Origin of the sequence: Thalassospira profundimaris (assembly GCF_003326755.1) — a bacterium.
GTDB classification, from domain to species: domain Bacteria; phylum Pseudomonadota; class Alphaproteobacteria; order Rhodospirillales; family Thalassospiraceae; genus Thalassospira; species Thalassospira profundimaris_B.
On sequence record NZ_JPWH01000002.1, the window covers coordinates 115,017 to 172,687 of the forward strand.

Sequence of the window (57,671 nt, forward strand, 5' to 3'; positions counted from 1 at the left end):
GCGCACGTGTTGCCAGCCAGACAGGTGCAAATGATGCGCTGGGCCTGTGCCTGAGGCCGGAAGACATTCGGGTGGACGGCCACGGAACACTTGCCGGGAAAGTCGAGGATTGTGTGTATCTGGGGGGGCGGTTTCGTTTGGCGGTCCGCCTTGCCAATGGTCATGCCCTGCCGGTCTATAGTGACCTGCGTGCCCGCATTGGCGAGAATATTTCGCTTTCCGTGCGCGATGGCTGGGTTTTTTCGCGCCAGGAGGCAGCATAATGGCGGCGGGCATTCGTGTTTTATCGGGGCTGGGCGAAAAGGCCCCGGCTTGCATCCGGCTGGATTTTTTGAACCGGCGCTGGCTGCTCGATTGTGGTGATGGCCTGGAAAACGAACCGGGCTTTGATCCGGCCTGGCTGACCAAAGTTAACGCCGTTTTCATTACCCATGACCATATTGATCATATCGGCGCGGCACATTATGCCATCGAGGCCGGTTTGCCGATTTATTGCACGGCGATTACGGCAAAATCGCTGCCATCCGGGGCGGATGTGAATATTTTGCCCGCCTTTGGTGAAATTCAGGTTGATGGGGTGACGGTTACGACCGGGCGCACCGGCCATGCCTTTGGCGGGGTGTGGCTGCATTTCGATTTGGCGGGCGGGGTGCTTTATACCGGCGATATCAGTACGGAATCGGATTATTTTTTATATGATCCCGCACCCGATGCGGCGACGGTTTTGTGTGACGCATCCTATGGCATGTATAATGTCTCGCAACGTGAGCGGATAGACGGGCTGTTGCGGGCAGTTGCCGGGTTTGACGGGCAAATCCTGTTTCCCGTCCCGCCCAGCGGCCGGGCCGCCGAAATGGCCCTGCTGTTTGAACGGCATGGTTTGACCGACTGGACAATGGATATGCGGTGTTTTGGCCGGGTGCAGCGGGTTCTGGCACCGGGCGGGCGCGATTTTGTGTGTGATGAAGCCATTGCCGATTTGCGCCGCCTTACGGCAAAGGCGCGCGAATTCAACCCCGATGCCCGGCTGTTATTGTGCCATTCGCCCTGCGGGACCAAGGGGGCGGCGGGCGAGATCAGCCGTAAATGGCAGGCGCAGGACCGCCTGGGCCGGGATGCGAAAATCTTTTATACCGGCCATATGTCTGAAACGGCGCGGCGCTTTGTCAGCGAGGGGAAAGGCGAGTTTCACCGCTGGAATGTGCATCCTCGGTTAAGTGATGTGGTGGAACTGGCACAGTCCTGCCATGTGTTGCAGATTGTGCCGCTATTTTGCACCCAGCCCGAGGAATTCGGCCTTGTGGAAGGGTTTGAAGGCCGGTTACAGCTATCGGACCGGTTTTATCTTTAAGGCGTGACGGATGATTTTTCCCTATTGGCATTATGATATGCCTGCTGTGCCGTTTGTTTTTATGCGACACGGCGAAACAGAAGCCAACCGAACGGGCGTTATTGCCGGTTCTACCGAAGTTCCCCTGAATGCAACAGGCGAAAAACAGGCCAGGGCCGCAGCACCCTTGCTGGCGGAATGGCCGTGGCGGGCCGTTTTTGCAAGCCCGCAACAGCGGGCGCGCCATACCGCTGAATTGGCAATGCCCGGCATGGTGCCAACCCTGCTGCCCGGCTTGCGTGAACGGCATTGGGGCGACCTGGAAGGGCGTCCGGTAACGGAAATTTGTACCCGATATGAAACACCACCCGCCGGTGAGCCGTTTAACGATATGTGCAAACGGGTGTGCAATGCGCTGAAGATCGCGCTGGCGGACCACGATGCCAAACAGGGGCATACCCTGATTGTGGCGCATTCCGGAGTGATGCGCTGCATTTTGCATTTAACCGGCTTTGCTGCCGATGGCCCGCGCATTTTGAATGCAACGCCCTTTCTTTTTATCCCCGTTGAGGGCCGTTGGGAATATCAGCAGCTTGGCGCGCGGGAACACGATAACCCCTTGGAAAATGCACAATGACACAAAGCCTTATGGATAAGCCGGGACCAGAAACATCACCCCGCGCTGCGGTGGTGTTTGATGTGGATGGTACATTGGCCGAATTTGATGCCGATGTGCTGGGACATTTGGTGCATGGCCCGGTGAAACACTGGGACGCCTTTTTTGATGCGATGGATCACACGGCACCGGTGGCCGATATTGAACGCCTGCTGCGCATTTTGCATGGCACGGGGCAGGCGATTGTCATTTGTACGGGGCGGCCCGAAGGCTGGCGGGCGCGCACGGAAGCTTGGCTAACGGCACATGAAATACCGTTTGATGGCGTTTATTTGCGTCCGGCGGATGCTGATCATCGCAGTGACGAGGATGTGAAAGAAGATTTGTTGCATCAGATCAGGGCGGATGGTTTTGCCCCCTGGCTTGTGGTGGATGATCGGCAGTCAGTGGTGGATAAATGGCGGGATCTGGGCCTGACCTGCCTGCAATGCGCACCGGGTAATTTTTGATATTCCGCTTTTGCGAGCAGGCAACAGAAAACCCGGCGGTGCATTTAGTATCGCCGGGTTTTGTTTGCCGGGTTAACCGCACCACGGGGCCCGTTTGGTTTTGCCATCATAGGGGCGGGCAAGACCGGCCTTGATCAAATCCTGGTCCAGCGCACGACCGTCAATGCGGACCGATGCCACAACGCGTCCGCCATACCGGCCCCATTCGGGGTTGCAAAATTCCACCTTTCGGGCCTGTTTCAGGCTTTTGCGGGCATAATCCCGTGCCTTGTTGGCCAGTTCCTTTTCGCTGGTGCATTTGCCGCGAATTTCGGGGGTGTCCACCCCGCGCACCCGAACCGACATTCGGGCGATTTCGTCGGGCAGGCCGGGGATATGCACATAAATGGTATCGCCATCATAGGCATATTCGCCGCCCCGCTGGCGTAACGGCCAGTCATAGCAGGCGGCGTGGGCCCTGGCAGCCAGAATGCTGCCAAGGCCAAGGGCTGCCGCAATGATCGCGCGGCAGATGGGTTTCTTCATGGTTTGCTCGTTTGTTCGGTTTTTGTTTTTGACGGGTCACAGCTTTAGCCGTGCCAGTATTTGTGCAGCCCGTTGTTCGACCGGGCCTTTGCGTATTTCGATGGGGTCATAGCCACATTCAAGATAGGTGCGGTACAAAATCACATATGTCTTGACGGCTTCGGCGAAGGTTTGTGTTCGCCGATTGTCGTTTTTGTAGATTTCGGCCCAGGGCGGCAGGATGAAAACTGTCCTTCGGTAGCGATAGGTTTCAATGGCCTGTATGAGGGCATTGTCCTCGGGCAGCTTGGCGACCCGTCGATGGGCCAGGGTATCGGGCAATCCGCTGTCAAAAAATACCGGTAACGGGTCCTGTGCCATGCCATCCTGCCAAGCGCGAATGGACCCCCTGGTCATCAGCCTGCAATAGGCATCGTTATCCTGCCAGGGCAGGGCCGTGCCGCCGCGTTCCTGCTGGGTTTCAATAACGTTTCGGGCTATCTCCGGGCTGGTTTCATAACCCCGTTCATTTAAATAGTTGATCAGGGTGGTTTTGCCGGCACCGGGGCCCCCGGTGATGACAACTAGGTTGGTTGGATAAGGCAATTGCATTCTTGTTCGTATTCTGTACTCGGGGCGGCCTCATATGGCGGCGCTTTGCGGCAAGCTGATGGCGTGAATAAAGATTTTTATCGAGAAAAGGCACCCTGTGCGATAAAGAGAGGCCGGGCATTAATGGGAAGGATAAAGGCTGTCAATATGCTGATTTCACGAACCGGTCCCCGGGACTATAACGAGCTGATTTTATTATGGGAAAGGTCGGTGCGCGCCACACATGCCTTTCTGGTTGAAAAGGACATTCTGCGTTTGCGCGATCTGATCCTTGATCCGTATTTTGATGCCGTTGACCTGTTTTGCACCCGGGATGAAAACGGGGCCATTACCGGTTTTATCGGCATTGCCAAACAGCGTATCGAAATGTTGTTTGTGGATCCGACCAGGATGGGGCAGGGCATTGGCCGTGCATTGGTGATCGATGCCATAACAACACACGGGATAACCGATGTTGATGTGAACGAACAAAATCCCGATGCGGTTGGTTTTTATCAACGCATGGGCTTTGTTGTTTTTGGCCGTTCGGAAACGGATGGCGAGGGCAATCCGTTTCCGATTTTGCATATGCGGCTGGCAAACGCATCAGAGTGATCTGCCAAATGCGCAGCCGGTCCGTTTTCGTGTCTGGGTGTTTAAACGGTCATTGTGATAGCAGGGTTAATATGTGTTCCGCTCGCTGCTCAACCGGGCCTTTGGCGATTTCGACGGGGGTGTAGCCGCAGTCTAGATAGGTTTGGTACAAAACGTCATAGGTTCTGGTGGCCTCGGCAAAGTTTTGTTTTCTGGCACCATCGGTGTGATAGATTTCAGGCCAGGGCGGTAATATGAAAACGGTTTGCCGGTAACGACAGGTTTCTATGGCGCGTATCAGGGCGCTGTCTTTGGCCAGTTTGTATAACCGGCGATGGGTCAGCACATCGGGCAGGCCCCGGTCAAAAAAAACGGGTGCCGGTGCCAGGGCCATGCCGTCCTGCCAGGCACGAATGGAGCCATCTGTCATAAGCTGGCAATAGGCTTCGTTGTCCTGCCAGGGCAGGGCGGTGCCACCGTGTTTTTGCTGGGTTTCAATAACATTTCGGGCGACTTCCGGGCTGGTTTTATACCCAAGCCGGTTCAGGTAATTGATCAGTGTGGTTTTACCGGCACCGGGACCACCGGTCAGAACCACAAGGTTTTCCGGGGAAGATACTGACATGGGATTTCCTGCGTAAACGGGTCCCTGTGGCGCTGTTTTTCAGCATGCAGCTTTCTGGCCCCATAAAGCCGGGCCACCATCAGGGAATGTAATGGAAAATGGAAGGTTGGTAGCAGGTTGCAGACGGTGATTTATCGTCTGAACATACCTGTTGCGTATGCGCCAAACCTTTTTGCGCATATTGCTTTTATAAACGGGGGAGAGACCGCAATTATACCGGTTTGGATCCTTGCCGACAAGCTCGGAGCGTGACTTTGGGGCGATGTTATTTTTCTGAAGCGGCAATATTCGGATGTTCAAGCAGAAGGCAGGTTAAAGGCCGGTTGTGCCAAGGGCCTGTTTGTTATCTTTGATGCGGGCCAGGATATGGTCCGATATCATTTGTGCCGAGGGCGAAAGGCGATGGCCCGCAGCCGTGAGCAGACAGTAGGGTTTGATTTCGATGGCTTCTGTCAGCGGCATTTCGGTAATGGCGCCGCCGCGCGCCAACAGGGATGTTACCTCTTCGGCCATTGGGGCAATGGCATCGCTTTCCATGATGGCGGCCAGTGTGACCAACAGCGACGCCGTGTTCAGCCCCGAAGGCGGCAGCGGCAGGTTTTGGGCGATAAAAACATCCTCGATCGTGCGGCGCATCAGGTTGCCTGACGGGGGTAAAATCCATTCATAGCGGGCAAGCTGCGCCAGCGTGACCGGGTTATGGGCCAAAAGGGGGTGGCCCTTGCGGACCAGCAAGCGGATTTTTTCGCTGCGAATTTGCCAGATATTGAAAAGGCGCGGGTCCACATCCTGCGGCACGCGCCCGATGATAAAGTCATATTCCCCGGCCAGCAGGCTTTTGATCAGGATATGCGATGGGCCGATGGCAACCTGGGCTTCGAACCGGGCATTGCGCGACTGAATATCGCGCACGACTGGTACCACCAGATCAACGGCTGCGGCTGTGACCGCCCCAATGAAAACGGTACCACCGCCATTCTTAATATCCTCGATTTCGCGTTCGGCCTCGCGCATTTCAATGAGCATGGTGCGTGCCCGCTGGGCCAGGGCACGTCCCGCACTGGTCATGTCAACACCGCGCGCGCCGCGTTCGCACAGGCGGGTCCCCAACATATCCTCCATTTCCGATAACAGGCGCGATGCGGCGGGTTGCGATGTTTTCAGCATGGCGGCGGCAAGGCTGATCTGGCCGGTTTCCTCCATTGCCACAATCATCCGTAAATGGCTGATTTTAAGGCCGCGCTTAAACAGGTTGCCCGTCCCCGAAAGCAGGGTTTGTGCCGGTGTCATTTCAGGCTGGCTGGGGGTGTGCGACATGTATCAGATCCCGGAATGACAAATGCAGAGTGCCGACAAACTGTAATATATCAATTTTGATATGTAAAATTCAGTTTTCATTATTTGAATGTTATGACAAAGCGACCGAATATTGCGCGTCCGGTGTCATGAAAAAATGGCGCTTGCGATGAAGGATAACGCGACGTGATTGAAACGGCATAAGGGACCCTTTTTTACGGGAAGTGCTGCGCGTCGCCGCGTAATTAGGGAGAAAATATAATGAAACGTCTGAGTGCCGTTTTGGCCGGCATTGCCTTTGGCGCAGCCGCAACCTTTGCCCCGGCCATGCCGGGTGGTTTTGGCATGTCTGCTGCTTTTGCTGCCGATAAGGGCTTTGTCGGGATTGCCATGCCGACCAAATCATCCGCCCGCTGGATTTCGGATGGCGATTCGATGGTCAAGCAGTTTGAAGAAGCCGGTTATAAAACCGACCTTCAATATGCCGAAGACGATATTCCCAATCAGCTTTCCCAAATTGAAAACATGATTGTGAAGGGCGTTGATGTCCTGGTGATTGCCGCGATTGACGGATCCACCCTGTCGAATGCGCTGGCAAATGCCAAGGCCGCCGGGATCAAGGTTTTTGCCTATGACCGTTTGATCCGTGATAGCGGCGATGTCGATTATTATTCCACGTTTGACAATTTCAAGGTTGGCGTCTTGCAGGCGAACTCGCTGCTTGATGGTCTCGCATCGCAGGGTGACGGCCCCTATAATGTTGAACTGTTTGGCGGCTCGCCCGATGATAACAATGCCTATTTCTTCTATAATGGCGCGATGTCGGTGCTTCAGCCGATGATTGATAATGGCACCATCGTGATCAAATCCGGCCAGATGGGCATGGACAAGGTAGGGACCCTGCGCTGGGACGGTGCGGTTGCCCAGGCCCGTATGGATAACCTGCTTTCGGCCTATTACACCGATGCCAAGGTGGATGGTGTTCTTTCCCCTTATGACGGGCTGTCGATTGGTATTCTGTCCTCGCTCAAGGGCGTTGGTTATGGTTCTGGCGATATGAAAATGCCGATCGTGACCGGGCAGGATGCCGAATTGCCGTCGGTCAAATCGATCCTGGCCGGGGAACAATATTCCACCGTTTTCAAGGATACCCGCGAACTGGCGCGTGTGACTGTAAACATGGTCAATGACGTGCTGGCGGGCAAAGAGCCGACCGTGAATGACACCAAAACCTATGACAATGGTGTGAAGGTTGTGCCGTCTTATCTGCTGGAGCCGGTCCTGGTTGACAAAAGCAACTGGGAAGGCGTGCTGGTCGGTTCGGGTTACTACACGATGGACCAGATCAAGAATTAAGTGCCTTCGGCATGATGTTGGAGACGGGCGGTGACGATACGCCGCCCGTTTTTGTCAATGAACCCAAAGCTGCCGGATAAAGCAGGCGGCAACAGGCGCGCAAACATGAAATTGCGGGTCGCGTTTTGAAAAGGGAGCCGGGTACAGCCCGGCATGCGGGAGGACCGGATGGATACCATCCTGGAGATGCGCAATATCACAAAGACCTTCCCCGGTGTGAAGGCGCTTGATGATGTGAACCTGAAGGTGCGACGGGGCGAAATCCATGCCCTGTGTGGCGAGAATGGTGCAGGTAAGTCGACCCTGATGAAGGTCCTGAGCGGAGTTTATCCGCACGGCACCTATGAAGGCGATATTCTGTTTGATGATCAAATTCAGTCTTTTCGTGACATTCGCGATAGCGAGGATCGCGGCATTATCATTATTCACCAGGAACTGGCCCTGGTGCCGTTGCTTTCGATTGCGGAAAATATTTTTCTGGGCAATGAACTGTCGGAAAATGGCGTTATCAACTGGCCCAAGACATTTGCCCGGACAACGGAGCTTTTGGCAAAGGTTGGCCTGCGCGAAGCGCCCAATACGCTGGTGACGAATATTGGTGTGGGCAAGCAACAACTGGTGGAAATTGCCAAGGCCCTGTCCAAGGAAGTGAAACTTCTGATTCTCGACGAGCCAACATCAAGCTTGCAGGAAAATGACAGCCAGAAGCTGCTGGATCTTTTGATCGAGTTTCGCAAGCAGGGCATTACCTCGATCCTGATTTCGCACAAGCTCAATGAAATCAGCCGGGTGGCGGACCGCATTACCGTCATTCGCGATGGCAGGGCGGTTTCGACACTTGATTGCCATGAGGGGCAGATCAGCGAGGACGACATAGTCAAGGATATGGTCGGGCGCGATATGGCGCACCGCTATCCTGAACGGACGCCGAATATTGGCGGGACGATCATGGAGGTGCGCAACTGGTCGTGCTATCACCCGCTGCATCCCACCCAGCAACTGATCAAAAACGTCAATATCGATGTGGCGGCAGGCGAGGTTGTCGGTATTGCGGGCCTGATGGGGGCCGGGCGCACCGAACTTGCCATGAGTATTTTTGGCCGTTCTTATGGTCTTAATATCAGCGGCGAAGTTTTGATGCACGGCAAGCCGGTCGATGTGTCAACGGTTGAGCGCGCGATTGCTGCCGGTTTGGCCTATGTCACTGAAGACCGCAAGGAAATGGGCCTGATCCTGGATGAAAGCATCACCACCAACATTACGCTGGCCAATTTGCCCGGTGTATCGGAACACGGTGTTTTAAATGACGGTGCCGAACGCGGTGTGGCCGAGGATTACCGCAAGAAAATCAATATTCGCACCCCCAATGTCGCGCAAAAGGTTGTCAATCTTTCGGGTGGGAACCAGCAAAAGGTGGTTCTGTCAAAATGGCTGTTTGCCGGACCTGAAGTTTTGATCCTGGACGAGCCGACGCGCGGTATTGATGTCGGGGCGAAATACGAGATTTATTCCATTATCAATCAACTGGCGGCCGACGGCAAAGGGGTCATCATGATCTCGTCGGAGATGCCGGAACTTCTGGGCATGTGCGACCGCATTTACGTGATGAATGAGGGCGAAATGAAGGGGCAACTGGCCGCAAGCGAAGCCAGCCAGGAAAAGATCATGCGCATGATCCTGAAGGGGTGAGGACGGACCAATGAGTGAGACTTCCAGCAAAAATATCGGTTATTATCTTCGGACGCATACCCGCGAATACGGTATGGTTCTGGCGCTTGTCGCGATCATGGCGTTTTTTCAGTATCTGACCGACGGCGTTTTGATGAGGCCGGTCAATCTGACCAATCTTTTCCTGCAAAACAGCTATGTCATCATCATGGCTGTTGGCATGTTGCTGGTCATTGTTGGCGGCAATATTGACCTGTCGGTGGGCTCGGTTGTGGGCTTTATCGGGGCGCTGGCTGCCGTGATGGCCGTGCAATGGGGCTTGCCAACCATCATTGTTGTCCCTGCCTGTCTGATTGTCGGCGCGCTGATCGGCTGTGCCCAGGGGTACTGGGTGGCGTATTGGCGTATTCCGTCCTTCATTGTGACTTTGGCGGGGATGCTGGTTTTTCGTGGTCTGACCCTGACCCTGTTGGGCGGGGCATCCGTTGGACCGTTTCCGGAAAACTTTCAGTTAATGTCATCGGGCTTTGTGCCGGACATATTTAGCGGCATGATCGACGGGCGCTTTAATGTTTTTTCGATGGTAATCGGTATTGCCGTGGCCGTCATTCTGCCCGTGCTTGGTTTGCGATCCCGTGCCAAGCAGGCGCGCTTTGCCGCTGTTGAAGAACCGATGGCGTTTTTCGCTGCCAAGCATGCGATTGCCGGTCTTGCCATTCTTTACATTGCGTTTTTGCTGTCCACCTATCGTGGTTTGCCCAATGTGCTGATCGTGATGGCGGTTCTGATCGCGATTTTCACCTTTATTACCAACAGCACCACGATTGGCCGGCGCATTTATGCGATGGGGGGCAATGAAAAGGCTGCCCAGCTTTCGGGCATCAATACCCGCCGTCTGGCCTTTTTGACCTTTGCCAATATGGGGATGCTGGCCGGACTGGCCGGGCTGGTTTTTGCGGCCCGTCTGAATACGGCAACCCCGAAAGCGGGGATTGCCTTCGAGCTTGATGTGATCGCGGCTGTCTTTATTGGTGGCGCGTCCATGTCTGGCGGGGTCGGTAAAATTATCGGCGCTGTCGTTGGTGCCCTGATCATGGGTGTCATGAATAACGGGATGTCGATTGTCGGTGTCGGGATTGACTGGCAACAGGTGATTAAGGGCCTGGTGTTGCTCGCCGCTGTGATTTTCGATGTCTATAACAAAAACAAGGCCTAAGAAATTGACCAAAATACAAAACGGACCAAAAACCGGGCAAAAGCCGATTTTTGCCTGTTATCCCGCAACGCACGGGGCAGGGTTTTTATACCGTTTGACTTCTTTGCCGGGCACATTGCGTGCCCGGGCCACCGGCACGGATATGCCGGTGTTTTCCACTAACTCAGGAGACCGGGCATGAGCACCTTCAAACCCGCAGCCTGGCCGCGTAAATTGCGCTCGCAAGGCTGGTTCGGTGGCACCAGCAAGGATAATATCTATCATCGTAGCTGGATGAAAAACCAGGGATTGCCTGCCGACTTGTTTGATGGCCGACCGGTCATTGGTATTTGCAATACCTGGTCGCAATTGACCCCGTGTAATGCGCATTTGCGCGACCTGGCCGAACGCGTCAAACACGGCATTTACGAAGCAGGCGGTTTGCCGCTGGAATTTCCGGTATTTTCGCCGGGTGAAAGCACATTGCGCCCCACCGCCATGATGTTTCGTAACCTGTGCGCGATGGATGTGGAAGAAGCCCTGCGTGGCACCCCGCTGGATGGCGTGGTGTTGATGGTGGGCTGTGATAAAACCACCCCAGCCCTTTTGATGGGCGCATCAAGCGTGGATATTCCTGCGATTGTTGTGACTGGCGGGCCGATGCTGAATGGTAAATGGCGCGGGCAGGATATTGGCTCGGGCACATCGCTGTGGCAGCTGTCGGAGGATCGCAAGGCCGGTAAAATCAGCACCGAGGATTTCCTGGAAGCCGAAATTGCCATGTCGCGTTCGCCCGGGTCGTGCAATACGATGGGCACGGCCTCGAGCATGGCGAGCATGGCGGAGGCCTTGGGCATGGCGCTTTCGGGCAATGCGGCCATTCCGGCCGTTGATAGCCGCCGCCGTGTGATGGCGCATTTGACCGGCCGCCGTATCGTGCAAATGGTCAAGGATGATTTGAAACCATCTGACGTGATGACCAAGCAGGCCTTTGAAAATGCCATTCGTGTTAATGGGGCGATTGGCGGGTCAACCAATGCGGTGATCCATCTGCTTGCCATTGCCGGGCGTTTGGGCGTTGATCTGACGCTTGATGACTGGGACCGTTTGGGACGTGATATTCCGACCATCGTTAATTTGCAGCCCTCGGGCAAATATCTGATGGAAGAATTCTTCTATGCCGGTGGCCTGCCGGTTGTGATCAAGGCATTGGCCGAAGCAGGGCATATTCACAAGGACGCCATCACGGTTTCGGGCGATACCATGTGGGACCAGGTATCGGGAGTCCGTAACTGGAATGACGATGTTATTTTGCCGTTTGAAAAGGCATTGACCCAGCATGGCGGCATTGCCGTGGTCAAGGGCAACCTGGCCCCGAATGGCGCGGTGCTTAAACCTTCGGCGGCATCGGAACATTTGATGACGCATCGTGGCCGGGCCGTAGTGTTTGAAGATATCGACGATTACAAGGCCAAGATTAACGACGAAAGCCTGGATATCGACGAAAACTGCGTCATGGTCCTTAAAAATTGCGGTCCCAAGGGTTATCCCGGCATGGCCGAGGTGGGCAATATGGGCCTGCCGCCCAAGGTATTGCGCAAGGGCATTACCGATATGGTGCGTATTTCCGATGCCCGCATGAGCGGCACGGCCTATGGTACCGTTGTGTTGCACACATCCCCCGAAGCCGCCGCCGGTGGCCCGCTGGCGATTGTGCAAAATGGCGACATGATCGAGCTTGACGTGCCCAACCGCCGTTTGCACCTTGATGTGCCAGATGACGAAATCGCCCGTCGCCTTGCCGCCTGGGAAACCATCGTACCCGTGCCGCAAAGCGGTTATGCCTCGCTTTATTACAGCCACGTCATTGGCGCGGATAAAGGGGCCGATTTTGACTTCCTGCTGGGCGGTCGCGGCAAGGAGATTCCCAAGGACAGCCATTGACCCAGCCCTGTCTGACGACATGAATATAACAATGCAGGCTGTTCCGTTTGGGGCAGCCTGTTTTACGTGATGGGCTGTTTTGGGTAGCGGCGGACACGGCAAAATGCTGCGCAGCATATTCATGCACAATCGCAGGCGCTTTGGTGTGCCACCAATAATATCATGATGAGGGAAATGGTGGGCGTAACAAGATTCGAACTTGTGACCTCTGCCGTGTGAAGGCAGCGCTCTAACCAACTGAGCTATACGCCCCAAGCGGCAAATCGCCCTTTAATAACCAAGGCTTCGCCGATCAGTGGCGCGGGTTATAAGCGGCGTTGCCGGGGGTGTCAAGCGGCCTTTTCAGGCAATTTTTTTCAAGGCATCGGGCAGTTGCGAAAAACGGGTTAAAACCGCGTCTGCGCCCAGGCTATGTGCCTTGCTGTCATCGACCTCGAAGGCAACGGCGATGGCGGCGATATTGATGGCGCGTGCGGCATTGATGTCGTTGGCATGGTCGCCCACCATCACGGCAAAATCGCCGCGGGCGGCGTTATATCCCATTTTATCCAGGGAAAAGGCCAAATGCCCGCCATCGGGTTTGCGCACATCAGTGGCATCACCTCCGGCAATCACGCCAAACAGGTCATCAATGCGCAATATGGACAGGATCTCGCGGCAGGGTTTGGTTGGCTTGTTCGACGCCAGGCCAATTTTCCAGCCTTCCTGATGCAATTGGCGCAGGGTGGCTTCGGCATCCTGGTACAAATATGTATCGCGGTAGGCCGTTGCCTCGTAAAGCGATACAAATTTGTTATAGGCGGCTTCCAGTGCATCGCCTGCCAGCGATTGATTGCGGGCCGCAAAGGCGCGCTTTGTTAACATGCGTGCGCCGTCGCCCAGCATCGGTTCCAGTTCGGCACGTGTCAGGCCCGGTAGGGCGTGCTGTGCCAAAAGCTGGTTCATTGCCATGACCAGATCATCCACGCCATCAATCAGGGTACCGTCAAGGTCAAAAAGAATGAAACGGGTCATGGGCGATTCCCTGAAATTTGTCATGATAAAAACACTGAATGGTGCTGGCAGAATGTAGCAACCCTGGCAACAATAACAAGGCGCATTAACAATCTGTAACATCTGCTAACATCAGGTTACAAAACGTGATTCAGGCGGGGCTTTTGCATTGCGCCAAATTGCGTTAGGAGTGCTGCATTGCAATGCAGTGCTTTTCAGGTTCGGCCCGGCTGGCGGGTGTAATTTGTGTGCGGAAACAAGGAATTTTAAATGTCAGGATCATTGAGTGTGGTTGTCCTTGCAGCCGGTATGGGAACGCGGATGAAAAGTGCGCATCCCAAGGTTTTGCACAAAATTGCCGGAAAACCGATGGTCAACCATGTGATTGATGCGGCCGATGCCCTGAATGCCGAACAGACACTGGTGGTCGTGGGGCCCGATATGCCCGCCCTTGAAAAGGCCGTGGCACCACACCCGACATTTGAACAGACCGACCGTCTGGGTACTGCCCATGCCGTGCTGGCCGCACGCAATGCGCTGGAAGAGGCGACAGGCGATGTGCTGGTGCTGTATGGCGATAGCCCGCTTTTTACCACGGCAACGCTGGAGCGGCTGATTGCGGCCCGGCGCGAGGGGGCACATGCGGTGGCGGTTTTGGGTTTTACCCCGGATGACCCTAGCGGTTATGGCCGCCTGTCGACCGACCCTTATACCGGTGAACTGCTGGCGATTATTGAAGACAAGGAATGCACCGAAATCGAACGCCGGATTGATTTTTGCAATTCCGGTGTGATGTGCTTTGCCGCCGAAGGCATGGTGGATTTGCTGGATGCGATTAAAAACAACAATGCCAAGGGCGAATATTATTTGACCGATGCCGTGACCGTAGCGCGGGATCGGGGCCGGAGCTGCGTGGCGGTGGAAGTGGCGGAGGAAGAAACCCTGGGCGTAAATTCCCGTGCCCAGCTTGCGGTTGCCGAACAGCTTATGCAAACCCGCCTGCGCGAGGCCGCGATGAGCAATGGCGCAACCCTGGTGGACCCGTCATCGGTGTTTTTATGTGCCGATACCAAGATTGGCCGTGATGTGGTGATTGAACCCAATGTGGTATGTGGCCCCGATGTGTCGATTGGCGATAATGTAACGATCAAGGCATTTAGCCATCTTGAAGGATGCGATATTGCCGCCGGTGCCGATATTGGCCCCTATGCCCGATTGCGCCCCGGTGCGGAAATTGGCGAGGGGGCCCGCATTGGCAATTTTGTTGAGGTCAAAAAGGCCAGCATCGAAAACGGGGCCAAGGTTAATCATCTGTCCTATATTGGCGATGCCCGGGTAGGGGCCAAGGCCAATATCGGGGCGGGCACCATTACGTGTAATTATGACGGTTTCCAGAAATACCGCACCGATATTGGTGCGGGGGCGTTTGTGGGGTCCAACAGTGCATTGGTGGCCCCGGTAACGATTGGCGATGGCGCGATTGTCGCAGCAGGCAGCACGCTGGGTGGCGAGGTTGCAGTGGATGCGTTGGTGCTGGTCCGGGCGGAAAAAACCGAAAAACCGGGCTGGGCCGCAAAATTTCGCGAGAAAATGCGCGCCCTGACCGGCAAGGCATAATGGTGCCCGGCGGATTATGAGATTATTGGACGAAATAACAGGCGACCGCCGCCTTTGGCTGGCGTTGATCGGTATTATTTAGGGGAATGAACGGCATATGTGCGGTATTATCGGGATTATTGGCAAAGACAGCGTGAGCGAACGTATTCTTGAAGGGTTAAAACGCCTTGAATATCGGGGCTATGATTCCGCCGGGATCGCGACCCTGGTCAATGGTAAAATTGACCGCCGCCGCGCCGAGGGCAAGCTGGTTAATCTGGCGGAACGATTAAAGGACAGCCCGCTTGCAGGCGATGTTGGCATTGGTCACACCCGCTGGGCCACCCACGGGGTACCGACGGAAAACAATGCCCATCCGCATACGGACGGCAAGGTTGCGGTTGTCCACAATGGCATTATCGAAAATTTCCGTTCCCTGAAAAAGGAATTGACCGCCAGGGGCCGTGTTTTTGCATCCGACACCGATACCGAAGTCGTCGTGCATCTGGTATCGGATTTTCTTGATCAGGGCAAAACGCCGCGTGAAGCGGTGCAGGAAACGCTGCATCGTATCGAGGGGGCCTTTTCCCTGGTGATCATGATTGCCGGGCAGCATGATGTGATTTTCGGGGCCCGCCGCGGAACGCCGCTTGCCGTTGGGCTGGGCGAGGGCGAGATGTATCTGGGGTCGGATGCGTTGGCACTTTCACATCTGACCAACCGCCTGATTTATCTTGAGGAAGGCGACTGGGTGGAATTGCGCTGTGATGGCCTGCAGGTCCGGGACGAGCATGATAATGATGTCATTCGCGAAACCAAAATGTCGGCCGTTTCCGGTGCCATGACCGGCAAGGGCAACTATAACCATTTCATGCAGAAGGAAATTTTTGAACAGCCTGCCGTGATTGGCGATACGCTGCATTCCTTCATCAACCCGGCCACCCGCAGCATCAAGCTGCCCGAGATGCCGTTTAACATTGGCGATGCCTCGCGCCTGACGATTGTCGCCTGTGGCACATCCTTTTATGCCGGGCTGGTCGCCAAACACTGGATCGAGCGTTATGCCGGGCTGGGCGTGGATGTGGATGTGGCATCCGAATTTCGCTATCGCTGCCCGCCGATGCCCAAAGGCGGTATTGCCCTGTTTATTTCGCAATCGGGCGAAACGGCCGATACGCTGGCGGCGTTGCGCTATGCCAAATCACAGGGGCAGAAGATTTTGTCGCTGGTGAACGTGGCCGAAAGCACCATTGCGCGGGAAAGCGATGTTGTCCTGCAAACCTATGCCGGGCCGGAAATTGGTGTGGCCTCGACCAAGGCCTTTACCACCCAGCTAACGGTGCTGGCTTGCCTGGCCGTCACGATTGGGCGCGAAAACGGTACTCTCTCGGCCAATGACGAGGCTGGTATTGTCGGGGCATTGACCGTTCTGCCTAAACAGGTTGCCGAAATTTTGCATCATGACGAAGAAATCCGCAAACTGGCTGTCAATATCGCCGATGCCCGTGATGTGCTCTATATCGGGCGTGGTCTGGGCTATCCGATCGCGTTGGAAGGGGCGTTAAAGCTTAAGGAAATTTCCTATATCCATGCCGAAGGATATGCGGCAGGCGAAATGAAGCACGGGCCGATTGCCCTGATTGATCCGTTGGTGCCGATTATCGTGATTGCGCCATCTGATGACCTGTTTGAGAAAACCGTATCGAACATGCAGGAAGCCGCCGCGCGCGGGGGCCGGGTGATTTTCCTGTCCGATGCCAAGGGGCTGGAAACCATTGGCGATATGGCATCCGCCACGGTGGAAATCCCGGCTGTGGCCGATTTTGCCGCCCCCATCCTTTATACCATCCCGGTGCAGATGCTGGCCTACCATGTTGCCGTGCACAAGGGCACGGATGTGGACCAGCCACGCAACCTGGCGAAATCGGTGACGGTGGAATAGTTATTTACCCCGAAGGCTCCGTCGTTCGGCGCAAAATACACGCAATTTGATATTTTGCCTATGATGCAGGCCGTTGTTCTAAAAGGCGTTTCTTTCCCAAATGGAGAGAAACGCCTGATTTTATTTGGCGGAAAATTTTGTGCGATGTTTTGTGGCGCAAAACGTTCTGTTCACGGTTCTGAATGACTGATCTCGGGCTCCTGACCAAGATCAGGAACTTTGTGGGTGGTGTCGCGTTTAAAGCTTTCTTGGGATTCTGATTAATTGTTTTGAATAATTACAAATGAGCCGTGATAATCGGTACAAAATAGCCGTCTTGGTAAAGTGACGGATAAACGGCAATTGAGCGATTTTTCCCGTCGCGATGCCGAACCGAGAGAGAGTTCGATGAAATTATCCATCAATAATGAAGTTCATGACGTTGAGGCGGATGGTGATACACCGCTGCTTTGGGTCATTCGTGACAATCTTGGCTTAACCGGCACCAAATATGGCTGTGGACTGGCGCAATGCGGTGCGTGCTCGGTCATGGTGGACGGTGTTGTCACCCGGTCCTGTGTCACCCCGATTGACAGTGTTGAAGGGCGCGAGATTACGACCATTGAGGCCATAGAAAACGACCCTGTTGGTAAACGTGTCGTTGAGAAATGGGTTGAATACCAGGTTCCCCAGTGTGGTTATTGCCAGTCCGGGCAGGTAATGGCGGCAACCGCGCTGCTCAGGGAAACTCAAAACCCGACCGAAGATGATGTCGCTGCGGCGATGGTCAATCTGTGTCGTTGTGGCACCTACAATGCCATCCATGCCGCGGTCAAAGACCTGGCTGGTGAAAAAGGCGGTGCATGATGACAAACAATAAAGACAACCGTCCTGTGACCCGGGAAGATTTTCCATCGGGCGCACCTGTGAATATTTCGCGTCGTCGTTTTCTGTTGGCATCTGCCGGTGCCACCGCGGGGGCCCTTGTTCTTGGTTTCGGGTTGCCGATAGGCCCGGCGCGTGCTGCCCAGGGCAGTGAACAGATTACCCCGGGCACACGTGTCCCGGCATTTCTTGAAATCCGTCCTGACAATACCATTCGCTTGCAAAGCCCGTTTGTTGAAGGCGGGCAGGGTGTTTTCACCGCAATGGCGCAGATTGTTGGCGAGGAACTTGACGCCGACCCGGAAAGTTTTGTGGTGGAGGTCGCGCCGGCCGGCTCGGATTATCTGTTAATCAATAACAAGATTCGAATCACCGGCGGCAGCAATTCGGTGCGTTCGAGTTATTCGACCATGCGCAAGTTGGGGGCCTCGGCGCGCCTCATGTTGCTTCAGGCCGCCGCCGGTCGCCTGAATGTCCCGATCGCTCAGCTCAAGACCGAACCGGGATACGTGATCAACACCAGTTCGGGCGAGAAAGTATCCTATGGCAGTCTCGCCAAGGATGCGCTTGATCTGTCGGTGCCGGATGGGAATTCTGTTGAACTGCGTGATCCATCTACATTCCGCTGGATTGGCAAGCCGCTAAAACGTTTGGATATTTTGGACAAGTCAACGGGCAAGGCGATTTATTCAATCGATTGTACCGTTGAGGGCATGGTACAGGCTGCGGTTCAACATGCGCCGCGCCTTGGTCTGGATGTAGGGCGCATTTTGAACGAAGCCGATGTCAGCGCCATGAAGGGTGTCATGTCGGTGCATCGCCTGCCCGGTGCGGTGGCGGTGGTGGCCGAACGCTGGTGGAATGCCAAGATCGCGGCAGAGGCTCTTCAGGTTGAATGGGTCAAGCGCGATGATAAAGACGCCAAATACCGTTATATGCCGGATGATTTCTCAAGTGCGGCTTTTTCCGACCGCCTGGCCAATGAAGAAAGCAAAGGCATAACCGCCGAAGAGGAGGGGGATGTCAATTCCGCCCTTTCAGATGCCGCAACCGTTGTCGAGGCAACCTATCGCAACCAGTTTTTGCATCATGGGCAGCTAGAGCCGCCTTCGACCCTGGCACGGTTTAACGAGGACGGGTCGCTGGATATTTGGATGCCCAATCAGGCACCGGAGCAGTTTCAGTCAACCATTGCCAAAATAACCGGGCTGGAAGCATCGCAGATCAATATTCATTCGCCGATGTTAGGCGGATTTTTTGGCCGTCATTTTCTTTATCCCGAAGCCAATCCGTTTCCGCAGGCCATTCAACTGGCAAAGGAAGTGGGGCGTCCTGTCAAGGTGATCTGGAGCCGGGAAGAGGAATTTCTGCGCGATCCGTTGCGGCCGATGGCAGCGGTGCGTTTCCGGGGTGGTCTGGACGCGGATGGCATGCCGGTTGCAATCGAGGCGATCAGCGCGACTGAAGGGCCAACAGAAAGCCTGACCGGGCACAATCCGGATTCTCTGGACCCCTTGGCGCTGGAGGGCCTGACCGGCAAGACTTACGCGATTGCCGATCGCCGGATTGCCCAGGTCTATGTGAAGACACCGGCGATGCTGGCTTATTGGCGTTCTGTCGGGCATTCCATGAATGATTTCTTCTATGAAACATTTCTTGATGAACTGGCCGACAAAGGGTCACAGGATCCTTATGAGTTGCGGCTGAAGCTGCTAAAGGACAATAAACGTCTGACCCATCTTCTAAAAGCGGTTGGGGAGCTTTCTGGCGGTTGGAAACGTGGTCCGTTTACGGCTGAGGATGGCACGACGCGTGCGCGCGGTGTGGGGATGGCCTCGCCTTTTGGCAGCGAAACCGCAGCGATTGCCGAGGTTTCGATGAAAAATGGGCAGGTGATTGTCCATGACATCTGGGAGGCCATTGATCCGGGCAGTATTGTTAATCCCGCCATTATCGAAGCACAGGTAAAATCGGCAGCGGCGCTGGGTCTGTCACAGATTCTGATGGAAGAGGTCATCTACGAGAAAGGTGAACCGGCCGCACGCAATTATGACCTTTATCCCATTCTGCGGCCGGATCAGATGCCGAATGTCCATGTACGTGTTGTTGAAAGCGGTGCGAAAATGGGCGGTGTTGGCGAACCTGGTCTGCCTCCCGTTCTGCCCGCAGTTGCCAATGCTGTATCGACCCTGACGGGCCAGCGGGTGCGCGAAATGCCGCTGCGCAAGCTGCGTTTGGAAAGTTGAGATCGCCCGGCACGTGAAGCAGCGATCAGGGCGGTTACATTGCGGTGTGACCGCCAGCCTTTCGATTGATCCGCTGTGTGTTTATTCATCGCTTAAACGTTTGAAAGAACGGGGTTTCCGTTGAAAAAGTCTCTGTTGACTGTTTTGGGTGTTATTGTTGTCGGCGCTGCCGGTGCGGCATGGATCGCGACACGTGCGCCATCATCGTCCTTTGATGCTGTAGCGGCGTCCGGGGCACCTTCGGATGATCTTCTGGCGCACGGTGAATATGTCGCACGCCTGGCCGATTGCGTGGCCTGCCATACCACACCAGAGGGCAAACCATTTGCCGGCGGCCTTAAAATGGGGACGCCGCTGGGGGCGATTTTTACGACCAATATCACGCCCGATCCTGAAACCGGCATCGGCAATTATAGTCTTGCCGATTTTGACCGTGCGATCCGGCATGGTGTTGCTGCGGATGGGCATCGCCTTTATCCGGCAATGCCCTATCCGTCATATGAAAAAATGTCCGACGACGACGTCAAGGCATTGTATGCCTATTTTATGTCGGATGTTGAACCGGTTGTGCAGGCCAATAAAGCCAGTGAAATTGAATGGCCTTTGAACATGCGCTGGCCGCTGGCATTTTGGAATGTTGTCTTTACGGATGGCGGTGTTTATCAGGCCAAAACATCCAAAGACGAGATGTGGAACCGTGGGGCCTATCTGGTGCAGGGGCCAGGCCATTGCGGCAGTTGTCATACACCGCGCGGTGTGGTGATGAATGAAAAGGCGCTGGATGAAAGCGGGCCGGAATATCTTTCCGGTGCGGTTTTGGACGGCTGGTATGCGCCCAGTCTTCGCAACGATCCGAATGTCGGCCTGGGTCGCTGGAGCGAGGACGATATTTACGCCTATCTGAAAAACGGACGGAACCAGCATGGGGTCGTGTTTGGTTCGATGGTGGAGGCGTTCAACAACTCTACCCAGTTCATGACTGACAATGACCTCAAGTCGATCGCACATTATTTGAAGTCGTTGCCTGCAAATGCGGAAAGCACCGATGTCGCCTGGTCCTATGATCCGGCAACGGCGGATGATCTGTCAAAGGATGTGGCAGACAACGTGCCCGGCGCACGGACTTATGCCGCGAATTGTGCGTTCTGTCATGGCCGGGATGGCCGGGGCAAGAACGAGTGGATTCCGCCGCTGGCGGGTGTGTCTTCCATGCTGACACCCCAAGCGGAATCGGCCATCAATGTGACGCTGAACGGGTCCATGCGTGTTGTTTCCAATGGTGTACCCGATGCCTATCGGATGCCGCCCTATCGCGAGCATCTTTCGGATCAGCAGATGGCGGATGTTCTGACCTATGCCCGCTCTGCCTGGGGGAATACCGGCGACGCAGTGACGGCAGAAGAGGTTGCAAAACTCAGAAGTCATACCGATCCGGCCAGCATCGATGTGATCATTCTGCAGATGCGCTGAACGGATAGCGTTATGTCGATCGCCTATCTGTTTGTGCATCCCGTAATGTATCGCGAGGAAAACCGGAAATGAGCCATCAACTCTCTGAAATGCTAAATATTTGGTGGTCCGGTCGAACCAAGACGGAATGGGTTCTCGGTACGGTTTACCGTACCGAGGGTTCAGCCTATCGCAAGGCCGGGGCGATGATGCTGATTGATGGTCGTGGTCGGCAATATGGCCTGCTGAGCGGCGGATGCCTTGAGGCCGATATTGTGCGCAATGCGCGCAAGGCGATGATGACCGGCAATGTCGTTATGCTTGAATATGACGGAAATGATGAAGATGACGTCTTTTTCAAGCTTGGAGTCGGATGTGGCGGCAAGGTTTATATCATGCTCCAGCCTTTGAGCCCGGAAAATGATTTGGGGCTAGGGGATCTTCGCGCGGCATTGCGGGCACGTCAGACCGGGTATTACCGCCAGAAAATTGGCGGGGTGAAGGCAAATTTTGTCCTTGATGACCGGGTTTTGCCGGGCCAGCAGATTGCCGTTACACAGCGCGATCAAGCTGGAGACGACTGGCTGGTGACGCCGGTCCGGCCAGAGCCGCATATCCTGATTGTGGGGGGCGGGGCGGATGCACGCCCGGTTGTCAATATTGCCCGGGAAATGGGTTGGCAGGTGACATTGGCAGACCCGCGCCCGGCCAATGCCCGTGCGGAGCATTTTCCCAATGTGGGTCATATCATGCGCGATATGTCGCAGCTTGCCAGTTATGTTGAGGAGCACAAGGTTGATGCGGCCATTTTGATGGCCCATAGTGTATCAATTGATGGCGATGCCCTAAGGGAAATGAGTAAAACCCGGATACGGCATCTTTCCTCGTTAGGGCCGCGTCATCGGTTTGCCAATGTGTTGGATCACGCAGGTCTTGGTGATCAGAAGCTGCCGTTTCCGGTTTCCAGCCCGGCAGGGCTTGATATCGGTGGTCAGCTTCCTGAAAGCATTGCGCTTTCCATTCTGTCGGGCATCCATCAGGTCCTTTACAAGGAAACAGGCCTGCATTTGGCGCAGGTCGCGGAATGACGCAAATTGGCGGGATCATTTTGGCCGCCGGGGAAAGCAGGCGCTTTGGCGGGCGCAAGCAGCTTGCTGAAATTTCGGGAAAGTCGCTGTTGCGCCATGCCATTGATGCAGTTGGCGGAGCCTGTACAGACAGGCCTTTTGTGGTTCTTGGCGCGTATCACAATGAAATTGCCCCGCATATTGCCGATGTCGCGATGGTCATCGTCAATCTCGAATGGTCGCAGGGCATGGGCACATCAATTGTCGCCGGTATTCATGCCATAAAAAATCATACAACGGAATTTGACGGGGCTATGATTGCGGTTTGCGATCAGATTTGCCTGAAAGAAGCTGATTATCGTAAACTCGTTGCCGCCTTTGATGGATCATCGATTGTCGCGACGGCATATCCCGATGGATTGGGGGTGCCTGCCATATTTCCCCGGTCAATGTGGGATGACCTTGCCAAGCTTGATGGCGCAACAGGAGCAAAAAAACTGGTTAATCATTCGGGGCGGAAGGTGACTGCGGTTGCGTTGCCGAATGCGACGATTGACATTGATACCCGGCAGAATTTGGTATCTGTAATGTCCGAATTCTGATTGTGGGTGCTGAATATCAGGCTTTGAAAGTGCTGATATTGATCCTTCAGTGCGCATTTCAGTGCCATAGGAACAATGCCTGTTAAGGGGCGTTGCAGGATCGTGTTTGATAACCGGCACAGATGGCACATGGCCGCTGTGCCGGTTTTGTTTGGTCATCGTGTGTGGCAATGAAGCAAATAGGCATCGATTGCGGGGTTTTTCGGCCTGGGAGTGGCGTGGTCATCACGTTGTGGGTATGATTTGTGGGTTTTATTTTGCGGGGGCGGCAGATGAATTTCGGTGAAGCAATCCGTTCAGGATTCAATAATTACGTTAATTTTCGGGACCGGTCGTCGCGGTCGGCTTTTTGGTGGTGGCAGCTTTTTTGCTCGGTCGGCGGGATCGTGCTGTCGGTTATCGATTCCCAGGTGTTTGGCTGGTCATATGATTCCGGCCCGCTAAGTTCCCTCTTCAGCCTGGTTGTGCTTGTGCCGTCATTGGCGGTAGGGGTGCGACGCCTGCACGATATTGATCGTTCCGGCTGGTGGATGCTGCTGATGATGATTCCGTTAATTGGTATAATCGTGCTGATTGTCTGGTGGTGCAAGCCAACCCGGCTTGGCCCCAACCGTTTTGGCCCGATGCCCGTGGATTATTTTCGCCAGAGTGCAAGGGACGAGCCGGAATTTTAAAGGGTTGTGTCCGTGATTTACCTGTGTCATAGGGCCGGGAGGCTAGCGTGTGCCATGCCGGTAAACTGGCAGGAAATATGACTTTTTTGCGACCTGTCCCTTTGGGGTGTTGACAATTTCCACCCATTCCCATACATGCTGTTAGCACTCGCCGGGGGTGAGTGCTAACATGGCTCGTCCCGGTTAGTGTCGTAAACAATTTGAGCCTTAGCTTATCAAACGGAGTTGTCGAAAATGAAGTTCCGTCCGTTACATGATCGTGTACTGGTACGTCGCGTCGAATCTGACACCAAGACTGCCGGTGGCATCATTATTCCGGATACCGCGAAAGAAAAGCCTCAGGAAGGTGAAGTTGTCGCGGTTGGCTCAGGTGTTCGCAAGGAAGACGGTTCGCTCGTCGCCCTTGACGTTAAAGCTGGTGACAAAGTTCTGTTCGGCAAATGGTCGGGCACCGAAGTCAAGCTTGACGGCGAAGAACTGCTGATCATGAAAGAATCCGACATTATGGGTATTCTGGCCTAAGTCAGCCCAATTGGGTGATGAAGGTTTGATGTTCATCCGTCTCATAGAGAGGAAAGAATATAATGGCTGCTAAAGACGTAAAATTCTCGACTGACGCCCGTGCCAAGATGCTGCGCGGTGTTGATATCCTTGCTGACGCTGTCAAGGTAACGCTGGGCCCGAAAGGCCGTAATGTTGTTATCGACAAGTCCTTTGGCGCACCGCGCGTGACCAAAGACGGCGTTTCGGTTGCCAAGGAAATCGAACTGTCGGACAAGTTTGAAAACATGGGCGCACAGATGCTGCGCGAAGTGGCTTCCAAAACCGCCGATCTGGCTGGTGACGGCACCACCACCGCGACCGTTCTGGCGCAGGCGATCGTGCGTGAAGGCAACAAGGCTGTTGCTGCCGGCATGAACCCGATGGACCTGAAACGCGGTATTGATCTTGCAACCGGCAAGGTTATTGATGCGGTTAAAAGCCGTGCGCGCAAGGTTTCGGGCAAAGACGAAATCGCCCAGGTTGGCAACATTTCTGCCAATGGCGACCGTGAAGTCGGCGACATGATTGCCGAAGCCATGGAAAAGGTTGGTAACGAAGGCGTTATCACCGTTGAAGAAGCCAAAGGCCTGCACACCGAACTCGACGTTGTCGAAGGCATGCAGTTTGACCGCGGCTACCTGTCGCCGTATTTCGTGACCAATCCGGAAAAGATGGTTGCCGAACTCGACAATCCGTATGTCCTGCTGTTCGACAAAAAGGTTTCTTCGCTCCAGCCGATGCTGCCGCTGCTTGAAGCCGTTGTACAGTCCGGCAAGCCGCTGCTGATCATTGCAGAAGACGTTGAAGGCGAAGCCCTGGCAACCCTGGTTGTCAACAAGCTGCGCGGCGGTCTGAAGATTGCTGCTGTTAAAGCTCCGGGCTTTGGTGATCGTCGTAAAGCCATGCTTGAAGACATCGCCATCCTTACCGGTGGCCAGGTTGTTTCCGAAGACCTCGGCATCAAGCTTGAGAATGTCACCCTTGACATGCTCGGCACTGCCAAATCGGTTACGATCACCAAAGAAGAAACCACCATCGTTGACGGTGCTGGCGAAAAGTCGCAGATTGAAGCCCGCGTTGGCCAGATCCGTGCCCAGATCGAAGAAACCACCTCGGATTACGATCGTGAAAAACTGCAGGAACGTCTGGCGAAACTCGCTGGCGGTGTTGCCGTGATCAAGATCGGTGGTGCTTCGGAAATCGAAGTGAAAGAACGTAAAGACCGCGTTGACGATGCCCTGCACGCAACCCGCGCTGCTGTTGAAGAAGGCATCGTTGCGGGTGGTGGTACGGCGCTGCTGTACGCAACCCGCGCGCTTGACGGCCTGGAAGGTGCAAACCACGACCAGACCATCGGTATCGACATCGTTCGTCGCGCTCTGCAGGCTCCGGTCCGCCAGATCGCACAGAATGCCGGTGTTGACGGTGCTGTTGTTGCTGGCAAGCTGCTGGAACAGGACGACGTTGAATACGGTTTCGACGCCCAGAAGAGCGAATACACCAACCTGGTTAAAGCCGGCATCATCGACCCGGCCAAGGTTGTGCGTACTGCCCTTCAGGATGCCGCTTCGGTTGCTGGCCTGCTGATCACCACCGAATGCATGATCGCTGAAAAGCCGGAAGAAAAAGCTGCCGGTGGCGCACCTGACATGGGTGGCATGGGCGGTATGGGTGGCATGGGCGGTATGGGCTTCTAAGCCAAACCGACCAAGCAACCTTACGGTTAGGAAGGGGCCTCGCAGAAATGCGGGGCCCTTTTCGTATGAAGGATCAATATGAAGCTGTGCGGCGAGAGAGTGGCAGGAAGAAGGGCGCATCCTTTGGTCAGAATGCGCCCTTTGTCACATGATATGATGCCTGGATTACCCCGCGCAAATGGCGGTTGCGGCGGTCATTGGGTCAGAATAACCTTCATGGCCTTTTCGCGTGATGCGTTGCCAAAGACTTCATAGGCCTGTTCGATTTCGCCCAGTTTGAAACGGTGCGTAATCAGTTGTTCGGGTTTGACCTTGCCCGATTGCAGGGTTTTCATCAGCATCGGGGTGGTGTTGGTATTGACCAGACCCATCGAGATATTGATGTTTTTAATCCAAAGTTCTTCGATATGCAGGTCCACGGCGGTGCCGTGAACACCGACATTGGCGATGTTTCCGCCTGCTGAAACGATTTTCTGGCAGGTATCGAAGGTTGCCGGGACGCCAACGGCCTCGATGGCAACATCAACGCCCAGGCCATCAGTCATGTCCATGACCGAAGCAATGACATCATCCTTGCCAACAGTCAGGGTGTCGGTTGCACCAAATTGGCGGGCCATTTCCAGGCGGGCCTCGTCGGTATCAATCATGATGATGCGGCCGGGCGAATAGAACTGTGCGGTCAGCAAAACCGCCATACCGACCGGACCGGCGCCAACAATGGCGATGCTGTCGCCCGGTTTGACCTGACCGGCCAATACGCCAATTTCAAACCCGGTCGGCAGGATGTCGGACAGCATGACCAGTGCCTCTTCGTCCGCGCCTTCGGGAATGGGATAAAGCGAGTTATCGCCATGCGGAATGCGCACATATTCGGCCTGGGTGCCATCAATCAGGTGACCCAGAATCCAGCCCCCATCGGAGCAATGGGAATAAAGCTGACGTTTGCAATTCGGGCAGGAGCCGCAAGATGTGATGCAGGAAATCAGAACGGCATCGCCCTTTTTGAAGTTGCGCACTGCAGAGCCGACTTCTTCAACAACGCCAACCCCTTCGTGGCCCAGAGTACGTCCTTCGGTTACGGCAGGCACGTCACCTTTGAGAATATGCAGATCGGTTCCGCAAATCGTGGTTTTGGTGATTTTGACGATCACATCAGTCGGCTTTTGAATGCCGGGTTTTTCTTTTTCAACCCAGCCTTTTTTGCCCGGACCTTGATATGTAAGCGCTTTCATGGGGTTTCCTTCATCTGGGGGACGGCGTGCAGAACTGGTGGCTTTTAGAAGTTTTGTCACTCTGCATTTGCACAGACGATGTCAAATAAGTACACCAAAATTGATGTGAAAACAGCGTAGCGCTTTCACGCCATTGCGGTCAAACTCTTTGGTGTCATATAGATCACACTGCAAATCGGTGGTTTGGAAAATGCTATTGGGAGCCGGATTTTAGGCGAGAGAATATTATTATTCCACATCGCTGTGGATGGTTCAAATCGTTGAAAAAAGGGTTTTATTGCAGTTATTTAGTCGACTCGATGACTGGCGGTATAAAGAAGGATGACCAGACCGTTTCAGATAAAAACGGCCCGGGGACAAAAGCCACCGGGCCGCATAAAAGTTTATTTGAAGAGTTCTTTTAACGTGTGTGGCTGGCAGCGCAAATACTGGTTGGCAGGTGTGACAGTAGCACCCAGTTTGGCCGCAGCGTGCCACGGCCAGCGCGGGTCATACAGAATGCCACGCGCCAGGGCGACGGCATCGGCCTGGCCGGTGCCGATAATGGCTTCGGCCTGTTCGGGTTCGGTGATCAGGCCAACGGCAATGGTGGTCAGGCCGGTTTCGGCCTTGATGCGGTGGGCAAATGGCACCTGATAATTGGGGCCGACGGGAATGTTCTGGTCCGGATGCAGGCCGCCGGAGCTGACATGGATAAAGTCGCAGCCCCGTTTTTCCAGTTCGCGGGCAAAGGTCAGGCTTTGATCCAGGTCCCAGCCACCTTCAACCCAGTCGCTTGCCGAAATGCGAAAACCCACCGGTTTTTCCGTCGGAAAGGCATCGCGCACGGCTTCAAAAATTTCCAGGCCAAGCCGCATGCGGTTTTCATGGCTGCCGCCATAGTCATCATCGCGCTGGTTTGATAGGGGCGAAAGGAACTGATGCACCAGATAGCCATGTGCGCCATGCAGTTCGATCACATCAATACCCAGGCGTGCCGCCCGGTGGGTGGCATCGACAAAGGCCTGTTTGATGTCTTCGATGCCGTCGATGGTCAGGCTCTCGGGCGTGGGGTTGCCCGGAAGAAACGGAATGTCGGATGGGGCGACGACCTGCCAGCCATTTTCATCATCCGGGGACAGTGCTGCACCACCATCCCAGGGTTTTGCAGTGCTGGCCTTGCGTCCGGCATGGGCAAGCTGAAGGCCAATCGGCATGGGGGAATGGGCGCGAATGGCACGCAGGGTCGTGCCAAGGGCCTCTTCGGTTTCGGTATCCCACAGGCCCAGGTCGCCATAGGAAATGCGTCCTTCGGGGGTGACGGCAGTTGCCTCGATAATCAGAAGGCCCGCACCCGACAGGGCCAGATTGCCCAGATGAATGGTGTGCCAGTCGGTCGCTTTGCCGTTATCCGCACTATATTGGCACATGGGTGCGATGATGATGCGGTTTTGCAGATTCAACTGTCCCAATGCAAGGGACGAGAAAAGTTTGCTCATAAGGTCATCCTGTATAAGGGGAGGGCGCAAGAAAGCGCGACATATGGCCGGCATCTTAAACAGGGTTTTATTGCGTCGCCAATGTGTTTCGTGAAAACCGGGCGGACACGATTTTGTGTGACAAGACCGTTGTAAAACGCGCAAAAAAATGCGTCCGCCCCTTGCGAAAGAAAAAATGCCATCTATCTTCTGGTTTGAAAGGCCAAGGTGGCCTTGATCGCGCAAAGGTTGCAGCCTGACTGGACCAAAAAGCGCAAGAATGCTCGTCTTGTATGGAGAGTGATTATGACTGGTCTTATGAATTACAATGGTGGTTCCCGTCGTTCGGCAAATGTCCCCACATTCGTCGATCCTTTTGGTGTGCTGACACGCGATATTGATCGGGTGCTTGGCTCGTTCCTGCCCTTTGGCGGACTTGCTTCGTCGGCAGACCGTGGAGACGGGGAAGTGGCCGAAACCGCAAGAATGCTCAATCCGCGCATCGATATTCACGAAGATGACACGGCAATTGAGTTGAGTGCCGAATTGCCCGGTGTCGAGCAGGATGACGTTGATGTTTCCGTTCTTGAAGGCGTTTTGACCATCAAGGGGGAAAAGAAATCGACCCGCGAAAGCAAAGAAGGTGCCCGCGTGATTGAACGCAGCTATGGCAGCTTTACCCGGTCTTTCCGTCTGCCCGACAATATCGATGCGGACAATATTTCGGCAACGTTCAAAAATGGTGTTCTGACGCTTTCTCTGCCTAAGGTTGCAGAGCAAAAGCCGGAACCGCGTAAAATTACGGTTGCCGGTGCCTGATAGACGCTGACACTGCGGAAATAAAGGCGGGCGGGGAAATCCCCGCCCGTTTTTTGATATCAGTCGCGCGGCAGAAGGGCCGCAATCAGGCGCTGTGACGGTCCAGCTTGACGTCAAAAATGCCGGTTTCATCAAACCGGTCAAAGGCAGCCTGCCACGGGGCAAGGTCAATGCCCTGATCTTTGATCCATTGCGGGTTGTAATAGGTATCGCGATAACGATCCCCGCCATCGCATAACAATGTCACGACTGAGCCGGTTTCTCCGGCTTTTTTCATCTCGCTGATCAGGGTCAGGGTTGCAACAAGGTTGGTGCCGGTTGACCCGCCACAGCGACGGCCAAGATGTTTTTCCAGATAGGGCAGGGCGGCAAAGCTTGCGGCATCGGGAATGCGCATCATGTGATCGACCACAGTGGGGTTGAAGCTGGGTTCAACGCGCGGGCGGCCAATGCCTTCAACCCGCGAACCACACGTCCCGGTAATGGATGTGTCGCCTTTGGCATAGGCATCGTAGAAAACCGAATTTTCCGGGTCGGCGACACAGAGTTCGCAGCCATTTGCCAGAACCTTGCCATAGCGGATGAAGCGGCCAATGGTCGATGATGTGCCGCCTGTACCAGCGCCGACCACAATCCAGCGTGGGGTGGGGTGAGGTTCGCGGGCAAGCTGTTCAAAGATGCTTTCGGCGATATTGTTGTTGCCGCGCCAGTCGGTGGCGCGTTCGGCATAGGTGAACTGGTCCATGTAATGGCCGTTCAATTCGCGCGCCAGACGATGGGATTCATCGTAAATCATACTGCCATTATCCACCAGGTGGCATTCGCCGCCATAAAAGGTGATTTTGGCAATTTTCTGCGGTGATGTGGTTTTGGGCATGACGGCAATAAAGCGCAGGCCGAGCAGACGGGCAAAATAGGCCTCGGATACGGCGGTAGAGCCACTTGATGCCTCGATAATCGGGGTGTCTTTGGTGATCCAGCCATTGCAAAGGCCATATAAAAACAGCGACCGTGCCAGGCGGTGTTTCAGGCTGCCGCTGGGGTGGGTTGATTCATCCTTGAGATAGAGACCAATACCGTCAAGCTGTGGCAGATCAAGCTTGATCAGATGGGTATCGGCGGAGCGGGTGAAATCGGCTTCGATCCGGGCGATGGCATCGGCCACCCATTGGCGATCCTGGGACATGGTCATCCTGTTTTCATCAATTACGTCTTTGGAAGAACTTCAAGCTGTTTCGTTTAGTGGATCATTATACATAAATCTAGCGTAGTTTTGAAAATTGCTTGCTAATCAAATTTTCAGAGATAGGCTATAATTTCGTTTCAACGGAGGAAATCCGTTCAAACCCGTTTTGCAGGATCGCTGGTAGATATGGCCGATAGTGACAAAGACCCTTACGAAAAACGCTATGGCGAAAGCGAAATTGGCGCGGCTTATGATATTCCGGTGCGTGTTTCGACCGTGATCGGCAAAAGCCAGATTCAGGTGGCGCAATTAATGCGCCTGACCCGGGGGGCTGTGCTGGAGCTGGATCGCAAGGTAGGTGAACCGGTTGACATTTATGTTAATAACCGGTTGGTGGCACGCGGTGAACTGGTGGTGGTGGATGACCGCCTGGGGGTGACAATTACCGAAGTGATCAAATCGGGCATGGTGATTGAAACCCATCATTAACGGGTTTCTTCCCATTGCCAGTGTGCGTTTGTGACCCTGCCACCCTGGCAGGGTTTTTTATTTCCGCAATCGTCATGGAACCCGGCGCGCTGATGTCGCGTTTGGGAATTAAACGCATTCTATCTGCCTGGTTCTTTGGTGCGGGGAGAGGTTTTCCGCCTTCTGTGCGCCAACGGGAACGGGCAGATAAAATGTGCCCTTGATGTGTGCGACGGTTATTTCATGTTTGCTGTGTAGCCCCTGAGGAAAGGGGCCGGATTACATCCTTAAACCGTTGCCCAATTGCAAAACGAAATGGGACAGAAGATGGTTAATCTGCTGAGCGTTGTCGTCTTTGCATTGATCGGTGCCGTGCTTGCCGCTGGTGGCGCATGGCTGATCGTGCTGGGCGGAAGCTGGTATTATGCCATTGCCGGTATCGCCTTTTTGATCGCCGCGTGGCTGTTGCACCGCCGTAAACCGATTGTGCTTTGGTTTTATGCGGCTTTTTTGATCGTTAGTCTGGTTTGGGCCCTGTGGGAAGTGGGCCTGGACTGGTGGCAGCTTGCCCCGCGGGGCGGTGTGCCGGTAGTGCTGGGTTTGTGGTTGTTAACGCCTTGGGTGCGTCGTGGGCTGGCGCCGTGCGCGCCGGACGCCAAAACACCCAATGGCTTTGGCCTGAGCATGGCTGTCGTCGTGACGGTTGTGGTGGCTGTGGCGGGCATGATGAATGACCCAACCGCCATTAAAGGCCGGCTTAATGACACGGCGGTGGTCGAAAACCCCGATATGGGCAATGCCATGCCTGCGGGCGACTGGCATCAATATGGACGTACCCAATATGGCCAGCGTTATTCGCCGCTGGATCAGGTCAATGTCAGTAATGTGGCTGATTTGACGGAAGCCTGGCGGTATCAGACCGGTGATGTGCGTCGTTCCGAAGACGTGCCCGAAACCACCTATCAGGTGACGCCGCTTAAGGTGGATGATACCCTTTATCTTTGTACACCGCACAGTTGGGCTGTGGCGATTGATGCCAAAACCGGCACCGAAAAATGGAAATTTGACCCCAAGGTTGGCATGAATTCCGACCGGCAGCATCAAACCTGCCGGGGTGTGACCTATTACGCCGATCAAAATGCCCAAGCCGGGGATCATTGTGCCAAACGGATTTATCTGCCGACGTCTGACGCCCGCCTGATTGCGCTGGATGCAAAGGATGGCAGCATTTGCGAAAGCTTTGCCGATAATGGCACCCTGCATCTTGAGCAGAATATGCCGCACAAGCCGTCGGGCTATTATTATTCCACATCACCGCCGGTTGCTGTTGATGGCAAGATCATTATTGGCGGGGCAGTGAATGACAATTATTCGACCAAGGAACAGTCGGGTGTTATTCGTGCCTTTGATATACATACGGGCGAATTGTTGTGGAATTGGGATTCCGGCAATCCGACAGAAACCGAACCATTAAAAGATGGCGAAACCTACACCACCAATTCGCCCAATAGCTGGTCGGTATTTTCCGTCGATGAAGAACTGGGCATGGTTTACATCCCGCTGGGCAATCAGGTGCCCGACCAGTTGGGGATGAACCGGAGTGCGAGTGTCGAGAAATATTCATCCTCGATTGTGGCCTTAAGCATTAAGACCGGGCAGGTGCAGTGGGTGCGCCAGACCGTGCATCATGACTTGTGGGATATGGATGTGCCGGCCCAGCCGGTTTTGGTAAATATCTCCGATGAAATGGGCAATGAAACCCCGGCCCTGGTTGGGCCGACCAAGCAGGGTGATATCTATGTGCTGGATCGTCGTACTGGCGAACCGCTTATTAAAGTGCGCGAAAAACCGGCCCCGGGGGGCGCGATCCCCGAGGATCATACGGCACCGACCCAGCCGGTATCAGACCTGACCTTTATGCCGGAAAAACTGACCGGGCATGATATGTGGGGCATTACCCTGTTTGACCAGTTGGCCTGCCGAATTCAGTTCCACAAACTGAAATATGAAGGGCGCTATACGCCGCCCTCCCTTCAGGGGTCGCTGATTTATCCGGGTAATTTTGGCACCTTTAACTGGGGTAGCGTTGCCGTGGACCCCAAACGCCAGGTGATGTTTGGCATGCCGACCTATCTGGCCTTTACCTCCAAGCTGATCCCGCGAGACGAAGTGCCGCCTCAGGGATCAAAAAAAGCCAGTGAAATGGGCATTAACCAAAATGAAGGCGCACCTTATGCCGTCAGCATGGGGCCGTTCCTCTCGCCACTTGGTATTCCCTGCCAGTCCCCGCCTTGGGGTTATGTTGCCGGGGCCGATTTGCGCGATGGCAAAATTGCCTACAAGCATAAAAACGGTACCGTTTACGACATGACACCCCTGCCGCTGAAAATCAAACTGGGTGTGCCCGGCATCGGCGGGCCGATGATTACGGCAGGCGGCGTGGCCTTTTTGGGGGCGGCCGTGGATGATTATTTCCGCGCCTATGACCTGACCACCGGGAAACAATTGTGGGAAACACGCCTTCCCGCAGGCGGGCAATCCACCCCGATGACCTATACCACCGATGACGGCACACAATATGTTGTGATTGTGGCCGGTGGTCATGGCTCTATCGGTACCAAACCCGGTGACTATGTGATGGCTTATAAATTGCCTGATCAGAAAAACTAGGGCCTGTACCGGTTCGTCTGTCAGAAGGTCTTTAGGGGTTTGTGACAGGCGCCGGACGGATCAGGGGAGCCCCATTTGCGGGCTCCCTTTTGTTTTGGGCGATTTTTGGAATGGCTCGAATCGAACTGGAAATGTTGCCGGAAACAGGGACTTTTGTGCCCGGAGATAACCTGCTGGTTGCAGGTAGGGTCATTTTACGGTCCTGAATAGGGTCAAAAGCGGCCTTGATGGCTTTCAGATGTTTTTCTTGACGGTTTCGGGCTGGCTGCGCCGATCGTTTGCGAATCATTGAATATCCCGGCTTGCAATAAAATTGATACAATCGATGGATAAAAAATTCGCCGTCAATACCAGATATAGTGTTTTCAAACCGATCAGGAACAGGCATATACTTGCCCCGCAAATAAAAAGGGACACGGGAACACACCCGTAAGACACCACCAGATCCGGTCTGAACAGCTTGTTGTTCGCGTGATATATGCGCGGATACGGGGTTGTTTTGTGTGATCAAGGTGGGCGGTGTGTCCCGTCGTGAAAGTTTTTGACGACGTATCGGTAATGACCGGTAAAACCATAGTTTGAGGGATACCAGCATGAAAATGCTAGATGTCGTGCAGCATGAAAAAGGCGCGCGGGTTATTGTTGACCGTACACGTGACGAATTGCTCACCGATTTTGGCAAGGCCGTCCTGACCGACCGTTACCTGATGCCCGGAGAAAGCTACCAGGATCTGTTTGCCCGCGTTGCCAGCTATTATGGTGACGATGCCGATCATGCGCAGCGCATCTATGACTATATTTCCAAGCACTGGTTCATGCCGGCAACGCCGATTTTGTCCAACGGTGGCACGAGCCGTGGCCTGCCAATTTCGTGCTTTTTGAACGAAGCAGACGATAATCTTTCCGGCATTGTGGATTTGTGGACGGAAAATGTGTGGCTGGCGGCGCGTGGTGGCGGCATCGGTTCCTATTGGGGGAATTTGCGGTCCATCGGTGAAAAAGTTGGCAAGAACGGCAAAACATCGGGTGTTGTGCCCTTTATCCGCGTAATGGACAGCCTGACGCTGGCGATCAGCCAGGGGTCGCTGCGGCGCGGGTCGGCGGCGGTTTACCTGCCGGTCAGCCACCCGGAAATTGAAGAATTTGCTGAAATGCGCCGCCCGACCGGCGGGGACCCGAACCGTAAAACCCCGAACCTGCATCAGGGGGTCGCCATTTCGGATGCCTTCATGCGTGCGGTGGAAAATGACGAGGAATGGGCCCTGACATCGCCCAAGGACGGACATGTCGTGCGCAAGGTTTCGGCCCGTTCACTGTGGATCCGTTTGCTGACCTCGCGGGTGGAAACCGGCGAACCCTATATGCTGTTTATCGATACGGTGAACCGTGCGGTGCCGCAGCATCACAAAATGGCGGGGCTGAGCGTTAAAACATCGAACCTGTGTGCTGAAATCACATTGCCGACCGGCCGCGACCAGCATGGGGGGGATCGCACGGCGGTGTGCTGCCTGTCGTCGCTGAACCTTGAACATTATCTGACCTGGAAGGATGATCCGCAATTCATCGAAGATGTGTTGCGCTTCCTCGATAATGTTCTGGAAGATTTTATTGAAAATGCGCCTGACAGCATGGCACGTGCGAAATATTCCGCGATGCGCGAACGTTCGGTTGGCCTGGGTGTGATGGGTTTCCATTCCTTCCTGCAGTCACAGGGCATTCCCATTGAAGGCGTGATGAGCAAGGTCTGGAACAACCAGATTTTTGATCATGTGCAAAAGCAGGCTGATGCGGCATCGGAAAAGCTGGCAGAGGAGCGGGGCTCCTGCCCGGATGCGCAGGAATATGGTATGAAGGCGCGTTTTTCCAACAAAACCGCAATTGCACCGACGGCCTCGATCTCGATCATTTGTGGCGGGGCGTCGCCGGGGATCGAACCGATGGCGGCCAATTCCTATACTCACAAAACGCTGTCGGGCTCGTTTAACGTGCGCAACAAATATCTCGCACAAATTCTTGAGGAAAAAGGCCAGAATAACGAACAGGTCTGGACCTCGATCACGGTCAATGAAGGGTCGGTGCAGCATCTGGATTTTCTGTCCGATCTGGAAAAGGACATTTTCAAAACCGCGTTTGAAATTGACCAGCGCTGGCTGATCGAACTGGCGGGGGATCGCGCGTCCAAGATTGATCAGGCGCAGTCGTTAAACATCTTCCTGCCATCAAATGTGCATAAGCGCGATTTGCACCAGATCCATTTCCAGGCATGGAAGAAGGGTGTCAAAAGCCTGTATTACTGCCGGTCAAAATCGATCCAGCGGGCCGAAGTTGTGGCCAATGTGCCGCGCAAGGAAAAAGCAGCCGAGCTGGATATCGATGCCGTGCTGGCCGCAGCGCGGGCCGCAGGAAGTGCGGTTGCTGCCCAGGACGGCGGATCGCAAACCGAATATGAAGAATGCCTGGCGTGCCAGTAAGTTTTCGGCGGAAGAGAGATTGAGATGACTGAAGAAAAGACGATGGACCTTCTGACCGAAAACCCGGTCTATAAGCCGTTTCGCTACCCCTGGGCCTATGAAGCCTGGCTGACCCAGCAGCAGATTCACTGGCTGCCGGAAGAAGTGCCGCTGGCCGATGACGTCAAGGACTGGAACCACACGATTACCGATGCGGAACGAAACCTGTTAACCCAGATTTTCCGGTTTTTTACCCAGTCGGATATCGAGGTGAATAACTGCTATATGCGGCATTACACCCGCGTGTTCAAACCGACCGAAGTGCAGATGATGTTGGCCGCGTTTTCCAACATGGAAACCATCCATGTGGCGGCTTATTCGCACCTGCTTGATACCATCGGTATGCCCGAGGCAGAGTATGAAGCCTTCTTCCAGTACAAGGAAATGAAGGACAAATACGATTACATGCAGATTTGGGGTATTGCCCCCGAAGATGAATATACCGACGAACGCGGCGATTTGCGCCTGACCGAAGACGGCATGCGCAAAATGGCAAAGACGCTGGCGGTATTTGGGGCCTTTACCGAAGGCCTGCAGCTTTTTGCATCCTTTGCCATGCTGATGAACTTCCCGCGCTTTAACAAGATGAAGGGCATGGGCCAGATCGTGACATGGTCGGTGCGTGATGAAAGCCTGCATTGCGAAAGCGTCATTCGTCTGTTCAAAACCTTTACCCGCGAAAACCCGCAGATTTGGGATGACGAAATGCGGGCCGATTTGCTTGAAGCCTGCCAGACGATTGTCACTCACGAAGATGCGTTCATTGATCTGGCATTCGAGGCTGGCGCGGTTGAGGGCCTGACGCCCGAAGATATCAAGCAATATATCCGCTATATTGCCGATCGCCGTTTGACCCAGCTTGGGCTGGAGCCGACCTATCACATTGCCGAAAATCCGCTGCCGTGGATGGATGCGATGCTAAATGCGGTGGAACACACCAATTTCTTTGAAAACCGGGCGACCGAATATTCCAAGGCGGCCACGCGGGGCACCTGGGATGAGGCATTTAGCTGATTAAAGTGCCTTATGTCGCTTAGCTATCAGGGCCTTTGCGAGATAATCGCGAAGGCCTTTTTGCTGTTTTCGGGGCTGTCCCAAGGGAATGACGTACGCTAATTGATGCGGGTGCCAAGGCGGTTTTCCACCCGGCGGATTTCCTCGGGGCGCAGCTTTTGTTCCAGCAGGGCAACGGCCTTGCCGGGGTCGGCGTCAAGCTCCGTTCCCGGTGGTGTTGTGATGGGATTTAAGGCAGACAGGCGCAGCCAGTAGTAGGCCTCTGCCAGGTTCCGGTTCACACCCCAGCCCCGTTCATACATCGCACCGATCATATATTGCCCGGCGGGAAGGCCCAGTTGCGCAGCCTTGAGGTAATAGTGGGCGGCATCGACATAGTTTTGCATGGCACCGCGCCCGTGCATATATTGCTGGGCCAGCAAAAAGGCGGCATCGGCATTGTCGGGATCGGCATCAAGGGACCGTTTGAAAAAATCGGTTGCCTTGAACTGATCATAGGGTACACCCCAGCCATTCAAAGACAGAAGCCCCATATAATAAAGGGCGTTGGCATGGTTGGCCCGTGCGGCAATGCCAAACCATTTGGCGGCACTGTCATAATCGGTGCGACCGAGATTGCCGCGATAATAAATCAGCCCCATTGCATAGGCGGCACGTGGGTCGCTATTGGCGACATCCTGCCATTCCTGCAAGGCCGCGTGGTAATTTCCGGCCTGATAGGCCAGATAGCCCGATTTGTAATCTGCACGGGCAGGCATATTGCCAAGCAGGATCAGCCCCCCTGCGATCATGGGGGCCAATAATCGCGTATGAAGGAGCTTGTGCAAGGGGGTTGGGCGCGGGCAGTTGGTGCGGAAGGGCAACATTAAAAAGACCGGCTTTCGTTAGCGATTTTTAAACAGCGGAACAACCTTGCTGGCGCGCTTTTCAATGGCTTCAAGGATGGTTTCCAACTGTGAGCTTTGTTTGATTTTTACGCCACTGTGCAGGGCGAGATAGCGACCGGCATTTTTTTGATCGGCGGGCAGTTTGATCACGGCAAAAAGCGGGCTTTCATGGGTGGAGCGAAACATGGAAAACATTGCCATGCCATCAAGCTGGTCAATTGCATAATCCCGCCATGCTCCACCGGCAACCTGGCGGGAATAAATATTCATCAGTTTTTGCAGTTCAGCCCGATTGAAATGGACAAAAGTTTTACCCTTGCGGTATTGCGCCAGATTCAAAAGAGTTCCCATGCCGTTCTCCGGGCTGTGGAAAGGGCCATCTGTTTTACCTTAATATATGGCCTACAGCCTAACGCGCTTTGGGCACCCTCTCAAGCCGCAATGGCCGGGCGGGCAGTAAATTTCTGGTTACGGGGGAAGGTGTGGGGCGGCGGATTTTTGGGTCTGCCGCGCTGTGTGACATGCCATAACTGCTTGAAAAAAGGCAAGACGTGCCTAGAGGCTGCGGCCCCGGGTAGGGGGCCAGTCAATCGGGCGTTTTCCGGTGTTATACGGGTCCGGTGTCGCATAGCAATTGACCGATGCCAGCGTGCGATAACAATAAAGTGGCGGTTCGGGGATTGGATCGGTTTTGCAATAGGGTTCGCCCATGCTGGAACGAACGGTGGAACAATCGCGCCCCGTGGACATGGAAATGACGTGATCGGCGATGGTTTTGTCGGTATTGATGATCGAGACGACATCAAGCGCCACGTACCATTGTGTTGCGCTCAGAAGGTCCGTGCCGGTTGCCGATGCCACCGTGCTGTCCATACCCGAACAGCCAGACAGGGAAAACAGCATTGCCCCTGCAATGGTAAAACCCCGCATATGTTTTGCAAGCATGCGCAAGGTGCCTGTGTGCCCCGATGCAGCCGGGTTTGCGTGCAGATATTTTGCCTTCATGCGGTTTTATCCCTGTGTAGCCCGGCCAATTTTGCCCGGTTACGGTTGCGATTGTCTGTTCCCCAAGAACTGCCAAATAATAAAGCAAGTTTCGTGCCGGTTTATTAATGTACCGTAGCGAAGTGCGCCGGTCATAATGGAAACCGTTGTTTTGTGGTTTTTGGCCGTGCGTGGAGCGGTTTAATTCGCCTGGACCCGAATTTTATGGGTTGAGGCCTGTTTTCAGGACGCGTGATCAGGGTGAAAAAATTGCCGGGGAAACTCCGCAGTCTCCATTCGGGATCACAATTGAGCGAAGTAAGGCGAAAAGTACGTTAAAATGCATGCGACCTGCGCAGCGCCCTTGACCCCTTGGGCAGTGGCGCGTTAAATCCTTTCCGTCATTTTATTCTGACGGGCGGGCATGTGGCCCGCTTTATTTTGATCGAATTGGAGCGGGTTTCGTGGTCGATATTTTCCAGGAAGTCGAAGAAGACCTCAAGCGCGAGCGCGCAGAGCGCATCTGGCGCAAATACGGCAAGGTTATTATTGCTGTTGCCGCCGTTATCGTTCTGGGTGTTGCAGGCCGTGAGGGCTGGAAAACTTATGAGCATTCCACCCGTGTTGAGGACGGTACGCGTTTTGCCAATGCGCTGGAACTGGTCAATGCCGGGCCTGATAAAAGCCAGGCCGCACTGGATGCCTTTGATACCATCATTGCCAAAGGCGATGACGGATTTGTGGCCCTGGGCCATTTCCAGAAGGCGCGCATTTATTTAAGCCAGAATGACACCGACAAGGCCATCAAGGAGCTTGAGGCGATTGCGGCAGACAAGGATGTTGACCAGGTTTATCGCGACCTTGCCGTTATTCAGATTGCGATGAACAATGCCAGTGCCCAGAATGCCGATGCGCTGATTGCACGTCTGGAGCCCATCGCGGTGCCGGAAAACACCTGGTACCATTCTGCGCGCGAGATGATCGCGGTTTTGGATATTGCAGCGGGCAAAACGGAAGAGGCAAAATCGCTTCTGACAGAACTTGCCGATGATAAAACGGCACCGGCTGATATGCGCGGCCGTGCCAATGAACTTTTAAAGGCGATCAAAGCCTGATTTGCCGTGGTGTCGTGTGCCTTGGGCGTTTGCCCGTTTTTGGGGTACCTGCCGGGACAGGATAAAAGGATATGGTTTTGCAATTACACCGTCTGGACCGTTTTAAATCCGTATTGTGCGTCATGGGCTTTGCCGTTCTGGTTTCCGGCTGTTCAAGCTGGATGGGAGAATCGGAAGATCCACCGCTTCCGGGCGAACGTCTGGCGGTTCTGTCGCTGCAAAGCACGGTCGAGCCTGATCCCGGTCTGACCGGCCAAAAGGTTGTTTTGCCCCAGCCCCATATTCAGGCTGACTGGCCGCAAAATGGCGGTATCCCCAGCCATTCCCTGCAGCATGTTGCCTTTGATAGTGCATCAATGAAGGAACAATGGTCCAGCAGCATCGGTGACGGGTCGCTGGATGACAATATGTTGCTGAACCCGCCGGTGATCGCCAAGGGTGTGGTTTTTACCATTGATGCCGATGCCGATGTACGTGCCTTCAGTGCCAAAACCGGCAAGCAGATCTGGAGTGTCGATATTGCCCCGGATGAAGAGCGTGACAGTACGCTTTTGGGATCTGGCCTGGCTTATGACAGTGGCACGATTTATGCCACCACCGGTTTTGCCGAGGTTGTTGCCATTGATGCGGCGACAGCCGCCGTTAAATGGCGCACCACCCTGACCGCGCCAATGCGTGCGGCACCGACGGTCAAGGACGGGCGTGTATTTGTTATCACGGTGGATAACCAGACCGTCGCCCTCAATGCCGGTAGCGGCGAAGTTTTGTGGAACCATCGCGGGGCAGCGGAAGGGGCGACCTTTATTGGCGGTGCCAGCCCGGCCGTTGACCAGGGAGTTGTGGTTTCGGCCTATAGCACCGGCGAGCTTTATGCCCTGCGCGTGGAAAACGGCCAGGTGATCTGGTCTGATACGCTGGCATCTGCCGGGCGGACCGATGCGGTTTCGGCCATTGCCGATATTCGGGGCCTGCCGGTGATTGACAAGGACCTTGTGATTGCCACCAGCAATTCTGGCCTGACGGTGGCGATTGACCTTCGGACTGGTGTGCGGTTGTGGGAACTTGAAGAAGGGGGCATTCAGTCCCCCTGGGTGGCCGGCAACTATGTATTCCTGCTATCGAATACCAACGACCTGATTGCCTTGCAGCGGCGGTCGGGACGGGTTAAATGGGTATCCACCCTGCCGCGTTATGTGGATCCGGAGGACAAAAGCGAGGCAATGGTCTGGACCGGGCCGGTTCTGGCGGGTGATCGTTTGATTGTTGGCAATCAGCAGGGCCAGGTGGAAACGATTTCGCCCTATGACGGAAAAGTCATTGGAACTGATGCACTGCCCGGCCCGGTAACATTGCCGCCCGTGGTTGCAGGGGATATGCTGTATTTCCTGACGGCGAATGCAACGCTGGTTGCCTATCGCTAGGGTTTTGACCATTATATGATTTGAAGGGCTTTGCCTTTCGCTGTTTTTTGCGGGTGCGCCACCGATAGTTTTATCGTGGCGCACATCGCCGTTTTTATGAAGAGTTTGTCGTCAGATGTCCTTGAGAGTAGCCATTATCGGTCGTCCGAATGTTGGAAAATCGACCCTGTTTAACCGCCTGGTTGGCAAAAAGCTGGCGATTGTGGATGACCAGCCCGGTGTGACGCGCGACCGCCGCTATGGCAAGGCGCGGCTGGGCCATATGCACTTTGAGGTGATCGATACGGCCGGTCTTGAAGAGGCGTTTGATGATTCCATCGAAGGAAAAATGCGTCAGCAAAGCGAGATGGCGTTTGAAGAATGTGACCTTGCCCTGTTTCTGGTTGATGCACGCGCCGGGTTGACCCCGCTGGACAATCATTTTGCCGATTGGCTGCGCAAGCGTAAAAAACCGGTTTATGTGATTGCCAATAAACATGAAGGACGTGATCAGGACCCGGGCCTTTATGAGGCCTATGGCCTTGGCCTTGGCGATGTGGCGCCGATTTCGGCCGAGCATGGCCTTGGCATGGAATTGCTGATCGATATTATGCGTCCGCATTGGGAAGAATATCGCGATAAACAGCGCAAGGCACGCCAGAGCGGTGATACTGCCGCCATTGATGCCGATTTTGAAGATGACGATGATGAGGCGGAAGAGGCCTGGCAGGCTGCTGCCGAGGCGGGGGGGGCAGAAGGCCCGGAAAAATTCCCGTCCTTTGAAATCAGCTATGAAGATGAGTTTGAAGAGGACGAGGGCGAAGAGCCTGTCGTTTATCGGGATAATTCCAAAATCCAGTTAGCGATTGTGGGCCGCCCGAATGTGGGTAAATCAACACTTTTGAACCAGCTTTTGGGCGAAAACCGGGTGATGACCGGCCCGCAGGCAGGCCTGACGCGCGATGCCATCGCCGTGGATTGGTCTTATGAGGGGCGGCCGATCCGCCTTGTTGATACGGCCGGGATGCGCCGGAAAAAGAAGATTGATGACCGGGTTGAAAAACTGTCGGTCGGCGATACCCTGCGCGTGATCCGGTATGCCCAGGTGGTGGTGATCATGCTCGATGCCACCAACACCATCGACAAGCAGGATTTGACGATTGCCCGCATGGTGCTTGAGGAAGGGCGCGCCCTGATCATTGCGGTGAATAAATGGGATTCGGTGGTTGATAAGGCCGGGGTGATGCAGTCTCTGCGCGACAAGCTTGATAGCAGCTTTGCCCAGGCGAAAGGCATTCCGATCCTGACATTTTCCGCCCTGACCGGGCGGGGAACGGACCGGTTGATGCCCACGGTTCTCGATATTTATGACATCTGGAGCCGCCGTATCCCGACGTCGCATTTGAACCGCTGGCTGGAAGCCATTACCGAACGCCATTTGCCGCCGGTTATTTCGGGCCGTCGTATTCGTTTGCGCTATATGACCCAGGCGAAATCCCGTCCGCCCAGCTTTTTTATCAACTGCTCGAAGGCGGCGGAACTGCCCGAAAGCTATACCCGCTATCTGATTAACGGATTGCGCGAGGATTTCGATATGCCGGGGGTGCCGATCCGCATCTTCCTGCGCAGCAGTGATAATCCCTACGCCAAAAAGAAAAAGCGTGGATAAATCTTTCAAAGGGTTGCCAAGGTGGCAGCCCTTTTAATTTACCTGTTATTCCGTACCCGGTTTCATCTGCAGCGCGGCGCGCATTATTCCATCATGTCGAGTTCTTCGATGATGGCATCAAGGGTTTCAGCACGTTGTTTGACGGCTTCGGGATGTTTGCCGGCATAGGTAATGCCAATCAGCCGGATCATGGACAGCATGGTGGCGTGGGTGGGCAGCAGGCCGTAATTGGCAACATGGCAGGGCAGGACGACCTCGGAAAAACGTGCGGCCTGCTGTTCATAGCCATGTTCGGTAATGGTGATTATCCGCATGCGTGAAGTGCGCGCATAGGAAATAATCGAACGCATGATCTTGGGCCGGGTATCGAGCGTCAGAAGGATCAGCGCATCGCGTGGACCGGCCATTGCAAGGTCGCTGGACCAGTCCTGGCCGATGCCGGAAATATAATGAACATCATGGCGCAAACGTGACAGCATGGCACGGCCGACTCGGGCGACACCATCTTCCGCCCCAAATCCCAGAAACCATATCCGGGGCGCGGACGATAAAATATCGGCGGTTTCGATGAGTTTATGTGAGCTAAGTTCTTCAAAACTGCGGGTTAAATTGCGCAATTCCAGCTCAAGATGATCGCCAATTGCGCGTCCCAGTACGTTGGGCGCGGTTGAAACAACCGTTTGACGGTAGGGTTGTTTGCGGTTGCGCTCGTCTCGCGCCTGCAGGCGGGCTTCTTCAAAATCGGCATAGCCAAGGGTGCGGAAAAAACGGGCCGTGGTTGCCTTTGAAACCTGGGCCATATTGGCAAGCTCGGTGGCCGTATGTGTTTCAATAATATCGTTATTTTCCAAAATGACCTGGGCGATTTTCTTTTCCGCACTGGTCAGTTTCGCCTGTTTTTCATGAATTCTAAGGATCAGTCGCGAGGCCATTTTTTGTCTCTTGAGATTGGAGGCATGACAAAATCTGCTTGACGTTTGAAACAACAGTTTCTTATTTTTGAAACAGTGAAACGCCAACCTATGAAACGATGCGGGATTGCAAAATGTCAACCTCCAAGGTGATACGCGAAAGAATATGGACCAAGCTGCATGATGTCGCCAGACCGGACACACGGTTTCATTTGAATTTTGCCGAAGTGATCCCGGATTTTGAAGGATCAGAGGCGGCCGTCGCGCGTGTTGTGGCACAGGAAGCTTATCAAAAATCGGAATTTGCCTTTATCACGCCTGATAATTGCCTGGCGGATTTGCGCCGCCGCATGATCGAGGATGGCAAACCATTTGTGATGTCAACATACGGCATTTATCGCGGATTTCTGCTGATGGAGCCAGGGATGGTGCCCAAAGGGGCCGAACTCTATGCGTCCTGGCTTGATGGCATGGAGCATTTTGGCCGCCCGATCACGCTGGAGGAAATTGCCCGGCGGTCGCGGTTTGATTTTATGGTCACAGGGGCATCGGCAGTTTCGGTCAACGGGGTGCGTTTTGGCAAAGGACACGGTTTTTTTGACCTGGAATGGGGCATGTTTACCGACCTTGGCCTGGTGGATGAGGAAACCCCGGTCATGGCCGTTGTTCATGACGTGCAGGTGGTTGAAGACCATTTGCAACCGTCCGAAACCGACATTCTGGTTGACCAGATCGCGACACCTACCTGCATGCACGAAATTGGCCGCAGAGCCAAACGTCCCAGCGGTGTGAAATGGCCGCTTTTGGACCCGAAACAAATAGAGCAAACGCCCCCCCTTCAGGAGCTTCAGCGCATTCAGGGTCTGGCCTGATTGCCATATCAAGGAGACTTTAGATGACGTTACGTTTGAATCGTCGCCATTTTCTGGGAGCAGCCGCCGCAGGGCTTGCCGCATCGGCCGTGTCATTCCGGCCGTTTGCCGCACAGGCAGCATCCCCCTTTGTCATGCAGGCATCCTGGATTAATGATGCCGAATTTTCGGGGTATTTTCTGGCGATCGACAAGGGCTATTACGCGGATGAAGGCCTCGATCTGGAATATCACTCCGGTGGGCCGGATGTGATCCCGGAAAGCACGATCATTGCCAATCGCGCCGATTTAACCCTGACAACCCCTGATACCACCATCAAGGCGATCGCCGAGCAGGGCGCGCCCTTTAAAATCATTGGCGCGCAATATCAGAAAAACCCGATAGGTATTGTGTCGCTGAAATCTAACCCGATTACCAAACCGGCGGACCTGGTGGGCAAAACACTGGCCGTGCCGCCGGTGAATGTGATTTCGGTCGAGGCGATGCTCAAGATGAATGGCATTGACAAGGCCGATGTCAATATCGTGCCTTATGCCTATGATCCGACGCCGCTTTTGCGTGGTGAAATTGATGCCAGCCTCGATTTTACCACCAACGTGCCCTACACCATTTCGCAACAGGGCAAGGAAGCAACGTCCTTCCTGCTCTATGATTTTGGCTTTACCATTTTCAACGATACCGTGGTTGTGACCGAGGACGTTTTGAAAGCCAAGCGCAACGAACTGGTGGCGTGGCTGCGGGCCTCGCGCAAGGGCTGGAACGAAAATCTGGCTGATCCCGCTATTTGGCCGCCGAAATGGAAAGATACCTGGTTTAAGGGCACCGGGCGGACCATCGATAACGAGGTGTATTTCAACACGGCACAGAAGCCATTGATCGAAAGCCCGAATGGCATTTTCAGCATGTCGGAACAAGATATTGATGCCTGCCTGTCGGCATTGGGCCAGATTGGTATTAAGGGCAATCGCGACATGTTTGATACGACCCTGCTAGAGGAGATCTGATCATGGCCCCCGACGGGATTACGCTTTCTCATGTCAGCAAAACCTTTCGGGGTCGTGGCAAAACGGTTGAGGCACTCAGGGATGTGTCCCTGGGCTGCCCGGCCGGGTCTTTTACGGCCATTATCGGGCCGTCCGGTTGTGGCAAATCCACCGTTATGCGCATTGCTCTGGGGCTTGAAAATGCCGATAGCGGCGATGTGCTGATTGACGGCCAGGCCCCGCAGCAGGCCAGCCGGGCGGGTGTGACCGGTGTTGCCTTTCAGGATGCCGCCCTGTTGCCGTGGCGCAGTGTGCGCAAAAATATCGAGGTGCCGCTGGAGGTTCTGGGGCGCAAGTCCAAAGACCAGCAGGACCAGATTCAGGCGATGATCGAACTGGTTGGTTTGAAGGGCTTTGAAAACTCGCTGCCGGGCGAGCTTTCGGGTGGGATGCGTCAGCGTGTTGCCATTGCCCGTGCCCTTGTAATCCAGCCAAAGGTTCTGTTTCTTGACGAGCCCTTTGGCGCATTGGACCAGATTTTACGGCGACAAATGAATTTGGAATTGCAGCGTATCTGGATGGAAACCGGTGCAACCGCGCTGTTGGTGACGCATGGCATTGATGAAGCAGTTTTCCTGGCCGATCGCATTGTGGTGATGCACTCCAAACCGGGGCGCATTGCGGCGGTGATTGACGTGCCTTTTGCCCGGCCCCGGTTGGAAACACTGTTTTCTTCCCCTGAATTTCATCGGATGTGTGATCAGGTTGCCGAGGTTTTGTATGTCGTTGAATAACACAGCCCGTTTCAAGGCCGTGATCACGACACTCGGTCTTTTGCTGATCTGGGAAATTGTTGGCCGGTTTGATCTGGTGGCGGGCGGTGCCCTGCCGGGCCTTTCCGAAATTCTGATCCGCTTGTGGGCGGACCGCGCGGATTATCCGCAGCATATTCTGGCCACCCTGTATGGATCGGGGTTGGGGTTTGTTTTTGGTAATGTGCTGGGTGTCGGGGCGGGTATTTTGTTTGTTCTCTCTCCGGTGGCGCTACGGTTGTCACGCGGGGTGAATATTGCCATTTTTGCCCTGCCGCCGATTGCCATTGCCCCCATCCTGACATTGACCCTTTCGGGCATGACGCCGCGTGTCGTTTTGGCGACATTGGGGGTTTATTTTGTCACCATGACCGCCACTGTCATTGGGCTTAGCCAGGCGGACAGCCGGGCGGTTGATGTTGTGCGGGCCTATGGGGGTGGTAAATGGGCGATTATGCGCCTGGTGCAGTTGCGCGGTGCCCTGCCGTCCATCCTGTCGGGTTTTCGGGTCGCGGCACCCAATGCGGTTTTGGGGGCTATTCTGGCCGAATTCGGTGGCGGTGGCCGCTGGGGGCTGGGGGCTTATCTGTTGGGGTCGCTGGGCCGTGCGGAACCGGACCGCCTGTGGGGGATTGGTCTGGTGGCGACCCTGATTGCAGGCGTCAGCTATTTGCTTTTTGCGCTGTTATCAAGGCGGTTTTTGGGGGCAAGCCGGGCGGTTACAATGAATGCCGCCATCCCGGAGGCGCGAAATGTGGGGCAGAGTTTTCTGGCTCGTGCATTGACGACACTCGGCGCCTTTATTTTGCCTTTCGTGTTGTGGTGGGTTTTCATCCGGGCGCTGTCTGTGCCTGATATGATTGCCAAAACACCGTTGGGCGTGGTGGATTATCTGTTCTTTTCCCCGGCCGCGCACAATGCCCAGACCCGCTTGTGGCAGGCGGTCGTTGAAACATTACCCATTACCTTTATCGGGATGGCGGCGGGCCTGGCGGTTGCCTTTTTGCTGGCGATTTCAACACGGCTTTTCCCCCGGGTTTTAAACACCTTCATGCCCATTGCCCTGGTCACGCAAACCATGCCGCTGGTGGCGTTAACGCCGCTTCTGGTGTTGCTGCTGGGGCGTGGGACGTCCTTGACCCTGTGGGTGACGATTTCAGTCACGTTTTTCCCCGCCTTTGTTACATTGGCCCAGGGCATTGCGCTTGTGCCCAGAAGCGCGCGTGACGTGCCGCGGGCGTATGGTGCATCGGCCTGGCAGGAAATGCGTATGGTAACGATCCCCGCGTCATTGCCTTATCTGTTTGCCGCGACACGCCTGACGGTGCCGCGTGCGCTTTTGGGTGTGATGATCGCGCAATGGCTGGCAACAGGCAAGGGTTTGGGAAATCTGCTTAACCAGTCCCGGGGATATATGGATTACGGCATGATCTGGACGGTGGCGGTGCTGTCGGTCATTCTCTCGGTGGTGTTTTACCAGGTTGTGGTGATGGTTGAACGCCGGGTTTTAAAACGGTTGGGCATGCAGACAGCGGAATAGAAGCAATGCCTGTCGTAAAGCGTTAACAATTGACGGAAAACGGGCCGTTTACCGGCCCGTTGTAGCAGTAAACTCAATGGTAATTAGTATCTGCTATGCTCGAAGTATTTCGCCGTGATGGGGGCAATCATCGGCGGCCAGATCGACGAAAATATCGGTGATGGTTTCTGGCGTTGGCAGGGTTTCCGGGTCTTCGCCGGGATAGGCGGTGGCGCGCATGGTGGTGCGGATGCGGCCCGGATTGACCAGATTGACCTTAACCTTGCTGTCGTCCATTTCCTGGGCATAGGACAGCACCAGAGATTCAAGGGCGGCTTTGGTCGAGGCATAAAGCCCCCAATAGGCGCGACCTTTGGCCGATGCGCCTGAAGTTACGAAAATGGCGCGACCGGCATCGGAAAAGCGCAGCAGCTTATCCACGCTGCGGATCAGGCGGAAATTGGCGGTGACATTGACGGCATAGGTGTTTTCAAACATTTGCGTGTCAATATGGCCAACCGGGGCCAGTTCGCCGAGAACGGCGGCATTGCCAACAACAATGTCGAGCTTGCCGAAACGCTCATAGATTGACGCACCCATGGCATCAATCTTTTCATACATTGTCAGATCGAGCGGCAGCAGCACGGCTTTGCCGCCTGCCGCGCGGATTTCATCGTCGAGTTCTTCGAGTGCGCCGACATTGCGGCCCAGCGCAATGACGGTAGCACCTTCATCGGCATAGCGTTTGGCAATCGCCCGGCCAATGCCGTGCGACGCCCCTGTCACCAGCGCGATTTTGCCTTCAAGACGTTTTTGCGTACTCATGCCGAACGTCTTTCAACAAGCTGGGAGAGCTTGCGGTTTTTGTTTTCTTCGGCGGTATGATCGACCAGGCGAATGGGATAATCGCCCGAGAAACAAGCATCGCAGAAGGCCGGGTTTTCGGCATCGCGGCCCGGCAGGCCGGTGGCGCGATAAAGCCCGTCAATGCTGACGAAGGCAAGGCTGTCCACGCCGATCATTTTTGCCATTTCGGCAATGTCGTGGTTGGCCGCCATCAACTTTTCCTTCGACGGTGTATCCACACCATAAAAGCAGGGATGCGCGGTGGGCGGGCTGGTGATGCGCATATGCACCTCGGCCGCACCGGCCTGACGGACCAGTTCGACGATCTTGGTCGAAGTGGTGCCCCGCACGATGGAATCATCCACCAGCACAACGCGCTTGCCCTTGAGCTTACCGGGATTGGCGTTGTGTTTCAGTTTCACGCCAAGATGGCGGATCTGATCGGTCGGTTCAATGAAGGTCCGGCCGACATAATGGTTGCGGATGATGCCCAGTTCAAACGGAATACCCGATTCTTCGGCATAACCCAGGGCGGATGGCACACCGGAATCAGGGATCGGCACGACAACATCGGCTTCAACGGCAGATTCACGGGCCAGCTCGCGGCCGATATTTTTGCGCACGTCATAAACGCTTGTGCCTTCGACAATGCTGTCGGGGCGGGCGAAATAGACATGTTCAAAAATGCAGAAGCGCGATTTGACCGGTTTGAACGGCTTGATCGAACGAATGCCTTCATCGGTGATTTCGACGATTTCACCCGGTTCGACGTCGCGGATAAATTCCGCGCCTACAATGTCCAGGCCGACCGTTTCCGATGAAAAGATGTAGGAGTCGTGCAGTTTGCCAAGTACGAGCGGCCGCACACCCAGCGGGTCACGCACACCGATCAGCTTCTTTTGGGTCATGACGACCAGGCTGTAAGCCCCTTCGACCTGACGCAGCGCATCGATCAGGCGATCGACGATTTTTTCGTAAAGGCTGGTGGCGATCAGGTGAATAAAGACCTCGGTATCGGCCGTGGACTGGAAAATCGAGCCCCGACGCACCAGGCGGTCCCGTACGGCAAGGGCGTTGGTCAGATTGCCGTTATGGGCAATCGCCAAACCGCCAAATTCAAAATCGGCAAACAGGGGCTGCACATTGCGAAGGCCTTTGCCGCCGGCGGTAGAATACCGTACATGGCCCACGGCACGATGGCCGGGCAGGCTTTCGATGACATCCTGGGAGCCAAAAATATCGCCAACCTGGCCTGACGCCCGATGGGCGGGAAAGTCAGAACCATCGTAGGCAACGATACCGGCCGCTTCCTGGCCGCGATGCTGCAGGGCATGAAGGCCAAGGGCGGTTAGGGCCGCCGCATCGGACGAACCAAAAACGCCAAAAACGCCACACTCTTCGCGCAGCTTGTCGTCATCAAATGGGTTGGTGGTCAGCATGAGTGGGTTCCGCTCTCTCGCCGGTGGCGTCTGTCGGATGCCGCACGCGTTAACGAAATCCCGACGCCTCACTCGTTGGGGATCACCACCAGGGGCAATCCATATCTTCGCGCGAGGGCGTTGTATAACGCTTTTGGGTGTTTGGTCCAGAACCTTTTACGAATCAACCAGCCGGTAATGTTGTTTAAAACCATTTTACCCGTGAATGAACAGGGGGCGTTTGCGGTTTTTATTGCTGGGTCACAGCATCGATCAGGCGGTTTTTGGCGTCGATTTCTTCCTGAGTATATCCTTTGATAGGCGCGGTTTCCTTGGCTTTTGGCGTGGGGCCGAGCAATTTGCGATAGGTTTGATCGCGGGCATCGGCCTCGCGCTGGGTGCGGGCAATTTCCTCGGCGGTATTGTCAAACAGCGCATCGGGCATGGCTGCCTTGAGTAAATAGGCACCCTCCTGCAAGACGGGGCGGGTGCGCGCGGTTTGCACCCATTCGGGTTGCTGGGCCGGGGGCATCAACCAGGAAAGCGCCAGATAGGCAATACAAACAACAAGCCCGCCGCGCACCAGACCAAAAATAAATCCCAGCGTGCTATCAAGGCTATCCAGGCCGGAATTTTGCACGGCCTTGGCAATGCGGCCACTGATGAAGGAGAAAATCAGAAACGAAATGACAAACAGGCCAATGCCGGTGGCAAGATCTGCAATAAGCTGGGAGGGGATGAGTTCGCGGACATAAGGCCGGGCAACCGGATAGCCATAAAGGGCGGTTACACCTGCACCAACCCAGCCCAGCATCGAAAGGCTTTCATGAACAAAACCGCGAAAGAATGCAAACAGGCCCGAGAGGAGGACAATCGCCACCACGACCAGATCAAAAACGTCTCTGGCACCCAGTTCTGAGAGGAAGGAAAAGTCCATTCTGTGTTGGTCCTGTTATCGGAAAGCATCCCCAATGGGCGCCCCTGGCGAATTGCCTGTTTAATACATGCCTTCGCGCGGGCGCACCTTTTCGCGAACATCTTGGCCGAATAAATTTACCAAATCCTGAAGATGACTGATTTCAACCTGTTTCAGGCCCTTGATGGTCAGCTTCTTTTTCGCGTTCTGGCCGTGACGGGGAATATAGCCATTGGCAAAGCCCAGTTTGGCCGCTTCTTTCAGGCGGGCTTCGATTTGCCCGACCGGGCGGACTTCGCCAGAAAGGCCGATTTCGCCAACAATGACGGTTTCGGCCGGAACTGGCACATCGGCCACAGCAGAAATAAGGGCAGAGGCGACGGCAAGATCGGCGGCGGGTTCACCGACGCGAAGCCCCCCCGCAACGTTCAGGTAAACGTCAAACTGGCTAAGCGGCAGGCCACAGCGGGCATCCAGCACAGCCAAAATCATATTCATGCGGGCGGAATCCCAACCGACAACGGCACGGCGTGGGGTTGCCAGGGCCGATTGCGCGACCAGCGCCTGAATTTCCACCAGCATCGGGCGGGTGCCTTCCAGCCCGGCAAAAACGGCGGTGCCACTGACGGGCGCATCACGGTCGGCCAGAAACAGGGCGGACGGGTTGGGGACTTCGACCAGCCCGGCATCGCCCATTTCAAACACGCCAATTTCATCTGTGGCCCCAAAACGGTTTTTGACTGCGCGCAAAATACGGAACTGGTGGCCGCGTTCGCCTTCAAAATACAGCACCGTATCCACCATATGTTCCAGCACACGGGGACCGGCGATCTGGCCTTCCTTGGTGACATGGCCGACCAGGATCACGGCAAACCCCTTGCGCTTGGCAAGGCGGATCAATTCCAGTGCACAAGCCCGTACCTGGGAAACGGTACCCGGTGCACTATCGAGCGTATCGGCATACATGGTCTGGATCGAGTCGATGACGACCACTTCATGGCTGCTTTGATCCAGTGTGGTGATGATGTCGCGCAGGCTGGTGGCGGCGGCAAAATCGACTCTGGATTTTTCGAGGCCAAGGCGGGCGGCACGCATGCGCACCTGGTCAACCGCCTCTTCGCCCGAAATATAGGCGCATTTATGCCGTGCGGCCAAAACCCCGACCGCCTGAAGCAATATGGTGGATTTGCCAATACCCGGGTCGCCGCCCACCAGCAGGGCAGAACCGGGAACAAGGCCGCCGCCACAGGCGCGGTCCAGTTCGGTAATGCCGGTAATGATGCGGGGCGGGCGGGCACTTTCGCCCTCCAGGGCGACAAAATCCAGTTGTTTGCCGCGTGCACCGCCGGTGATACCGCCGGTCGCCTTCGGCCCCGCCTCGATGCGTTCTTCCTCGATGGTGTTCCAGGAATCGCAGGCATCACAATGGCCTGTCCATTTCCGGTATTCGGCACCGCAATTCTGGCAGATGAAACGGCTTTGGGTCTTTGCCACGAAAAGCTCCGCTGAATTTTAACATGTCGGCTATCACGCAGTTGCCCGTGCCTTTGGCAGGGGGGCGGGCCTGTAAGCCGCTTAAAGCGTGACGATAGGCAATTTTTTATCGGGGTTAAAGATGCTTGAGGTCAAGATCAAGCGGACCTTCGGTATTGCCCGAGATGAATTGCTGCAAATAGGGATTGTCGCTGGTTTCAACATCGGCAACCGGACCATCCCAAATGATCGTTCCCTTGTAAAGAAAGGCAATACGATCGGCAATTTTGCGCGCACTGGCCATGTCGTGGGTAATGGTCAGTGCACAGGCCCCCAGCTCCCGCGTGCATTTGACGATAAGGTCATTAATAACATCGCCCATGATCGGGTCGATGCCGGTTGTCGGTTCGTCAAAAAACAGAATTTCCGGGCGGGTGGCAATGGCACGGGCCAGGCCAACACGCTTTTGCATCCCGCCAGATAGCGATGCAGGGGACAAAGGCGCAATTTCCGGGCCCAGACCCACATCGGAAAGGCGTTTAATGGCAATGTCGTGCGCTTCCTTGCGGGGCATGCCCTGGCCCTCGATCAGGCCGAAGGCGACATTTTCCCAGACCGAAAGCGAATCAAACAAAGCCGCCCCCTGAAACAGCATGCCGGATTTGGCCTGCATGGCTTCATTGGTCTTGCGGTCCGCCCCGACCATTTCCACGCCATCAATTTTAATCGAGCCACTATCGGGCGTAAGAAGGCCGAGAATACATTTCAGCGTGACGGATTTACCCGTGCCCGAACCACCAATGATGGCAACAGATTCGCCAGCGGCAACATCCAGGTTAACGCCCTGCAGGACCTTTTTGGTTCCAAACCCCTTGTGAAGGTCGGTCAGGCTTATTTTCGGGCTGTCAGACATGTTTTGCGGCCCTGCTTAGCGAACAAAGAACAGTTCGGTCACGACATAGTTGGCGATCAGGATCAGGATGGAGCTGGAAACCACGGCATTCGTGGTGGCCTGCCCAACGCCCTGCGCGCCGCCGCGCGAATGATAGCCCTGATAACAGCCCATCAGCGTAATGATAAAACCAAATACCGCCGCCTTGACCAGCCCCGAAACCACATCAAGCGTTTCCAGATACTGAAAGGTGTTTTGGATATAGGAGCCGGAATTAAAGGACAGTTTGTTCACGCCCACAATGTAACCGCCCATCACCCCGATAATATCGCCAATGAAAACAAGGATCGGCAGGGTAATAAGCCCGGCAAGCACGCGCGGGACCACCAGATATTTAAACGGGTTGGTCGAAAGTGTGACCAGCGCATCAATCTGTTCGGTCACCCGCATGGTGCCAATTTCAGCCGCAATGGCCGCACCGACCCGGCCTGCCACCATCAAGCCAGCCAAAACCGGGCCCAATTCGCGGGTCATGGAAATGACAACCACGGTGGCAACGGCACTTTCGGCCGAAAAACGTGAAAAGCCGGAATAACTTTGCAGGGCCAGAACCATACCGGCAAACAGCGTCGTCATGGCGACAACCGGCAGCGAATAATAGCCGATTTCGCACATTTGTTTAAAAATCAGCCGGAAATAAAAGCGCGGTGTAACGCAATGCACCAGCGTTTTTACGGCAAAGATTGTGACCCGGCCGACAACAGCCAAAAATGCAAGAAATATCCGGCCTATTGGCGCTAAAATCGGCATCTGGGACGTTATTCCCCTGTTCTTGGCGTTCTGGTAGCGCAAACGCGCACCGGATCAGCCTTCGGTGTAAACCCGCTGATAACGATGACCAAGCGAGGTCAGGATTTCATAACCAATGGTACCGGACATAGCACCGATATCATCGACCGTACAGTCTTTGCCAAGCAGCGTTACATCGTCGCCCGGTTTCAGTTTGCCTTCCGGAAGGTCGGTGATATCAAGGCCAAAGGCATCCATTGACACACGTCCTACCATTGGCGTCTGAATTCCGCCGATCTTGAGTTTCCCTGCATTGGAAAGATGGCGCAACCAGCCATCGGCATAACCGGCAGCAACGGTTGCAATTACGGAAGGCCGTTCAGCCCGCCAGGACGCACCGTATCCGACCGATTCACCGCTGTCAATCTGGCGTACTTGCAGCACCTTGGCCGTGAGCGTGACCACATTGCGCATCGGGTTGGTTTTTTCCGGTGTCGGATTGCCCCCCCAAAGCGCGTAACCGGGGCGACAAAATTCCAGATGATAGTCGGTATGGCGGAAAATGGCCGATGAATTGCAAAACCCGCGCGGGGCAGGCGGCAGGCGGCGATACCATTTCATGAACAGGTTGTATTGTTCACGGGTAATCGGGCTTTCGGCTTCATCAGCGGCGACCGGGTGGGTCATGTAGCCAGCCTTTTCAAAGCCGTATAAAAGCTGCGAATGGCGTTCGATCAGGGCCTGCAATTCACGTGGCGACAGGCCGGTGCGGCCCATGCCGGTATCAAGATGGATGAAGGCCGGTGCCGGGCGTTCATATTCGCGACACAGATTTGACCAGCGTTCGATCTGGCCCAGATCGTTCAAAACCGGGATGACATCGTTTTCGATAAAGAATTCTTCATCGCCTGGCATCAGGCCGTTAAAAACCGCAATACGACCGCCCCCCCGCAATAATGGAAACAGGTCGGCGGCCTCGTTGGCATGGGCGACAAAAAACAGGCGGCAGCCCTGCTTTTTCAAAACCGGCACAATCGCCTTGGCACCCAGGCCATAGGCATTGGCCTTTACCACAGCCCCCATCGTGCGGCCGGTATAGGTTTTTTGCAGGCGCTGATAGTTTTCAGCGATGGCTCTCAGGTTGATTTCCAGCTGTGCGCAATCTGCCGCACGGCCAGGGGCGGGAAGGACGCTCATCGGCTTAAAACCCCGTTATGGACATAGTGGGTTATTCGTCAAAGTCTTCGGCGACATGATCAAGATCGCCAAATTTGGTGTAGTTCCCGTCAAAAAACAGACGGACGTTACCGACAGGACCATGGCGCTGCTTGGCAACAATCACTTCGGCAGTGTTGTAAACGTGATTGAGCCGTTCCTGCCACTGCGAATAGCGTTCCGAGAATTTTTCATTGGATTCTTCGGGCTTTTGGGCCGGTTCGGCACGTTCGAGATAATATTGTTCGCGGTAAATGAACATCACCACGTCGGCGTCCTGCTCGATCGAGCCGGATTCACGCAGGTCCGAAAGCTGCGGACGTTTGTCATCGCGCTGTTCAACCGCACGCGAAAGCTGCGAGAGGGCCAGAACCGGGCAGCCCAGCTCCTTGGCGATGGCTTTAAGCGAGCGGGTAATTTCGGAAACTTCCTGCACACGACCATCGCCACGAAAATTGGTCGGCGGGGCGAGAAGCTGCAAATAGTCAACCACGATCATGGCAAGACCGTGCTGCCGCTTGAGACGGCGGCAACGGGTGCGCAGGGTGGATACCGGCAGGGCAGGGGTGTCGTCGATATAAAGCGGAACGGTGTTGAGTTCACGCGAGGCAATGACAAGGCGTTCAAAATCGTCCTCGGTCAAATCACCACGGCGCATATTATCGCCCGAAACTTCGGCCGCCTGGGACAGCAAACGTCCAGCAAGCTGATCGGCCGCCATTTCAAGCGAGAAAACGGCGATCGCGCCGGTGCGCAGTTCATCGTCCTGGTCTTCGGGGTTATTTCTATTTTTATGCGATGAAATTGCCGCGTTAAAGGCGACGTTCATTGCCAGCGCGGTTTTCCCCATCGACGGACGACCGGCAAGAATCAGAAGGTCGGACGGGTGCAAACCACCCAGTTTGCGGTCAATATCGCGAAGGCCGGTGGTAACACCAACCACCTTGCCCGCATTTTTATAGGCATGCTCAACATTTTCGACCGCCTTGGTCAGCGCCGGACCAAAGGCGACAAAGCCCGATTCCGCCGCACCCGCCGTTGCCAGGGAAAACAGCCGCTGTTCGGCATTTTCGATCTGGTTGGAGGCATCGGCATCGAGTTCATATTGATAGGCATCATTGACGACATTTTCGCCAATATCAATCAGCTCGCGACGCAAATACAGGTCATAGACCAGTTTGCCATAGTCCCCGGCATTGATGACGGAAACCATGTTGTTGGAAAGTTCGGCCAGGTATTGCGGGCCACCAATTTCGGCCAGATGTTCGTCCTGGCGAAAAAAGGCTGATAACGTCACCGGGTTGGCAAGCTGTCCGCGCTCGATCAGTTTGCCACAAGCCTCGTAGATGCGACCATGCCGGGCATCGGCGAAATGTTCCGGGCGCAACATGTCTGAAACACGCTCGTAGGCGGCGTTATTGTTCAGGATGGCACCCAGCAACGCGGCCTCGGCCTCAAAATTATGAGGGGCCATGCGTTCAAGCGAAACTGTAGGGTTGGCACCTTCGTCTGCATCCAGCGGCGCAAACAGGGCATCGAGTTCGGGTTCATTCATGATGGCGGAGGGTACCAGTCATCCTGTTGAGCTGAAAGCCTAAAACCGGTTTGGTCATAGCCGGTATACCTTAACCGCAAAGGTCGGTGAAGGCGCAACCTGTTGGTTGTGAAGATAAAACCGGCTGTTGGGCAAAAGAAAACGGCGCATCCGTTGGG

The 57,671-nt window shown here is 54.9% G+C and carries 52 protein-coding genes and 1 tRNA gene (1 of these 53 only partly in view); 31 read left to right on the forward strand and 22 right to left on the reverse strand.

What is annotated here, in order from left to right; genetic code table 11:
* The 4 genes in view from TH25_RS03560 to TH25_RS03575 are tightly spaced (at most 10 nt apart) and all read left to right on the forward strand, a layout consistent with a single transcriptional unit that may run on beyond the window.
* Positions 1–263, forward strand: partial view of an ABC transporter ATP-binding protein gene (locus TH25_RS03560; RefSeq protein ID WP_114087060.1) — the 3' portion only. It extends 817 nt beyond the left edge of the window; 263 of the gene's 1,080 nt are visible here — the last part of the coding sequence; the start codon falls outside the window, past its left edge; it ends in the stop codon at positions 261–263.
* A complete protein-coding gene (locus TH25_RS03565) occupies positions 263–1,351 on the forward strand; it encodes an MBL fold metallo-hydrolase (protein WP_181847383.1) in 1,089 nt (362 codons plus the stop codon). Before TH25_RS03560 ends, TH25_RS03565 begins: the two co-directional genes overlap by 1 nt.
* Before the next feature lie 10 nt (positions 1,352–1,361).
* Positions 1,362–1,967, forward strand: coding sequence for a histidine phosphatase family protein (locus TH25_RS03570; RefSeq protein ID WP_114087061.1), 606 nt, complete (start codon positions 1,362–1,364; stop codon positions 1,965–1,967).
* On the forward strand, positions 1,964–2,455 hold the full coding sequence (locus TH25_RS03575) for a phosphatase domain-containing protein (protein WP_258549018.1): 492 nt from the start codon (positions 1,964–1,966) through the stop codon (positions 2,453–2,455). The genes TH25_RS03570 and TH25_RS03575 overlap by 4 nt, the downstream gene beginning before the upstream one ends.
* A gap of 72 nt (positions 2,456–2,527) precedes the next feature.
* Here TH25_RS03575 and TH25_RS03580 read toward each other — a convergent pair whose 3' ends face one another.
* Both TH25_RS03580 and TH25_RS03585 read right to left on the reverse strand, forming a co-directional pair.
* On the reverse strand, positions 2,528–2,980 hold the full coding sequence (locus tag TH25_RS03580; protein ID WP_114087062.1) for a thermonuclease family protein: 453 nt from the start codon (positions 2,978–2,980) through the stop codon (positions 2,528–2,530).
* Between the two features lie 36 nt (positions 2,981–3,016).
* Positions 3,017–3,571 (reverse strand): AAA family ATPase, encoded by a 555-nt coding sequence (locus TH25_RS03585; protein ID WP_114087063.1) that lies wholly within the window; start codon positions 3,569–3,571, stop codon positions 3,017–3,019.
* 147 nt (positions 3,572–3,718) lie between these two features.
* Between TH25_RS03585 and TH25_RS03590 the strand changes: the two genes are divergently transcribed.
* Entirely contained in the window at positions 3,719–4,165 is a 447-nt protein-coding gene (locus TH25_RS03590) for a GNAT family N-acetyltransferase (protein ID WP_114087064.1), read from the forward strand.
* A gap of 49 nt (positions 4,166–4,214) precedes the next feature.
* Here TH25_RS03590 and TH25_RS03595 read toward each other — a convergent pair whose 3' ends face one another.
* Positions 4,215–4,769, reverse strand: coding sequence for an AAA family ATPase (locus TH25_RS03595; RefSeq protein ID WP_114087065.1), 555 nt, complete (start codon positions 4,767–4,769; stop codon positions 4,215–4,217).
* 312 nt (positions 4,770–5,081) lie between these two features.
* Positions 5,082–6,086, reverse strand: coding sequence for a LysR family transcriptional regulator (locus TH25_RS03600; RefSeq protein ID WP_114087066.1), 1,005 nt, complete (start codon positions 6,084–6,086; stop codon positions 5,082–5,084).
* Between the two features lie 240 nt (positions 6,087–6,326).
* On the opposite strand from TH25_RS03600, the gene chvE reads away from it, so the two are divergent.
* The 4 genes from chvE to araD all read left to right on the forward strand — a co-directional run bounded on the left by chvE (position 6,327) and on the right by araD (position 12,228).
* Complete coding sequence (gene chvE / locus TH25_RS03605) at positions 6,327–7,421, forward strand: multiple monosaccharide ABC transporter substrate-binding protein (protein WP_114087067.1); 1,095 nt, start codon at positions 6,327–6,329, stop codon at positions 7,419–7,421.
* 168 nt (positions 7,422–7,589) lie between these two features.
* Complete coding sequence (gene mmsA / locus TH25_RS03610) at positions 7,590–9,110, forward strand: multiple monosaccharide ABC transporter ATP-binding protein (RefSeq protein WP_114087068.1); 1,521 nt, start codon at positions 7,590–7,592, stop codon at positions 9,108–9,110.
* A gap of 10 nt (positions 9,111–9,120) precedes the next feature.
* The gene (gene mmsB, locus TH25_RS03615) at positions 9,121–10,305 is read left to right on the forward strand and encodes a multiple monosaccharide ABC transporter permease (protein ID WP_114087069.1); all 1,185 of its coding nucleotides are present in this window, start codon (positions 9,121–9,123) and stop codon (positions 10,303–10,305) included.
* A gap of 177 nt (positions 10,306–10,482) precedes the next feature.
* Positions 10,483–12,228: an L-arabinonate dehydratase gene (araD, locus tag TH25_RS03620; protein WP_114087070.1), complete on the forward strand. Its 1,746-nt coding sequence runs from the start codon at positions 10,483–10,485 to the stop codon at positions 12,226–12,228.
* A 175-nt stretch (positions 12,229–12,403) separates the two neighbouring features.
* On the opposite strand, the gene TH25_RS03625 is transcribed toward araD, so the two are convergent.
* Both TH25_RS03625 and TH25_RS03630 read right to left on the reverse strand, forming a co-directional pair.
* Positions 12,404–12,480 (reverse strand) — tRNA-Val (locus TH25_RS03625).
* A 90-nt stretch (positions 12,481–12,570) separates the two neighbouring features.
* Positions 12,571–13,242, reverse strand: coding sequence for an HAD-IA family hydrolase (locus TH25_RS03630; RefSeq protein WP_114087071.1), 672 nt, complete (start codon positions 13,240–13,242; stop codon positions 12,571–12,573).
* Positions 13,243–13,491: 249 nt separating this feature from the next.
* Here TH25_RS03630 and glmU point away from each other — a divergent pair, with 249 nt between their 5' ends.
* The 10 genes from glmU to groL all read left to right on the forward strand — a co-directional run bounded on the left by glmU (position 13,492) and on the right by groL (position 25,901).
* Positions 13,492–14,838 (forward strand): bifunctional UDP-N-acetylglucosamine diphosphorylase/glucosamine-1-phosphate N-acetyltransferase GlmU, encoded by a 1,347-nt coding sequence (gene glmU, locus TH25_RS03635; protein ID WP_114087072.1) that lies wholly within the window; start codon positions 13,492–13,494, stop codon positions 14,836–14,838.
* A 97-nt stretch (positions 14,839–14,935) separates the two neighbouring features.
* A complete protein-coding gene (gene glmS, locus TH25_RS03640) occupies positions 14,936–16,759 on the forward strand; it encodes a glutamine--fructose-6-phosphate transaminase (isomerizing) (RefSeq protein WP_114087073.1) in 1,824 nt (607 codons plus the stop codon).
* A 342-nt stretch (positions 16,760–17,101) separates the two neighbouring features.
* Positions 17,102–17,605: a (2Fe-2S)-binding protein gene (locus TH25_RS03645; protein ID WP_473243020.1), complete on the forward strand. Its 504-nt coding sequence runs from the start codon at positions 17,102–17,104 to the stop codon at positions 17,603–17,605.
* Positions 17,605–19,869: a xanthine dehydrogenase family protein molybdopterin-binding subunit gene (locus tag TH25_RS03650; RefSeq protein ID WP_114087075.1), complete on the forward strand. Its 2,265-nt coding sequence runs from the start codon at positions 17,605–17,607 to the stop codon at positions 19,867–19,869. Before TH25_RS03645 ends, TH25_RS03650 begins: the two co-directional genes overlap by 1 nt.
* A gap of 120 nt (positions 19,870–19,989) precedes the next feature.
* A complete protein-coding gene (locus TH25_RS03655; RefSeq protein ID WP_114087076.1) occupies positions 19,990–21,339 on the forward strand; it encodes a c-type cytochrome in 1,350 nt (449 codons plus the stop codon).
* Positions 21,340–21,407: 68 nt separating this feature from the next.
* Positions 21,408–22,406, forward strand: a complete 999-nt coding sequence (locus TH25_RS03660) for an XdhC family protein (protein ID WP_114087077.1) — start codon at positions 21,408–21,410, stop codon at positions 22,404–22,406.
* The gene (locus tag TH25_RS03665; protein ID WP_114087078.1) at positions 22,403–22,987 is read left to right on the forward strand and encodes a nucleotidyltransferase family protein; all 585 of its coding nucleotides are present in this window, start codon (positions 22,403–22,405) and stop codon (positions 22,985–22,987) included. The genes TH25_RS03660 and TH25_RS03665 overlap by 4 nt, the downstream gene beginning before the upstream one ends.
* Positions 22,988–23,259: 272 nt before the next feature.
* A complete protein-coding gene (locus TH25_RS03675; RefSeq protein WP_114087080.1) occupies positions 23,260–23,661 on the forward strand; it encodes a DUF805 domain-containing protein in 402 nt (133 codons plus the stop codon).
* Positions 23,662–23,895: 234 nt separating this feature from the next.
* Complete coding sequence (gene groES / locus TH25_RS03680; RefSeq protein ID WP_073956557.1) at positions 23,896–24,183, forward strand: co-chaperone GroES; 288 nt, start codon at positions 23,896–23,898, stop codon at positions 24,181–24,183.
* 62 nt (positions 24,184–24,245) lie between these two features.
* Positions 24,246–25,901, forward strand: coding sequence for a chaperonin GroEL (groL, locus tag TH25_RS03685; RefSeq protein ID WP_114087081.1), 1,656 nt, complete (start codon positions 24,246–24,248; stop codon positions 25,899–25,901).
* Between the two features lie 194 nt (positions 25,902–26,095).
* Here groL and TH25_RS03690 read toward each other — a convergent pair whose 3' ends face one another.
* Positions 26,096–27,133 (reverse strand): zinc-dependent alcohol dehydrogenase family protein, encoded by a 1,038-nt coding sequence (locus tag TH25_RS03690; protein ID WP_114087082.1) that lies wholly within the window; start codon positions 27,131–27,133, stop codon positions 26,096–26,098.
* A gap of 383 nt (positions 27,134–27,516) precedes the next feature.
* Positions 27,517–28,611, reverse strand: a complete 1,095-nt coding sequence (locus TH25_RS03695) for an NADH:flavin oxidoreductase/NADH oxidase (RefSeq protein WP_114087083.1) — start codon at positions 28,609–28,611, stop codon at positions 27,517–27,519.
* A 285-nt stretch (positions 28,612–28,896) separates the two neighbouring features.
* On the opposite strand from TH25_RS03695, the gene TH25_RS03700 reads away from it, so the two are divergent.
* A complete protein-coding gene (locus TH25_RS03700) occupies positions 28,897–29,409 on the forward strand; it encodes an Hsp20/alpha crystallin family protein (protein ID WP_114087084.1) in 513 nt (170 codons plus the stop codon).
* A gap of 85 nt (positions 29,410–29,494) precedes the next feature.
* Here the strand turns inward: TH25_RS03700 and TH25_RS03705 are convergent, their stop codons facing one another.
* A complete protein-coding gene (locus TH25_RS03705) occupies positions 29,495–30,595 on the reverse strand; it encodes a PLP-dependent cysteine synthase family protein (protein ID WP_114087085.1) in 1,101 nt (366 codons plus the stop codon).
* Between the two features lie 186 nt (positions 30,596–30,781).
* On the opposite strand from TH25_RS03705, the gene fliN reads away from it, so the two are divergent.
* Both fliN and TH25_RS03715 read left to right on the forward strand, forming a co-directional pair.
* Positions 30,782–31,084, forward strand: coding sequence for a flagellar motor switch protein FliN (fliN, locus tag TH25_RS03710; RefSeq protein WP_101264420.1), 303 nt, complete (start codon positions 30,782–30,784; stop codon positions 31,082–31,084).
* A 306-nt stretch (positions 31,085–31,390) separates the two neighbouring features.
* Entirely contained in the window at positions 31,391–33,733 is a 2,343-nt protein-coding gene (locus TH25_RS03715; RefSeq protein ID WP_114087086.1) for a glucose/quinate/shikimate family membrane-bound PQQ-dependent dehydrogenase, read from the forward strand.
* Positions 33,734–33,764: 31 nt separating this feature from the next.
* On the opposite strand, the gene TH25_RS03720 is transcribed toward TH25_RS03715, so the two are convergent.
* On the reverse strand, positions 33,765–34,121 hold the full coding sequence (locus tag TH25_RS03720) for a hypothetical protein (protein ID WP_147252985.1): 357 nt from the start codon (positions 34,119–34,121) through the stop codon (positions 33,765–33,767).
* A gap of 211 nt (positions 34,122–34,332) precedes the next feature.
* Here TH25_RS03720 and TH25_RS03725 point away from each other — a divergent pair, with 211 nt between their 5' ends.
* Together TH25_RS03725 and TH25_RS03730 are read left to right on the forward strand one after the other, a co-directional pair.
* Positions 34,333–36,204: a ribonucleoside-diphosphate reductase subunit alpha gene (locus tag TH25_RS03725; RefSeq protein WP_114087250.1), complete on the forward strand. Its 1,872-nt coding sequence runs from the start codon at positions 34,333–34,335 to the stop codon at positions 36,202–36,204.
* A 24-nt stretch (positions 36,205–36,228) separates the two neighbouring features.
* A complete protein-coding gene (locus tag TH25_RS03730; protein WP_114087088.1) occupies positions 36,229–37,257 on the forward strand; it encodes a ribonucleotide-diphosphate reductase subunit beta in 1,029 nt (342 codons plus the stop codon).
* Between the two features lie 98 nt (positions 37,258–37,355).
* Here the strand turns inward: TH25_RS03730 and TH25_RS03735 are convergent, their stop codons facing one another.
* The 3 genes from TH25_RS03735 to TH25_RS03745 form a co-directional block, all read right to left on the reverse strand.
* On the reverse strand, positions 37,356–38,048 hold the full coding sequence (locus tag TH25_RS03735) for a tetratricopeptide repeat protein (RefSeq protein ID WP_114087089.1): 693 nt from the start codon (positions 38,046–38,048) through the stop codon (positions 37,356–37,358).
* 93 nt (positions 38,049–38,141) lie between these two features.
* Positions 38,142–38,495 carry a DUF2794 domain-containing protein gene (locus TH25_RS03740; protein WP_114087090.1) on the reverse strand — a complete coding sequence of 118 codons (354 nt, stop codon included), beginning with the start codon at positions 38,493–38,495 and terminating at the stop codon, positions 38,142–38,144.
* Positions 38,496–38,699: 204 nt separating this feature from the next.
* Positions 38,700–39,089: a hypothetical protein gene (locus TH25_RS03745; protein WP_181847385.1), complete on the reverse strand. Its 390-nt coding sequence runs from the start codon at positions 39,087–39,089 to the stop codon at positions 38,700–38,702.
* Positions 39,090–39,592: 503 nt separating this feature from the next.
* Here TH25_RS03745 and TH25_RS03750 point away from each other — a divergent pair.
* From TH25_RS03750 to der, 3 genes are all read left to right on the forward strand, one after another.
* Entirely contained in the window at positions 39,593–40,243 is a 651-nt protein-coding gene (locus tag TH25_RS03750; RefSeq protein ID WP_114087091.1) for a DUF2659 family protein, read from the forward strand.
* A 71-nt stretch (positions 40,244–40,314) separates the two neighbouring features.
* Entirely contained in the window at positions 40,315–41,664 is a 1,350-nt protein-coding gene (locus tag TH25_RS03755; protein WP_258549019.1) for an outer membrane protein assembly factor BamB family protein, read from the forward strand.
* 115 nt (positions 41,665–41,779) lie between these two features.
* Positions 41,780–43,312 (forward strand): ribosome biogenesis GTPase Der, encoded by a 1,533-nt coding sequence (gene der, locus TH25_RS03760; RefSeq protein ID WP_114087092.1) that lies wholly within the window; start codon positions 41,780–41,782, stop codon positions 43,310–43,312.
* A gap of 83 nt (positions 43,313–43,395) precedes the next feature.
* Here der and TH25_RS03765 read toward each other — a convergent pair whose 3' ends face one another.
* A complete protein-coding gene (locus TH25_RS03765; protein WP_114087093.1) occupies positions 43,396–44,244 on the reverse strand; it encodes a MurR/RpiR family transcriptional regulator in 849 nt (282 codons plus the stop codon).
* A 113-nt stretch (positions 44,245–44,357) separates the two neighbouring features.
* On the opposite strand from TH25_RS03765, the gene TH25_RS03770 reads away from it, so the two are divergent.
* The 4 genes from TH25_RS03770 to TH25_RS03785 are packed head-to-tail and all read left to right on the forward strand — an operon-like array spanning position 44,358 to position 48,430.
* On the forward strand, positions 44,358–45,095 hold the full coding sequence (locus TH25_RS03770; RefSeq protein WP_114087094.1) for a 5-formyltetrahydrofolate cyclo-ligase: 738 nt from the start codon (positions 44,358–44,360) through the stop codon (positions 45,093–45,095).
* A gap of 23 nt (positions 45,096–45,118) precedes the next feature.
* A complete protein-coding gene (locus tag TH25_RS03775) occupies positions 45,119–46,099 on the forward strand; it encodes an ABC transporter substrate-binding protein (RefSeq protein WP_114087095.1) in 981 nt (326 codons plus the stop codon).
* A 2-nt stretch (positions 46,100–46,101) separates the two neighbouring features.
* Positions 46,102–46,872 carry an ABC transporter ATP-binding protein gene (locus tag TH25_RS03780; RefSeq protein WP_114087096.1) on the forward strand — a complete coding sequence of 257 codons (771 nt, stop codon included), beginning with the start codon at positions 46,102–46,104 and terminating at the stop codon, positions 46,870–46,872.
* Positions 46,859–48,430, forward strand: coding sequence for an ABC transporter permease (locus TH25_RS03785; protein ID WP_114087097.1), 1,572 nt, complete (start codon positions 46,859–46,861; stop codon positions 48,428–48,430). Before TH25_RS03780 ends, TH25_RS03785 begins: the two co-directional genes overlap by 14 nt.
* Positions 48,431–48,523: 93 nt before the next feature.
* Here TH25_RS03785 and TH25_RS03790 read toward each other — a convergent pair whose 3' ends face one another.
* From TH25_RS03790 to TH25_RS03825, 8 genes are all read right to left on the reverse strand, one after another.
* Positions 48,524–49,234 carry an SDR family NAD(P)-dependent oxidoreductase gene (locus TH25_RS03790; RefSeq protein ID WP_114087098.1) on the reverse strand — a complete coding sequence of 237 codons (711 nt, stop codon included), beginning with the start codon at positions 49,232–49,234 and terminating at the stop codon, positions 48,524–48,526.
* The gene (gene purF / locus TH25_RS03795; RefSeq protein ID WP_114087099.1) at positions 49,231–50,694 is read right to left on the reverse strand and encodes an amidophosphoribosyltransferase; all 1,464 of its coding nucleotides are present in this window, start codon (positions 50,692–50,694) and stop codon (positions 49,231–49,233) included. Before purF ends, TH25_RS03790 begins: the two co-directional genes overlap by 4 nt.
* A gap of 229 nt (positions 50,695–50,923) precedes the next feature.
* Entirely contained in the window at positions 50,924–51,610 is a 687-nt protein-coding gene (locus TH25_RS03800; RefSeq protein ID WP_114087100.1) for a CvpA family protein, read from the reverse strand.
* A gap of 60 nt (positions 51,611–51,670) precedes the next feature.
* Positions 51,671–53,083: a DNA repair protein RadA gene (gene radA, locus TH25_RS03805; protein WP_114087101.1), complete on the reverse strand. Its 1,413-nt coding sequence runs from the start codon at positions 53,081–53,083 to the stop codon at positions 51,671–51,673.
* A 115-nt stretch (positions 53,084–53,198) separates the two neighbouring features.
* Entirely contained in the window at positions 53,199–53,975 is a 777-nt protein-coding gene (locus TH25_RS03810) for an ABC transporter ATP-binding protein (RefSeq protein ID WP_114087102.1), read from the reverse strand.
* Between the two features lie 15 nt (positions 53,976–53,990).
* Positions 53,991–54,764, reverse strand: a complete 774-nt coding sequence (locus TH25_RS03815; RefSeq protein WP_114087103.1) for an MlaE family ABC transporter permease — start codon at positions 54,762–54,764, stop codon at positions 53,991–53,993.
* 54 nt (positions 54,765–54,818) lie between these two features.
* The gene (alr, locus tag TH25_RS03820; RefSeq protein WP_114087104.1) at positions 54,819–55,940 is read right to left on the reverse strand and encodes an alanine racemase; all 1,122 of its coding nucleotides are present in this window, start codon (positions 55,938–55,940) and stop codon (positions 54,819–54,821) included.
* Positions 55,941–55,971: 31 nt separating this feature from the next.
* The gene (locus TH25_RS03825; RefSeq protein ID WP_114087105.1) at positions 55,972–57,513 is read right to left on the reverse strand and encodes a replicative DNA helicase; all 1,542 of its coding nucleotides are present in this window, start codon (positions 57,511–57,513) and stop codon (positions 55,972–55,974) included.
* Positions 57,514–57,671 lie beyond the last annotated feature (158 nt).

Bases quoted from the DNA above. Each gene is read 5' to 3' on its own strand.
- TH25_RS03600 (WP_114087066.1), bottom strand. From the start codon at position 6,086: ATGTCGCACACCCCCAGCCAGCCTGAAATGACACCGGCACAAACCCTG.
- TH25_RS03650 (WP_114087075.1), top strand. From the start codon at position 17,605: ATGACAAACAATAAAGACAACCGTCCTGTGACCCGGGAAGATTTTCCA.
- TH25_RS03715 (WP_114087086.1), top strand. From the start codon at position 31,391: ATGGTTAATCTGCTGAGCGTTGTCGTCTTTGCATTGATCGGTGCCGTG.
- glmS (WP_114087073.1), top strand. From the start codon at position 14,936: ATGTGCGGTATTATCGGGATTATTGGCAAAGACAGCGTGAGCGAACGT.
- TH25_RS03810 (WP_114087102.1), bottom strand. From the start codon at position 53,975: ATGTCTGACAGCCCGAAAATAAGCCTGACCGACCTTCACAAGGGGTTT.
- TH25_RS03780 (WP_114087096.1), top strand. From the start codon at position 46,102: ATGGCCCCCGACGGGATTACGCTTTCTCATGTCAGCAAAACCTTTCGG.
- purF (WP_114087099.1), bottom strand. From the start codon at position 50,694: ATGCTGACCACCAACCCATTTGATGACGACAAGCTGCGCGAAGAGTGT.
- groL (WP_114087081.1), top strand. From the start codon at position 24,246: ATGGCTGCTAAAGACGTAAAATTCTCGACTGACGCCCGTGCCAAGATG.
- TH25_RS03740 (WP_114087090.1), bottom strand. From the start codon at position 38,495: ATGGGAACTCTTTTGAATCTGGCGCAATACCGCAAGGGTAAAACTTTT.
- TH25_RS03730 (WP_114087088.1), top strand. From the start codon at position 36,229: ATGACTGAAGAAAAGACGATGGACCTTCTGACCGAAAACCCGGTCTAT.
- TH25_RS03785 (WP_114087097.1), top strand. From the start codon at position 46,859: ATGTCGTTGAATAACACAGCCCGTTTCAAGGCCGTGATCACGACACTC.
- araD (WP_114087070.1), top strand. From the start codon at position 10,483: ATGAGCACCTTCAAACCCGCAGCCTGGCCGCGTAAATTGCGCTCGCAA.
- TH25_RS03700 (WP_114087084.1), top strand. From the start codon at position 28,897: ATGACTGGTCTTATGAATTACAATGGTGGTTCCCGTCGTTCGGCAAAT.
- TH25_RS03585 (WP_114087063.1), bottom strand. From the start codon at position 3,571: ATGCAATTGCCTTATCCAACCAACCTAGTTGTCATCACCGGGGGCCCC.
- TH25_RS03775 (WP_114087095.1), top strand. From the start codon at position 45,119: ATGACGTTACGTTTGAATCGTCGCCATTTTCTGGGAGCAGCCGCCGCA.
- chvE (WP_114087067.1), top strand. From the start codon at position 6,327: ATGAAACGTCTGAGTGCCGTTTTGGCCGGCATTGCCTTTGGCGCAGCC.
- TH25_RS03735 (WP_114087089.1), bottom strand. From the start codon at position 38,048: ATGATCGCAGGGGGGCTGATCCTGCTTGGCAATATGCCTGCCCGTGCA.
- TH25_RS03590 (WP_114087064.1), top strand. From the start codon at position 3,719: ATGCTGATTTCACGAACCGGTCCCCGGGACTATAACGAGCTGATTTTA.
- fliN (WP_101264420.1), top strand. From the start codon at position 30,782: ATGGCCGATAGTGACAAAGACCCTTACGAAAAACGCTATGGCGAAAGC.
- TH25_RS03570 (WP_114087061.1), top strand. From the start codon at position 1,362: ATGATTTTTCCCTATTGGCATTATGATATGCCTGCTGTGCCGTTTGTT.
- TH25_RS03815 (WP_114087103.1), bottom strand. From the start codon at position 54,764: ATGCCGATTTTAGCGCCAATAGGCCGGATATTTCTTGCATTTTTGGCT.
- TH25_RS03755 (WP_258549019.1), top strand. From the start codon at position 40,315: ATGGTTTTGCAATTACACCGTCTGGACCGTTTTAAATCCGTATTGTGC.
- TH25_RS03800 (WP_114087100.1), bottom strand. From the start codon at position 51,610: ATGGACTTTTCCTTCCTCTCAGAACTGGGTGCCAGAGACGTTTTTGAT.
- TH25_RS03575 (WP_258549018.1), top strand. From the start codon at position 1,964: ATGACACAAAGCCTTATGGATAAGCCGGGACCAGAAACATCACCCCGC.
- TH25_RS03580 (WP_114087062.1), bottom strand. From the start codon at position 2,980: ATGAAGAAACCCATCTGCCGCGCGATCATTGCGGCAGCCCTTGGCCTT.
- TH25_RS03790 (WP_114087098.1), bottom strand. From the start codon at position 49,234: ATGAGTACGCAAAAACGTCTTGAAGGCAAAATCGCGCTGGTGACAGGG.
- der (WP_114087092.1), top strand. From the start codon at position 41,780: ATGTCCTTGAGAGTAGCCATTATCGGTCGTCCGAATGTTGGAAAATCG.
- mmsA (WP_114087068.1), top strand. From the start codon at position 7,590: ATGGATACCATCCTGGAGATGCGCAATATCACAAAGACCTTCCCCGGT.
- alr (WP_114087104.1), bottom strand. From the start codon at position 55,940: ATGAGCGTCCTTCCCGCCCCTGGCCGTGCGGCAGATTGCGCACAGCTG.
- glmU (WP_114087072.1), top strand. From the start codon at position 13,492: ATGTCAGGATCATTGAGTGTGGTTGTCCTTGCAGCCGGTATGGGAACG.
- TH25_RS03630 (WP_114087071.1), bottom strand. From the start codon at position 13,242: ATGACCCGTTTCATTCTTTTTGACCTTGACGGTACCCTGATTGATGGC.
- TH25_RS03745 (WP_181847385.1), bottom strand. From the start codon at position 39,089: ATGCTTGCAAAACATATGCGGGGTTTTACCATTGCAGGGGCAATGCTG.
- TH25_RS03720 (WP_147252985.1), bottom strand. From the start codon at position 34,121: ATGCCTGTTCCTGATCGGTTTGAAAACACTATATCTGGTATTGACGGC.
- TH25_RS03695 (WP_114087083.1), bottom strand. From the start codon at position 28,611: ATGAGCAAACTTTTCTCGTCCCTTGCATTGGGACAGTTGAATCTGCAA.
- TH25_RS03765 (WP_114087093.1), bottom strand. From the start codon at position 44,244: ATGGCCTCGCGACTGATCCTTAGAATTCATGAAAAACAGGCGAAACTG.
- TH25_RS03665 (WP_114087078.1), top strand. From the start codon at position 22,403: ATGACGCAAATTGGCGGGATCATTTTGGCCGCCGGGGAAAGCAGGCGC.
- TH25_RS03690 (WP_114087082.1), bottom strand. From the start codon at position 27,133: ATGAAAGCGCTTACATATCAAGGTCCGGGCAAAAAAGGCTGGGTTGAA.
- TH25_RS03565 (WP_181847383.1), top strand. From the start codon at position 263: ATGGCGGCGGGCATTCGTGTTTTATCGGGGCTGGGCGAAAAGGCCCCG.
- TH25_RS03825 (WP_114087105.1), bottom strand. From the start codon at position 57,513: ATGAATGAACCCGAACTCGATGCCCTGTTTGCGCCGCTGGATGCAGAC.
- TH25_RS03660 (WP_114087077.1), top strand. From the start codon at position 21,408: ATGAGCCATCAACTCTCTGAAATGCTAAATATTTGGTGGTCCGGTCGA.
- groES (WP_073956557.1), top strand. From the start codon at position 23,896: ATGAAGTTCCGTCCGTTACATGATCGTGTACTGGTACGTCGCGTCGAA.
- TH25_RS03595 (WP_114087065.1), bottom strand. From the start codon at position 4,769: ATGTCAGTATCTTCCCCGGAAAACCTTGTGGTTCTGACCGGTGGTCCC.
- TH25_RS03725 (WP_114087250.1), top strand. From the start codon at position 34,333: ATGCTAGATGTCGTGCAGCATGAAAAAGGCGCGCGGGTTATTGTTGAC.
- TH25_RS03675 (WP_114087080.1), top strand. From the start codon at position 23,260: ATGAATTTCGGTGAAGCAATCCGTTCAGGATTCAATAATTACGTTAAT.
- mmsB (WP_114087069.1), top strand. From the start codon at position 9,121: ATGAGTGAGACTTCCAGCAAAAATATCGGTTATTATCTTCGGACGCAT.
- TH25_RS03770 (WP_114087094.1), top strand. From the start codon at position 44,358: ATGTCAACCTCCAAGGTGATACGCGAAAGAATATGGACCAAGCTGCAT.
- TH25_RS03705 (WP_114087085.1), bottom strand. From the start codon at position 30,595: ATGTCCCAGGATCGCCAATGGGTGGCCGATGCCATCGCCCGGATCGAA.